The 57,671-nt window shown below is 74.5% G+C and carries 46 protein-coding genes and 2 pseudogenes (1 of these 48 running past the window's edge); 26 read left to right on the top strand and 22 right to left on the bottom strand.

Features of this window, described 5'->3' with window-relative positions:
• A protein-coding gene (locus tag ACFWA9_RS04220) for a MupA/Atu3671 family FMN-dependent luciferase-like monooxygenase (RefSeq protein WP_380382920.1) crosses the window boundary here: on the top strand, positions 1 to 12,680 show its 3' portion. 169 nt of this gene lie to the left of the window's left edge; only the last 12,680 of its 12,849 coding nucleotides appear in the window; its start codon lies beyond the left edge, outside the window; it ends in the stop codon at positions 12,678 to 12,680.
• 5 nt (positions 12,681 to 12,685) lie between these two features.
• Positions 12,686 to 14,167 (top strand): condensation domain-containing protein, encoded by a 1,482-nt coding sequence (locus tag ACFWA9_RS04215; RefSeq protein WP_380382918.1) that lies wholly within the window; start codon positions 12,686 to 12,688, stop codon positions 14,165 to 14,167.
• Between the two features lie 71 nt (positions 14,168 to 14,238).
• On the opposite strand, the gene ACFWA9_RS04210 is transcribed toward ACFWA9_RS04215, so the two are convergent.
• Together ACFWA9_RS04210 and ACFWA9_RS04205 are read right to left on the bottom strand one after the other, a co-directional pair.
• Complete coding sequence (locus ACFWA9_RS04210) at positions 14,239 to 14,994, bottom strand: alpha/beta fold hydrolase (protein WP_380382916.1); 756 nt, start codon at positions 14,992 to 14,994, stop codon at positions 14,239 to 14,241.
• A gap of 125 nt (positions 14,995 to 15,119) precedes the next feature.
• On the bottom strand, positions 15,120 to 15,419 hold the full coding sequence (locus ACFWA9_RS04205; protein ID WP_380382914.1) for a YciI family protein: 300 nt from the start codon (positions 15,417 to 15,419) through the stop codon (positions 15,120 to 15,122).
• 155 nt (positions 15,420 to 15,574) lie between these two features.
• Between ACFWA9_RS04205 and ACFWA9_RS04200 the strand changes: the two genes are divergently transcribed.
• From ACFWA9_RS04200 to ACFWA9_RS04190, 3 genes are all read left to right on the top strand, one after another.
• Entirely contained in the window at positions 15,575 to 15,895 is a 321-nt protein-coding gene (locus ACFWA9_RS04200) for a cupin domain-containing protein (RefSeq protein WP_380382912.1), read from the top strand.
• A 119-nt stretch (positions 15,896 to 16,014) separates the two neighbouring features.
• Entirely contained in the window at positions 16,015 to 17,526 is a 1,512-nt protein-coding gene (locus ACFWA9_RS04195; protein ID WP_380382910.1) for an FAD-binding protein, read from the top strand.
• Between the two features lie 247 nt (positions 17,527 to 17,773).
• A complete protein-coding gene (locus ACFWA9_RS04190; RefSeq protein WP_380382908.1) occupies positions 17,774 to 18,274 on the top strand; it encodes a DUF1772 domain-containing protein in 501 nt (166 codons plus the stop codon).
• A gap of 24 nt (positions 18,275 to 18,298) precedes the next feature.
• On the opposite strand, the gene ACFWA9_RS04185 is transcribed toward ACFWA9_RS04190, so the two are convergent.
• From ACFWA9_RS04185 to ACFWA9_RS04170, 4 genes are all read right to left on the bottom strand, one after another.
• On the bottom strand, positions 18,299 to 18,655 hold the full coding sequence (locus tag ACFWA9_RS04185; RefSeq protein ID WP_329485788.1) for a hypothetical protein: 357 nt from the start codon (positions 18,653 to 18,655) through the stop codon (positions 18,299 to 18,301).
• Positions 18,656 to 18,836: 181 nt separating this feature from the next.
• A complete protein-coding gene (locus ACFWA9_RS04180; protein WP_380382906.1) occupies positions 18,837 to 20,417 on the bottom strand; it encodes an MFS transporter in 1,581 nt (526 codons plus the stop codon).
• Positions 20,418 to 20,552: 135 nt separating this feature from the next.
• Entirely contained in the window at positions 20,553 to 21,368 is an 816-nt protein-coding gene (locus ACFWA9_RS04175; RefSeq protein ID WP_380382904.1) for a GNAT family N-acetyltransferase, read from the bottom strand.
• A gap of 123 nt (positions 21,369 to 21,491) precedes the next feature.
• On the bottom strand, positions 21,492 to 22,247 hold the full coding sequence (locus ACFWA9_RS04170; protein WP_380382902.1) for a putative protein N(5)-glutamine methyltransferase: 756 nt from the start codon (positions 22,245 to 22,247) through the stop codon (positions 21,492 to 21,494).
• Between the two features lie 341 nt (positions 22,248 to 22,588).
• Here ACFWA9_RS04170 and ACFWA9_RS04165 point away from each other — a divergent pair, with 341 nt between their 5' ends.
• Positions 22,589 to 22,813, top strand: a complete 225-nt coding sequence (locus ACFWA9_RS04165) for a hypothetical protein (RefSeq protein WP_380382900.1) — start codon at positions 22,589 to 22,591, stop codon at positions 22,811 to 22,813.
• A 7-nt stretch (positions 22,814 to 22,820) separates the two neighbouring features.
• Here the strand turns inward: ACFWA9_RS04165 and ACFWA9_RS04160 are convergent.
• A pseudogene (locus ACFWA9_RS04160) lies at positions 22,821 to 23,618 on the bottom strand (helix-hairpin-helix domain-containing protein); the annotation flags it as partial.
• Positions 23,619 to 23,647: 29 nt separating this feature from the next.
• Between ACFWA9_RS04160 and ACFWA9_RS04155 the strand changes: the two are divergent.
• Together ACFWA9_RS04155 and ACFWA9_RS04150 are read left to right on the top strand one after the other, a co-directional pair.
• Positions 23,648 to 23,842: pseudogene (locus ACFWA9_RS04155) on the top strand (hypothetical protein); the annotation flags it as partial.
• Between the two features lie 414 nt (positions 23,843 to 24,256).
• Positions 24,257 to 25,075 (top strand): hypothetical protein, encoded by an 819-nt coding sequence (locus ACFWA9_RS04150; protein ID WP_380382899.1) that lies wholly within the window; start codon positions 24,257 to 24,259, stop codon positions 25,073 to 25,075.
• Between the two features lie 545 nt (positions 25,076 to 25,620).
• On the opposite strand, the gene ACFWA9_RS04145 is transcribed toward ACFWA9_RS04150, so the two are convergent.
• The 3 genes from ACFWA9_RS04145 to ACFWA9_RS04135 form a co-directional block, all read right to left on the bottom strand.
• Entirely contained in the window at positions 25,621 to 26,259 is a 639-nt protein-coding gene (locus ACFWA9_RS04145; RefSeq protein WP_380382897.1) for a ScbR family autoregulator-binding transcription factor, read from the bottom strand.
• Positions 26,260 to 26,723: 464 nt separating this feature from the next.
• On the bottom strand, positions 26,724 to 27,359 hold the full coding sequence (locus ACFWA9_RS04140) for a ScbR family autoregulator-binding transcription factor (protein ID WP_380382895.1): 636 nt from the start codon (positions 27,357 to 27,359) through the stop codon (positions 26,724 to 26,726).
• Positions 27,360 to 27,576: 217 nt separating this feature from the next.
• Positions 27,577 to 29,091, bottom strand: coding sequence for a tetratricopeptide repeat protein (locus ACFWA9_RS04135; protein WP_380382893.1), 1,515 nt, complete (start codon positions 29,089 to 29,091; stop codon positions 27,577 to 27,579).
• A 510-nt stretch (positions 29,092 to 29,601) separates the two neighbouring features.
• On the opposite strand from ACFWA9_RS04135, the gene ACFWA9_RS04130 reads away from it, so the two are divergent.
• The 3 genes from ACFWA9_RS04130 (at position 29,602) to ACFWA9_RS04120 (ending at position 31,243) form a co-directional block, all read left to right on the top strand.
• Entirely contained in the window at positions 29,602 to 30,159 is a 558-nt protein-coding gene (locus ACFWA9_RS04130; protein WP_352287701.1) for a YceI family protein, read from the top strand.
• Between the two features lie 164 nt (positions 30,160 to 30,323).
• Positions 30,324 to 30,722 (top strand): ArsR/SmtB family transcription factor, encoded by a 399-nt coding sequence (locus tag ACFWA9_RS04125; RefSeq protein WP_380382891.1) that lies wholly within the window; start codon positions 30,324 to 30,326, stop codon positions 30,720 to 30,722.
• A complete protein-coding gene (locus ACFWA9_RS04120) occupies positions 30,719 to 31,243 on the top strand; it encodes an SRPBCC family protein (RefSeq protein ID WP_380382889.1) in 525 nt (174 codons plus the stop codon). Before ACFWA9_RS04125 ends, ACFWA9_RS04120 begins: the two co-directional genes overlap by 4 nt.
• Positions 31,244 to 31,275: 32 nt before the next feature.
• Here the strand turns inward: ACFWA9_RS04120 and ACFWA9_RS04115 are convergent, their stop codons facing one another.
• On the bottom strand, positions 31,276 to 31,680 hold the full coding sequence (locus ACFWA9_RS04115) for a RidA family protein (protein WP_359809103.1): 405 nt from the start codon (positions 31,678 to 31,680) through the stop codon (positions 31,276 to 31,278).
• A gap of 195 nt (positions 31,681 to 31,875) precedes the next feature.
• Here ACFWA9_RS04115 and ACFWA9_RS04110 point away from each other — a divergent pair, with 195 nt between their 5' ends.
• Together ACFWA9_RS04110 and ACFWA9_RS04105 are read left to right on the top strand one after the other, a co-directional pair.
• Positions 31,876 to 32,475 carry a C40 family peptidase gene (locus ACFWA9_RS04110; protein WP_380382887.1) on the top strand — a complete coding sequence of 200 codons (600 nt, stop codon included), beginning with the start codon at positions 31,876 to 31,878 and terminating at the stop codon, positions 32,473 to 32,475.
• Positions 32,408 to 32,689 (top strand): VOC family protein, encoded by a 282-nt coding sequence (locus ACFWA9_RS04105; protein ID WP_380382885.1) that lies wholly within the window; start codon positions 32,408 to 32,410, stop codon positions 32,687 to 32,689. The genes ACFWA9_RS04110 and ACFWA9_RS04105 overlap by 68 nt, the downstream gene beginning before the upstream one ends.
• Positions 32,690 to 32,710: 21 nt before the next feature.
• On the opposite strand, the gene thrS is transcribed toward ACFWA9_RS04105, so the two are convergent.
• The 5 genes from thrS to ACFWA9_RS04080 form a co-directional block, all read right to left on the bottom strand.
• Positions 32,711 to 33,997, bottom strand: coding sequence for a threonine--tRNA ligase (gene thrS / locus ACFWA9_RS04100; protein WP_380382930.1), 1,287 nt, complete (start codon positions 33,995 to 33,997; stop codon positions 32,711 to 32,713).
• 224 nt (positions 33,998 to 34,221) lie between these two features.
• Entirely contained in the window at positions 34,222 to 34,944 is a 723-nt protein-coding gene (locus tag ACFWA9_RS04095) for a leucine-rich repeat domain-containing protein (RefSeq protein WP_380382883.1), read from the bottom strand.
• 46 nt (positions 34,945 to 34,990) lie between these two features.
• On the bottom strand, positions 34,991 to 35,827 hold the full coding sequence (locus ACFWA9_RS04090; RefSeq protein WP_380382881.1) for a PhzF family phenazine biosynthesis protein: 837 nt from the start codon (positions 35,825 to 35,827) through the stop codon (positions 34,991 to 34,993).
• A 137-nt stretch (positions 35,828 to 35,964) separates the two neighbouring features.
• Positions 35,965 to 37,371 carry a dihydrolipoyl dehydrogenase gene (gene lpdA / locus ACFWA9_RS04085; protein WP_352296740.1) on the bottom strand — a complete coding sequence of 469 codons (1,407 nt, stop codon included), beginning with the start codon at positions 37,369 to 37,371 and terminating at the stop codon, positions 35,965 to 35,967.
• A 196-nt stretch (positions 37,372 to 37,567) separates the two neighbouring features.
• The gene (locus ACFWA9_RS04080; RefSeq protein ID WP_380382928.1) at positions 37,568 to 39,073 is read right to left on the bottom strand and encodes a M28 family metallopeptidase; all 1,506 of its coding nucleotides are present in this window, start codon (positions 39,071 to 39,073) and stop codon (positions 37,568 to 37,570) included.
• A 228-nt stretch (positions 39,074 to 39,301) separates the two neighbouring features.
• Between ACFWA9_RS04080 and ACFWA9_RS04075 the strand changes: the two genes are divergently transcribed.
• The 3 genes from ACFWA9_RS04075 to ACFWA9_RS04065 all read left to right on the top strand — a co-directional run bounded on the left by ACFWA9_RS04075 (position 39,302) and on the right by ACFWA9_RS04065 (position 41,646).
• Complete coding sequence (locus ACFWA9_RS04075; RefSeq protein ID WP_352296742.1) at positions 39,302 to 39,478, top strand: antitoxin; 177 nt, start codon at positions 39,302 to 39,304, stop codon at positions 39,476 to 39,478.
• 334 nt (positions 39,479 to 39,812) lie between these two features.
• On the top strand, positions 39,813 to 40,298 hold the full coding sequence (locus ACFWA9_RS04070; RefSeq protein WP_352296745.1) for a TrkA C-terminal domain-containing protein: 486 nt from the start codon (positions 39,813 to 39,815) through the stop codon (positions 40,296 to 40,298).
• Positions 40,299 to 40,302: 4 nt separating this feature from the next.
• Positions 40,303 to 41,646, top strand: coding sequence for a cation:proton antiporter (locus ACFWA9_RS04065; protein ID WP_380382879.1), 1,344 nt, complete (start codon positions 40,303 to 40,305; stop codon positions 41,644 to 41,646).
• Positions 41,647 to 41,665: 19 nt separating this feature from the next.
• Here ACFWA9_RS04065 and ACFWA9_RS04060 read toward each other — a convergent pair whose 3' ends face one another.
• Positions 41,666 to 41,845 (bottom strand): hypothetical protein, encoded by a 180-nt coding sequence (locus ACFWA9_RS04060; RefSeq protein ID WP_380382878.1) that lies wholly within the window; start codon positions 41,843 to 41,845, stop codon positions 41,666 to 41,668.
• 73 nt (positions 41,846 to 41,918) lie between these two features.
• Between ACFWA9_RS04060 and ACFWA9_RS04055 the strand changes: the two genes are divergently transcribed.
• On the top strand, positions 41,919 to 42,503 hold the full coding sequence (locus ACFWA9_RS04055; RefSeq protein ID WP_380382876.1) for a TetR/AcrR family transcriptional regulator: 585 nt from the start codon (positions 41,919 to 41,921) through the stop codon (positions 42,501 to 42,503).
• Complete coding sequence (locus tag ACFWA9_RS04050) at positions 42,500 to 43,894, top strand: MFS transporter (RefSeq protein ID WP_380382874.1); 1,395 nt, start codon at positions 42,500 to 42,502, stop codon at positions 43,892 to 43,894. Before ACFWA9_RS04055 ends, ACFWA9_RS04050 begins: the two co-directional genes overlap by 4 nt.
• Before the next feature lie 64 nt (positions 43,895 to 43,958).
• On the opposite strand, the gene ACFWA9_RS04045 is transcribed toward ACFWA9_RS04050, so the two are convergent.
• Both ACFWA9_RS04045 and ACFWA9_RS04040 read right to left on the bottom strand, forming a co-directional pair.
• Entirely contained in the window at positions 43,959 to 44,255 is a 297-nt protein-coding gene (locus ACFWA9_RS04045; RefSeq protein WP_380382872.1) for a hypothetical protein, read from the bottom strand.
• Between the two features lie 89 nt (positions 44,256 to 44,344).
• A complete protein-coding gene (locus ACFWA9_RS04040) occupies positions 44,345 to 45,685 on the bottom strand; it encodes an MATE family efflux transporter (protein WP_380382870.1) in 1,341 nt (446 codons plus the stop codon).
• Between the two features lie 165 nt (positions 45,686 to 45,850).
• On the opposite strand from ACFWA9_RS04040, the gene ACFWA9_RS04035 reads away from it, so the two are divergent.
• From ACFWA9_RS04035 to fabV, 8 genes are all read left to right on the top strand, one after another.
• Positions 45,851 to 46,390 carry a PadR family transcriptional regulator gene (locus tag ACFWA9_RS04035; protein WP_380382868.1) on the top strand — a complete coding sequence of 180 codons (540 nt, stop codon included), beginning with the start codon at positions 45,851 to 45,853 and terminating at the stop codon, positions 46,388 to 46,390.
• A 191-nt stretch (positions 46,391 to 46,581) separates the two neighbouring features.
• A complete protein-coding gene (locus ACFWA9_RS04030) occupies positions 46,582 to 47,487 on the top strand; it encodes a class I SAM-dependent methyltransferase (protein WP_352296764.1) in 906 nt (301 codons plus the stop codon).
• 167 nt (positions 47,488 to 47,654) lie between these two features.
• Positions 47,655 to 48,278 (top strand): hypothetical protein, encoded by a 624-nt coding sequence (locus ACFWA9_RS04025; RefSeq protein ID WP_380382866.1) that lies wholly within the window; start codon positions 47,655 to 47,657, stop codon positions 48,276 to 48,278.
• Between the two features lie 143 nt (positions 48,279 to 48,421).
• Positions 48,422 to 49,336: an acyltransferase domain-containing protein gene (locus ACFWA9_RS04020; protein WP_380382864.1), complete on the top strand. Its 915-nt coding sequence runs from the start codon at positions 48,422 to 48,424 to the stop codon at positions 49,334 to 49,336.
• A 350-nt stretch (positions 49,337 to 49,686) separates the two neighbouring features.
• Entirely contained in the window at positions 49,687 to 50,571 is an 885-nt protein-coding gene (locus ACFWA9_RS04015; protein ID WP_329485822.1) for an isocitrate lyase/PEP mutase family protein, read from the top strand.
• 287 nt (positions 50,572 to 50,858) lie between these two features.
• Positions 50,859 to 51,050, top strand: a complete 192-nt coding sequence (locus ACFWA9_RS04010) for a hypothetical protein (protein ID WP_329485823.1) — start codon at positions 50,859 to 50,861, stop codon at positions 51,048 to 51,050.
• A gap of 209 nt (positions 51,051 to 51,259) precedes the next feature.
• The gene (locus ACFWA9_RS04005; RefSeq protein ID WP_380382926.1) at positions 51,260 to 52,324 is read left to right on the top strand and encodes a bile acid:sodium symporter family protein; all 1,065 of its coding nucleotides are present in this window, start codon (positions 51,260 to 51,262) and stop codon (positions 52,322 to 52,324) included.
• Positions 52,325 to 52,592: 268 nt separating this feature from the next.
• Positions 52,593 to 53,807 (top strand): enoyl-[acyl-carrier-protein] reductase FabV, encoded by a 1,215-nt coding sequence (gene fabV / locus ACFWA9_RS04000; RefSeq protein ID WP_380382862.1) that lies wholly within the window; start codon positions 52,593 to 52,595, stop codon positions 53,805 to 53,807.
• A 599-nt stretch (positions 53,808 to 54,406) separates the two neighbouring features.
• On the opposite strand, the gene ACFWA9_RS03995 is transcribed toward fabV, so the two are convergent.
• The 3 genes from ACFWA9_RS03995 to ACFWA9_RS03985 all read right to left on the bottom strand — a co-directional run.
• A complete protein-coding gene (locus tag ACFWA9_RS03995; RefSeq protein ID WP_380382860.1) occupies positions 54,407 to 55,255 on the bottom strand; it encodes a hypothetical protein in 849 nt (282 codons plus the stop codon).
• On the bottom strand, positions 55,252 to 57,114 hold the full coding sequence (locus tag ACFWA9_RS03990) for a GMC family oxidoreductase (protein WP_380382858.1): 1,863 nt from the start codon (positions 57,112 to 57,114) through the stop codon (positions 55,252 to 55,254). Before ACFWA9_RS03990 ends, ACFWA9_RS03995 begins: the two co-directional genes overlap by 4 nt.
• The coding region (locus ACFWA9_RS03985) for a hypothetical protein (RefSeq protein WP_380382857.1) at positions 57,111 to 57,671 on the bottom strand (561 nt) is incomplete at its 5' end. The genes ACFWA9_RS03990 and ACFWA9_RS03985, both read right to left, overlap by 4 nt.

Raw genomic sequence — 57,671 nt, 5'->3', positions numbered from 1 at the left:
CCGCCGCGGGCCTCGGCCCGGGCGACCGCGCGATCCTCCAAGTCCCCGACCTGGAGCACTACTTCCCCGCGCTCTGGGCCTGCCTGCTGGGCGGCGTCCTGCCCGTCACGGTGGCCCGCCCGCCGGGCTACGACCGGCCGGGCCCCGTCCTGGAGAAGCTGGTCAACGCCTGGGAGACGCTGGAGCACCCGCCGGTGCTGGCCGCCGGTGAGGCCGTCGCCGGGCTCGCGGGCATCGGCCGGCTCGACCCGCGGGCCGCCGGTCTGCGGGTGATCCCGGTCGACCGCTCCGCCGCGCAGCCGCCCGCCGCGCCGCACGGCGCCGGCGGCGACGTCGCGATCCTCCAGCTGTCCTCCGGCTCCACCGGGCGCTCCAAGGCGATCCGGATCAGCCACCGCGGCATCCTGGAGTACGTGGCGGGCGCCTGCGAGCAGGGCTTCGCGCCCGGCGACCCGACCGTCAACTGGCTGCCGCTCGACCATGTCGCGGGCCTGCTGATGTTCCACCTGCGGGACGTCGTGGCGGCCTGCGACCAGACCCACATCCCCACCGAACTCGTCCTCGCCGACCCGCTGTTGTGGCTGGACACGCTGGAGCGCCGGCGCGCCGCGCACTCCTGGTCACCGAACTTCGGCTACCGCCTGGTCGCCGAGGCGCTGCGGGCCGCCCCCGAGCGGCGCTGGGACCTCTCGGCCGTCAAGTCCCTGATCAACGCGGGCGAGCAGTGCACCGAGGGCGTCGCCGAGGAGTTCCTGGCCCGGCTGGCCCCCTCCGGGCTGCGGCCCGAGCACCTGCTGCTCGCCTGGGGCATGGCCGAGACCTGCACCGTCATCACCTACAAGCGCTACGGCGAACCCGGCGCCGTCCAGGTCCTGGCCACCGACTCGCTGACCGGAGCGCTGCGGCCGCTGCCGGAGGGCTCGGACGAGGCGGCCACCCGTTTCCTCTCGATGGGCCGCCCGGCCGCCGGCGCGCGGCTGCGGGTCGCCGACGACCGGGGCGCCGTCCTGCCCGAGCTGCGGATCGGACGGCTCCAGGTCTCCTCCGGCCGGGTCACTCCCGGCTACCTGAACAACCCGCGGGCGGACCGCGAATCCGCCACCGCCGACGGCTGGTTCGACACCGGGGACCTCGCCTACCTGCGCGACGGGGAGGTGATCCTCACCGGTCGGCGCAAGGAGATCATCATCATCAACGGCGTCCACCACTTCTGCCACGACCTGGAGGACGTGGTGTCCGCCGTCGACGGGGTGCTCTCCGGTCACGTCGCCGCGTGCGGGGTGCCCGACGAGCGCAGCGGCAGCGAGCAGTTGGCGGTCTTCTTCGTGGCCGCCCCGGAGGCGGGCGAGCCGCACCGGACGGCGGGCGCCGTACGGGCCGCGCTGGCCGAGCGGTTCGGGCTGTCGGCCGCGCTGGTGCTCCCCGTCCCGGCCGCCGACTTCCCCCGCACCACCAGCGGCAAGATCCAGCGCACCGCGATCCGCGCCCGGCTGCTGGACGGCGGCCTGGACGCGCTGATCACCCGCCTCGACCTCGCCGAGGGCAACGCCCGCACCGTGCCGGACGTCGTCCGCCGTGCGGCCTGGGAGCCCCGGCCCGCGCCGGACGCCGCGCCGGTGCCGCCGCCGGGGACCGTCCTGCTGCTCGGGCCGGTCGGACCGGGCACCCTGTCGGACGCACTCGCCGCCGTACTGCCGGACACCGTCCAGGCGTCCCAGGCCGAGTCCTTCGCCCGGCTGGGCGACGGCTACGCGCTCGACCAGCGGCGGGCCGGGAGCTGGCCGCGACTGCTGGACGAGCTGGAGGCGGCCGGCCGGCGCCCGCACCGGGTGCTGCACCTGTGGGCGCAGGTTGCCGAGCCGGACGAGGTGCTGTGCGGCGAGGCCCTGCTCGGACTGACCCGGGCGCTGGCCCACCGGTACGGCGGCGGTCCGGACGGGGTCGAACTCGTCACTGTCAGCGCCGGGTTGCACGCGCTCGCGGACGGCGAGCTGCCACGGCCGGTCGCCGCGCCGACCGCGGCCCTGACCGCCGGGGCCCGGGCCGAGCGGTTGCTCGCCGGGGCCCGCCACCTCGACCTGCCCGCCGACGCCCCGGCGGACCCGCGGGCCGTGCTGGCCTTCCTCGCCGACCCGCGGCGCGAGCCCGAGGCCGCCTGGCGCGACGGGCGCCCCTACGTGCCCCGGCTCGGCCAGCTCGCCCCGCTCACCGCGCCGGAGGCCGCCGCCGCACCGGCCTGCACGCTGCTCTCCCCCGGGGCCCGCTGGCTGGTGACCGGCGGGCTGGGCGGCCTCGCCGGGGAACTGCTCCCGGAGCTGCTCCGCCGGTACGGCCCGCACCTGCTGCTGGTCGGGCGCACCGACCCGGCCGCGGGCGGTCCGGCGGCGGCCGCGCGCCGCGCCGCGCTGGAGCGCCTGGAGCGGGCCGGCGGCCGGGTCGAGTACCGGACGGCCGACGTGACGGACCGCCGGGCCCTGGCGGCGGCCGTCGCCGAGGCCGAACAGGCTTGGGGCGCGCCGCTGGAGGGTGTCCTGCACCTCGCCGGCGAGTACCGGATCGGCCTGCTGGAGGAGCTCGGACCCGAGCGGTGGCAGGAGGCCGTCCGGGCCAAGACCGCGGGCACCGACGCGCTGGCCGAGCTGGTGGCGGCCCGCCCCGGTGCCCAGTTCGTCGGCTACTCCTCGATGATCGGGTTCCAGGAGGCGGTCGGCTCGGCGGGGTACGCGGCGGCCAACCGCTCCCTGGAGGCGGCGGTCGAGCGGCTGCGCCGGGAGCACCGGGTCGCGGCCTGGACGGTCTCCTGGGGCCTGTGGCGGGGTGTCGGGATGAACCGGGAGGCCTCCCACGACGCGGCCGCCGCCGAGCGCGGGATCGCCGTGCTCGACGCCGCCGAGGGCCGGCGGCTGGCCACCGCGCTGCTCGCGGCCCCGCCCGGTCACTACTACGCCGGTCCCGACAGCACCCGCCCCGCCGCCCGGCGCCGGCTGCTGGCGGGCGAGCCGCGGCTGGTCGCCGACGCCCCGCAGCCGCCCGCAGCCGGACCGGCGCGCCCGGTCGTGGCCGCGCCCGCCCCGGCCGAGCTGCGCCGCGCCGTGCTGGACACCTTCGAGGCCGTCCTCGGCGAACCGGTCGACCCCGGCCGGCCCTTCCACGAACTCGGCCTCGGGTCAGTGCAGTTGATGCGGGTCCAGGCCGCGCTGGCGGCGGGCCCGGCGCCCGGGCTGGAGCCGACCGCGCTGTTCCGGCACCCCACCGTGGACGCGCTGGCGGCCCGGCTGGCCGGCGGTGCGCCGGAGCCGGCACCGACCTCCACCGCGCCCGCGCCGGAGGTGCCCGCCGACCGGCGGGTGGCGGTGATCGGCCTGGCACTGCGGCTGCCCGGCGCGGACACCCCCGAGGAGTACTGGCGCAACATCGTCGACGGCGTGGTCAGCACCACCCGGTACACCCCCGAGCAGCTCGCCGCCGCCGGCATCCGGGCCGAGGAGTACAGCCACCCCGACTTCGTCCCGGTCACCGCGCCGATCGCCGACATCGGCCACTTCGACGCCGAGGCCTTCGGCATCAGCGCCGCCGAGGCCGCCCTGATGGACCCCCAGCAGCGGCTGCTGCTGGAGACCTGTGCCCGGGCCCTGGACGACGGCGGCTACGGCGACACCGCGCCGGACACCCGGGTCGGGGTCTTCGCCGGCACCGGCATGACGCTGTACTCACTGCGCGGCTACCTCCAGCACGCCATCGGCACGGCCGCCGACCCGGCCCGACCGGTCGAGGCGCTGCAGGTCGCGATCGGCAACCAGGCCGACTTCGCCGCCACCCGGGTCGCCTACCGGCTCGGCCTCACGGGGCCCGCCGTCGGCGTGCAGACCGCCTGCTCCACCTCGCTGGTCGCCGTCCACCTGGCCGTCCAGTCGCTGCTGACCGGTGACAGCGACCTCGCCCTCGCGGGCGCCGCCGCCCTGCACGTCCCGCAGGCCGCCGGCTACCGCTACCAGGAGGGCTCGATCCTGGCGCCCGACGGCGTCTGCCGGGCCTTCGACGAGCGGGCCGCCGGAACGGTGGGCGGCAACGGCGTCGCCGCCGTCCTGCTCAAGCGCCTCGACCGGGCGCTGGCCGACGGCGACACCGTGCACGCGGTGATCCTCGGCTCCGCCGTCAACAACGACGGTGCGGGCAAGGTCGGTTACACCGCGCCCGGCCTGGACGGCCAGGCCGCCGTGGTCGGCCGGGCACTGGACGTGGCGGGCGTCCCGGCCGACAGCATCGGCTACGTCGAGGCGCACGGCACCGGCACGCCGCTCGGCGACCCGATCGAGGTCCAGGCGCTCACCCGTGCCTACCGGGCCCGTACCGGGGCGGTCGGCTTCTGCGCCCTCGGCTCGGTCAAGCCGAACATCGGCCACCTGGACACCTGCGCCGGGATGGCGGGTCTGATCAAGGCCGTCCTCGCGCTGCGCCACCGGGAGATCCCGCCGGTGACCCACCTGACCAGGCCCCATCCGGCCCTCGGCCTGGCCGGCAGCCCCTTCACGCTCCCGACCGAGGCATCGCACTGGCCCACCGGGGATGCCCCGCGCCGGGCCGGGGTCAGCGCGCTGGGCGTCGGCGGCACCAACGCCCACCTGATCCTGGAGGAGGCGCCGGCCGGCGCCCCCGCGGACGCCCCCGCCGCCCCCGACGGCGAACCGCCGGTCGCCCTGCTGCCGCTGTCGGCCCGCAGCCCGCAGGCACTCACCGACCTCGCGGCCACCGTGCTCGACCGGCTGCGCGGCGAACACCCGCCCCGCCCGGCCGACCTGCTGCTCACCCTCGGCGCGGGCCGCCGCCCGCTGCGCCACCGGCTCGCCGTCACCGGCACCGGGCCCGCCGAACTCGCCGACGCGCTCGCCGGGTTCGTCGCCGGGCGGACCTCCGGCCCGGCGCACTCGGCGCGGGACGCCGGGCGCGGCACACCGGCCCCCGTCCTGCTCTACACCGGACAGGGCGCGCAGTACCGGGGCATGGCCGCCGGGCTGTACCGGGCGTACCCGGTGTTCCGGGAGGTGCTGGACACCTGTGACCGGCTGCACCGCGAGACCTGGGGGGAGTCCCTGCTACCCCCGCTCCTGGAGCCCGGCCCCGACGGCGGGGAGCAGCCGTGGACCACGGAGGCCGCGCAGCCCGCGCTGTTCGCGGTGCAGGCCGCGTACACCGCGCTCTGGGAGGAGTTCGGGCTGCGGCCGGCGGCGGTGGCGGGGCACAGCGCGGGCGAGTACGCGGCGGCCTACGCGGCCGGGGCCTTCTCGCTGGCCGACGGCCTCTTCCTGGCCGGGGTCCGCGGGCGGCTGATGCACCGTTCGACGGAGCCGGGGGCGATGACGGTGGCCACCGCGTCCGCCGAACGGCTCGGCGCGCTCGCCGAGTGGCTGCCCGGGGTGGACCTGGCCGTGGTGAACGGCGCCGGGCAGTGCGTCCTGGCCGGGCGGCCCGGGGACATCGCGGGAGCGGAGGCGGTGCTCGCCCTGGAGGGTGTCGGGACGGAACGGCTCGCCGCCGACCGGGCGTTCCACTCCCGGCTGATGGAGCCGATGCTGGAGGCGTTCCGGCGCCGGCTGGAGCAGATCACCCTCCGGCCGCTGCGGGTCCCGCTGGTGAGCAATCTGGACGGCGTGCCGCTGGCACCGGGCACGGTGCCCGGCCCCGACCACTTCGTCCGCCAGACCCGGGAGACCGCGCGCTTCGACCGGGTGCTCGCGACGCTCGACGGGCTCGGCCACGGGCTCTTCCTGGAGGTCGGTCCGCACCACACCCTGAGCGGGCTGGGCCGGCGCGAACTCGCGGGGGCGGTGTTCGTGCCGAGCGGACGCCGCGGTCGCCGCCCGGAGCGCCAACTGCTCGCCGCACTGGGCACGCTGTGGACCCACGGGGTGCCGGTGGACTGGGCGGCGGCCGCCGCCGCCCGGCGGTGGCCGGACGGGCCCGCCCGGCGCGTCCCGCTGCCGGGCCGGCCGTTCCACCGTACCTACCACTGGTTCACCGCGCCCGGCGCCGAAGACACGGCCGACGCCTCGACCGCATCGCCGCCCGCGACCGCGACCGCGCCCGCGACCCGGCCCGTACCGCCGCCGGGGCCCGCACCGCTGTCGGGTTCCGTACCGCTGTCGGGTTCCGTACCGCTGACCGTGGCCGGGGCCCGTCCCGGGCCGGCGGCCCCGCCCGTAGCCGAACGCACCGTCCTGGAGGAGCCCGTCATGACCGACACCCCCGCGCCGGACCCGCTGGAGCAGGCGGCCGCCCTGGTCCTGGGCCGGGTCGTCGCGCAGACCGCGCGTCAGCTCGGCGTGGCGGAGGAGGCGGTGGGCGCCGAGGACCCCTTCTTCGACCTCGGGGCCGACTCGCTGTCGATGATCAACATGATCCGGGACCTGGAGCGCGCCTTCGGGGTGCGGGTCCCGATGCGCGAGCTGTTCGAGGACGCGGACACCCCGGCGCGGCTGGCCGGGCTGATCGCCGGGCGGATGAGCGCCGAGGCGCTGGCCGGCCTGGTGCCCGCGCCGACGGCGGCTCCGGAAGCGGTGCCCGCGCCGGTACGGGAGCCCCTGGCGGTGGCACCGGCCGCGCCCGCGCCGACGCCCGGACAGCCGGCGCCCACCCCGGCCCCCCTCGCTGCGGCTCCCGTCGCTGCGGCTCCCGTCACCCCGCTGGCGGCCGCCGCTCCCGACGGGGCCGGCGCGGTGATCGAACGCCAGCTCGCCCTGATGGGCCAGTTCTCCCAGCTGATGGCCGACCAGCTCGCCCTGCTCGCCGGCACCCCCGCCACCCCCGCCACGCCCGCCACGCCGACCGCGCCCGCTTTGGCCACCGCCGCAGCCGCCGCCGACACGGTCGCACCGGAACTCCCCGCCACACCGGCCCAGCCGGCCACCCAATCGCAAGCACAGGTGCACGGCCCGCGCGTCACGGTCGCCCGGGACTCCGGGATGGCCGGCGGCGGCCTGACCGGCGAACAGCGCCGCCACCTCGACGGGTTGGTCGAACGCTTCACCGCCCGTACCGCCGCCTCCAAGGCGCTCACCCAGCGCCACCGGCGGGTGCTCGCGGACAGCCGGGCCGTGGTCGGCTTCCGTTCGGCCACCAAGGAGATGCTCTACCCGCTCGCCGCCCGCCGGGCGCAGGGCTCCCGGCTGGAGGACGTCGACGGCAACTCCTACGTCGACATCACGATGGGTTTCGGCGTGCTGCTCTTCGGCCACGAGCCCGCCTTCGTCCAGGAGGCCGTCCGCGAGCACCTGGCCGGCGGTCTGCGGCTGGGTCCCCGCGGCGCGGAGACCGGCGAGGCCGCCGAACTGCTCGCGGAGCTGACCGGCACCGAGCGGGTCGCGTTCGCCAACTCCGGCACGGAGGCCAACGCGGGGGCGATCCGGCTGGCCCGGGCGTACACCGGGCGGGACACCATCGTGATGTTCGAGGGCTCGTACCACGGGCACTTCGACCACACGCTGGGCCGCCCGGTGGGCCACGGGGCCGAGCGCGAGACGGTCCCGGTGTCGATCGGCATCCCCGGCAGCGCGGTCGCCGACCTGGTCGTGCTGCCGTACGGGGAGCCGGAGAGCCTGCGGGCCATCGACGAGCTGGGCGACCGGATCGCCGCCGTGCTCGTCGAACCGGTGCAGAGCCGCCACCCCTCCCGCCAGCCCGCCGAGTTCGTCCGGGGGCTGCGCGAACTGACCGCCCGCCGCGGCATCGTGCTGATCTTCGACGAGATGCTCACCGGCTTCCGGCCGCACCTGCGCGGCGCCCGCGGGTTCTGGGGCGTGGAACCCGACCTCTCGACGTACGGCAAGGTCCTCGGCGGCGGCTTCCCGATCGGTGCCATCGCCGGGCGGGCGGCCGTGATGGACGGCATCGACGGCGGCTTCTGGCAGTACGGGGACGCCAGTCACCCGCCGAACGACACCACCTTCTTCGGCGGCACCTACATCCAGCACCCGCTGTCGATGGCCGCCTGCCGTGCCGTGCTGCGGCACTTCAAGGAGCAGGGGCCGGGCCTTCAGGAGCGGCTGAACGCCCGGACCGGGGAGCTGGCAACCACCCTCAACGGCTTCTTCGAGGAGGAGGAGTTCCCGCTCCGGCTGGCGCACTTCGGCTCGCTCTTCCGCTTCGAGCCGCGTGCCGACATGGAGCTGCTCTTCCACCACCTGCTGGTGAAGGGGGTCTACGTCTGGGAGTGGCGCAACTTCTTCCTCTCCACCGCGCACTCCGACGGCGACGTGGAGTTCGTGGCCGACGCCGTCCGCTCCTCCCTGCGGGACATGCGGCGCGGCGGCTTCTTCCCCTCGACGCGCGGGGTGGCCGTGCCGTCCGTACCCGCCCCGCGCCTCGAACTGCCCGCGCCCGCGCCCGTCCCCGCGCCAGCCCCCACCCCCGCGCCAGCCCCCGCGCCGGCCGGTGACCCGGACCGCGAGGTCGACTTCAGCCTCTCCTTCTTCGGCGACTACCCGCTCGACACCCGGCCCGAGGACCGCTACCGGATCGTCCTGGAGAGCGCCCGGTTCGCCGACCGCAACGGCTTCCACGCCGTCTGGCTGCCCGAGCGGCACTTCCACTCCTTCGGCGGCATCTTCCCCAACCCCTCGGTGCTGGCCGCCGCGCTGGCCCGGGAGACCGAGCGCGTCCGGCTGAACGCGGGCTGCGCCGTGCTGCCGCTGCACCACCCGGTCCGGGTCGCCGAGGAGTGGTCGGTGGTCGACAACCTGTCCGGCGGGCGGGTCGGCCTGGGCTGCGCCAGCGGCTGGCACCCCAACGACTTCCTGTTCTTCCCCGCCCGCTACGGCACCCACAAGGAGCTGATGCACCGGCAGGTCGACACCATCCGGGCGCTGTGGCGCGGCGAGCCCTACCGGGGCCGCAACGGCAACGGCGAGGAGATCGAGGTGCACCTGCACCCGCGCCCGCTCCAGGAGCTGCCGCCGATGTACACGGCGATCGTCGGCAACCCGGACAGCTTCCGCGAGGCCGCCCGCCACGACCTCGGCGTGATCACCAACCTGATGACCCAGAGCGTCGAGGAGCTGGCCGCCAACGTCGCCCTCTACCGGCGCACCCGGGCCGAGCACGGCCTGGACCCCGAGGCCGGGCGCGTGGTGGTGCTGGTGCACAGCTACCTCGGCGCCGACCTCGCCACCGCCCGCGAGCAGGCCTACCGCCCGTTCTGCGGCTACCTGCGCTCCTCGCTCTCGCTCTTCGGGCAGGTCGCCAACAGCCTCGGCCTCACCCTGGACTACGAGAACACCCCGGAGGAGGACCTGGAGTTCGTCCTGGAGCGCGCCTACGAGCGGTACTGCGCCTCGCGCGCGCTGATCGGCACCCCGGAGAGCGTGCGGACCGTCCTGGACTCGCTGCGCGCCGCCGGCGCCGACGAGATCGCCGCCTTCGTCGACTTCGGCCTCTCGCCCGAGCTGGTCGCCGCCGGCCTGCCGTACCTGGACGAGCTGCGCCGCACCGCCCAGCGGCCCCGCGAACGGCGCGCGCCGCTGTCGTACGCCCAGCAGCGGATGTGGTTCCTGCACCGGATGCTGCCCGACAGCTCCCGGTACAACGAGGTCAAGGCCATCGCCTTGAGCGGGCCGCTCGACCACCGCGCGCTGGCCGGCGCCCTGCACGCCCTGGCCGAACGGCACCCGGCACTGCGCACCGTCTTCCGCGAGCAGGACGGCGAGCCGTACCAGGTGGTGCTGCCCGCCACGGGTGCGCCGCTCCCGGTCGAGGACGCCCCGCCGGGGCGGGACCGGGAGGAGGCCGTCCGCGCGCTGGTCGCCGAGGAGGGCGCCCACCGCTTCGACCTGGCCACCCGCCCGCTGCTGCGCACCCGGCTACTGCGGCTGGCCGAGGAGCGCCATGTGCTCGTCCTCGCCATGCACCACATCGTCATCGACACCCTCTCCGCCGTGGTGATCACCCGCGAGCTGGGCGAGCTCTACCGGGCCGCGCGGTCGGGCCGCCGCCCCGAACTGCCGCACCTGCCCACCGACTACGCCGCGTTCGCGGCCCGGGAGCGGGCCCTGGTGGCCGAGGGCGCGCACGCCGCGAGCCTGGCGCACTGGCGCGAGGTCCTCGGCGGCGAGCTGCCGGTGCTGGCGCTGCCCACCGACCGGCCGCGCCCGGCCCTGCCGGACGGCCGGGGCCGCGCCTTCGTCCGCCTGCTCGACGGCGAACTCTCCGCCCGGGTAAGGGAGCTGGCCCGTTCCCGGCGCTCCACCCTGTTCATGGTGCTGCTCACCGCGTTCGCCGGCGTGCTGCACCGCTTCAGCGGCCAGGACGAGCTCGTGCTCGGCACCCCCGTCGCCAACCGCGAGGAGGGCACCGAGGACCTGGTCGGCTTCTTCGTCAACACGCTCGCCCTGCGCCTCGACCTGTCCGGGGAGCCCGACTTCGAACGGCTGCTCGCCCGGGTGCGGACCACCGCGCTGGACGCCTACGAGCACCAGCGGCTCCCGTTCGAAGTCCTGGTGCAGGAGCTGAACCCGGCCCGCGACACCAGCCGCAACCCGCTCTTCCAGGTGATGGTGGAGTTCGAGAACCACGCGCTGTTCGAGCTCGACCTGCCCGGCATCGAGGCTCGGCCGCTGGACGACGTCGTCGACAAGTCCGGCTTCGACCTCACCCTGTTCCTCACCAACCTGCCGGAGGGCATCCGCTGCCACGTCGAGTACGCCACCGCGCTCTTCGACCGGGAGAGCGTCGAGCGCCTGCTGACCGCCTTCGAGCAGCTGCTGGCCGCCGCCGTCGCCGACCCCGCCCGCCCGGTGGCCGAGCTGCTGCCCGGCGGCCGCGAGGTGGCCACCCCGGCCCTGCCCGGCACCCCGTCGCTGCGCGAACGGCTGGCCCGCACGGCGGCCGCGCACGCCGACCGCACCGCCGTCCTCACCCCGGACGGCGCCCCGGTCACCTACCGCGAGATCACCGATCGGGCCGAGCGGCTGGCGGCGCTGCTGGCCGCCGCCGGGGTCACCGCCGGCACCCCCGTCGCCACCCTGCTGCCACGCTCCGCCGACCAGGTCGCCGCGCTGCTCGCGGTCGTCCGCCTGGGCGCCGTCCACGTACCGGTCGACCCGGTGCACGGCGCCGAGCGCTGCCGGCTGATCGCCGCCGACAGCGGCGCGCCCGTGCTGCTCACCCGCACCGGCACCGACCGGCTCGGCATCGCCCTGCCCGCCGTCCTGGCCGACGACGAGAGCGCGGTGCCGCCGGCACCCGCCGCCGTCGACCCCGATCCCGAGTCACCCGCCTACTGCCTCTACACCTCCGGCACCACCGGCCGGCCCAAGGGCGTCGTGATGCCCTACCGCGGCCTGCGGTCCCTGGTCGACTGGAACACCGACCAGCACGGCCCGCTGCGCACCCTGCAGTACGCCTCCTGCGGGTTCGACGTCTGCGTCCAGGAGACCCTCACCGCCCTCGCCGGCGGCGGCACCCTCGTCCTCGTCGACGAGGCGACCCGCTACGACGCCCGGGCGCTGGCCGACCACCTCCGGCGCACCCGCACCGAACGCATCCACCTCCCGCACACCACCCTGACCGGCCTGCTCGGCGCCCTGGCCGAGGCCCCGGTGCCCGACCTGCGCGAAATCGTCTCCGGCGGCGAGCAGTTGCTGCTCACCCCGGCGCTGCGCGCCTTCCTGCGGGAGAACCCGCGGTGCCGGCTGTTCAACCACTACGGGCCGACCGAGACCCATGCGATGACCAGCGTCGAACTCTCCGCCGACGGCCCCGACCACGCCCCGGTCGGCCGCCCCGTCCCCGGCAGCCGCGTCCAGCTGCTCGACCCGCACGGCCGGCCGGTGCCGGAGGGCGCGGTCGGCGAGATCCACGTGCTCGGCGACCAGGTCGGCCTCGGCTACCTGAACCGCCCCGAGGAGACCGCCGCCGCCTTCGTCCGCACCCCGCAGGGCCTGCGCTACCGCACCGGCGACCTGGGCCGGCTGCGGCCCGACGGCACGCTGGAGCTCCTCGGCCGGATCGACGAGCAGGTGAAGATCCGCGGCTACCGGATCGAACCAGGGGAGGTGGAGAACGTGCTGCGCGCCGTCCCCGGGGTGCGGCAGGCCGCCGTCGCCGCGCACCACGGCCCGCAGGGCACCGCGCTCGCCGCGTACGTCGTGCTCGCCCCCGACGCCCCCGGCGCCGCCGAAGCCCCCGAAGACCCCGAAGCCCCCGAAGCCCCCGAGGCTCCGGCCGCTCTGCCAGCTCCGGCAGCTCCGGCAGCTCCCGACGCGGCCGCCGCCCTCGCCCGGGTGCGCGACGAGCTCGCCGACCGGCTGCCCGAGCACATGGTGCCCCGGCTCTGGGCGCGCGTCACCCACGTGCCGCTGACCCGCAACGGCAAGCTGGACCGCGCCGCACTGCCCCCGGCCGTGCCGATCGGTGCCGACGCGGACACCGCCCCCGCCACCGAGCTGGAGCAGCGCCTCCAACAGCTCTGGGCGAAGGAGCTGGACGTCCCCGCCCCGGGCGTGGAGACCTCGTTCTTCGATCTGGGCGGGCACTCGCTGGCCGCCACCCGGCTGCTCAACCTGGTCCGCGAGGAGACCGGCCTGGAGATCGGCATCCTCGACTTCTTCCGCCGCCCCACCATCCGCGGCATGGCCGACCGCGCCCGCGCCGCCGCACCGGCCGAGACCTTCGAGCGAGGGACGCTGTGACCGCCGTGCCCACCGGACCGACCGCGCCCGCCGTGCCCGCGCCGACCGAGGACTGGCAGCGGCTCGTCCGGCTGTTGGACGAGCGGGAGGTCGTCCTCTCCACCGAGGGGGGCCGGCTCGACTACCTCGCCCCGCCCGGAGCGATGGACGCCCCGCTCGTCGCCCTCGTGAAGGCCGAACGGCCCCGGCTGCTCGCCACCCTGACCGGCGGCGGCGCCGCCGAGGCCGCCGCACCGGCCGGCATCGCCCAGGCCCGGATGCACCGCAGCCACAGCCGGGTGGCCGACCCGAGCCTGTGGAACATCACCCAGCGGATCACCCTGCGCGGGCCGCTCGACCCCGCCCGCCTGCAACGGGCCCTGACCGCGCTGACCGCCCGCCACCGCAGCGTGCGCACCCGGTACGCGCCCTCCGACCTCGGGCTGCTCCAGCAGGTCCTGCCCGCGCCCGACCGCCTGCCGCTGCCGGTCGCCGCGGTGGGCGGCGGCGCGGAGGCGGTGGCCGCCGCCACCCGCGAGGAGGCCGCCACCCCGTTCGACCTCGCCGCCCCGCCCCTGCTCCGGGCCCGGTTGCTCCGACTGGGCCCCGAGCACCACGTCCTGCTGCTGACGATCCATCACATCGTGCTGGACGGCTGGTCCCTGGCCACCCTGCTGGCCGATCTCGGCACGCTGTACGGGGACCACCGGGCCGACCTGCCCGAGCCGGGATCGATGATCGGACACGCCTGCTGGGAACGGACGGTGGTGACCCGGGAGGCGGTGCGCCGGGCCACCGCCCGGTACGCCGAGCGGCTGGCCGGACTGCCGCTCACGGTGCCGCTGCCCACCGACCGGCCCCGGCCCGAACGGCGCTCCGGGCACGGCGGCGTGCTGCCCTTCACGCTCACCCCCGAGCTCACCGCGGCGCTGAACCGGTGCGCGGCCCGCCGCTCCACCACCCCGGCGGCCGTGGTGCTGGCCGCCCTGGGCGATCTGCTGGGCGAACTCACCGGCGCCGACGAGACCTTGGTGATGCTCTCGACCGCCAACCGGCGGCGCCGCGAGCACGAGCGGCTGGTCGGGCTGCTCACCACCAACCTGCCGGTCCGGCTGCCGAGCCGCGCGCCGGGCGGGTTCGCCGGGCTGGTCGACCGGGCCGGCGAGGCCCTGGCCACCACGCTCGACCAGGCGGACGTCCCGTTCGGCCTGGTCACGGAGGAGCTGCGGGCGCGCGGGCTGGCGCTCCCGCCGTCCTTCCCCCAGGTACTGCTGGCCGTGCAGACCACCCCGGCGCCGGTCCTGGAGCTGACCGGCCTGGACGTCGTGGTCGAGGACGTCCCGGGCAGCGGCGCCCGCTCGGACCTGCTGCTGATGCTCACCCCCGAGGGGAGCGGCCTGGCGGGCCTGGCCGAGTACGACGCCGACCTCTTCGACGAGGCCACCGTCCGGGGCTGGCTGGACCGGCTGGTGCGGCGGCTGGCCGAGCAGGTGCCGCCGCTGGCGTGACCTTCCCCCCGGGTCGGGCCCCCGGGGCCCGGTGCCTTGGGCGTGACCCCGGAGCCGACCCCCAGCGCCCGTCAGGCGCGCAGGAAGGCCTCCAGGGCGGTCGCCAGCGCCACCGGCACCTCGTGCATCGGGTAGTGCCCGGAGTTGGCCAGGACCTCCAGGTCCGCGTTCGGGTAGTGCGCCAGCCAGGTGCCGCGCATCAACTCCGCGGACAGCGCGAGGTCGTGCTCACCGACGAAGACCTTGACCGGCAGGGTGCTGCCGGCGATCCGCGCCGCGAAGTCCTGGGTGGTCCAGTCGTCGAGGTAGCCGGCGACGGCCTCCGGGCTGGAGCCGGCCACCGAGCGGGCCGTCATCGCGTCCAGCCAGCGGCCGCAGGCGCGGTGCCCGGTCACCAGGTCCAGGATGGCCCGCCGGTTGGCGGGCTGCCGCGGGGCCTGGTGGAACAGGTCGTACGCGTCACCCTCCAGCGGATAGGCGCTCGCGGGCACCGGGGCCAGCCCCACCAGCTTGCGCACCCGGTCCGGCGCCTCGGCCAGGACGCGCTGCGCCGCCTTGCCGCCCATCGAGTGCCCGACCACGGAGAAGGTGTCCCAGCCCAGCTGGTCGGTCAGGGCCAGCGCGTCCGAGGCGATCTCCGCCAGGGTGAACTCGCCCTCCACGTCGCGCCGTTCGCCGTAGCCCCGGTAGTCGAGGAAGGCGTAGCCGAAGGCATCCGGGTCCAGGTGGTCGAGGAACGCGCCCCAACCCGCGCTGGTGCCGAACCAGTCGTGCAGGACGAGCACCTTGTGCTCGCCGGTACCGATGGTGCGGTGACTGATCGTCATGGCGGCGCTCCCGTTCGCGATGGTCTGCCGCTCTCCTCCCCCGGCCCGCCGGTCACCAACCCCACCGGCCACCGACGCCACGGCGCCCGCCGCGGGAGCCGGGGCCGCCCGGCCCCCGCGGGTCCTCAGGCGGGCAGCTGCTGGCGGTAGGCGTCCAGTGCGGGCGCGGTGGTGGTGGCGAGGAACTCCGTGACGGTGTACTCCGCCAGACCGGCCAGGCTGAACGGGTCGGTCCGGACGATGTCCTCGACGACCGCCCGGTCCGGGGCCACGGCGATGATCACGCCGCCGTCGCGGGGCTCCTTGCGGCCCGAGGCGAGGAAGGTCCCGGCCTCGTAGTGCTCCTTCAGCCACTCCACGTGCCGCGGGAGCACGGCGTCGATACGGTCCAGGGGCGCGGTGTAGGTCAACTCCAGAACGAACATGCGTCCAGGCTAGACCTCCCTCCCGACGGGGTGTCAGCGGGGCGGCGGTCCGGAGATTTTGCCGAACGGTCGACCAACGCGCCCCGCGTCCCGGATAGCGTGCGGGCATCCCCGTGATCACGGGCGCGGCCGGACCGCGCCGGAAGAGGTGTGCCATGAACCGGATCGACGTCCCCGCGACCGCCGCCGCACTGCCCGGGGCCTGGCGCTCGCGCGTCCTCGGCCGGATCGGCACGGCCGCCGTCAAGGTGCTGCGGATGGACGAGCTGCCGCTGGCCGAGGAGCGGCACCCGCACGCCGAGGCGCTGCTCGTCCTGGACGGCCGGCTGGACCTGCTGGTCGCCGGCACGGCCGTCCCGCTCGGCCCCGGAGAGCTGTACGTGGTGGCGGCCGGCGTCCCGCACGCGGTGGCCCCGGGCAGCCGGGGCACGCTGGTGATCGTCGAGGTGGACGAGGACGGCGCCGGACCGACCTGAGCCCGCCGTCCGGACGGCCCGCGCCCCGTTCACGCCGTCAACGGCGCAGGGGACTGCCCGGAGACGGGCCGACTGCGGTACAACTGCGCTGATATGACGATTGATCGGAGATATCTGCCATGAGCAAGTCAGCTCTGCCCCGCCGCGGTCTGCTCGTCGGCGCGGCGGCCACGGTCATCGGCTGGAACACCGCCGGCCGCAGCTGGGCCGTCGCCGCCGGCCAGGGCGCCCCCACCGACGGCCCGGCCACGGCGGACGCGGTGGCCGCACTGCCCCGGCTGGACGGCAGCCTGGTCACCGACCCCGCCACGCTCACCCGGTTCACCGGTGACTTCGGGCACCTGGTGACCGCCGCGCCCCGGGCTGTACTTCGGCCGGGCTCGGTGCGCGACATCACCGAGGTCGTCGGCTTCGCCCACCGCCACCGGATCCCGGTCGCCATGAACGGCCAGAGCGGCGGCGGCGACCCCGCGGAGCTGGAGTCGCACTCCAGCTACGGCCAGGCGACCGCACCCGGCGGCATCGCCGTCGACGCGCGGGGCCTGGACCGGATCCTCTCCCTCACCCCCGGCCGGGCCGTGGTGGAGGCCGGCGTCACCTGGGCGCAGCTCACCGACGCCGCCCTCGCCCAGGGCTGGATGCCGCCCTGCCTGACGGACTACCTGCACCTCTCCGTCGGCGGCACGCTCAGCGTGGGCGGGATCGGCTCCGCCGTGCAACGCCACGGCCTACAGGTGGACACCGTCGAGTCGGTCGACGTGGTCACCGGTACCGGCCGGCTGCTGACCGCCTCCGCCACCACCAACCGTCAGCTGTTCGAGGCCGTCCTGGCCGGCGGCGGACAGGCCGGGATCATCGTCCGCGCCACGCTGCGGCTCGTCCCGGCCCGCCGGCGCGCCCTGGTGTTCAGCCTGTTCTACGACGACCTCGCCGCCTACCTCGGCGACCAGGAGCGGCTGATGGCCGAGCGCCGCTTCGACCTCCAGGCGGGTGAGGCGGTGCTCGACGCCGCGGCCGGCACCTGGCGGTACAAGATCGAGACGGTCGCCCACTACGACGGCGCCACGCCACCGGACCGGGACGCCCTGCTGCGCGGGCTGCGCTGCCTCCCGGGCGAGACCACCGTCGTCGACCAGAGCGCCCGCGACTACGCCTTCCGGGTCGACGGCTTCGCCGGCTACCTCAAGGCCGCCGGCCTCTGGACCCAGCCCAAGGCCTGGCTCAGCGTCTTCCTGCCCGCCTCCACCGCGGCCGCCTTCGTCCGCGAGGCCACCGCGTCGCTCACCCCCGCGGACCTCGGCGCCGGGCTCCTCCTGCTCTACCCCTACCGCACCGCCGCCCTGACCCGCCCGATGGCCGTGATGCCGGACGCACCGGTCGGCTGGCACTTCGACCTGCTCTCCTTCCCCGCCCCCGGCGCCGACACCGCCGCCATGCTCCGCCGCAACCGTCGCCTCTACGACCGGGCCGTCGCCCTGGGCGGCAAGCGCTACCTGATCGGCGCCGTCCCCGGCATGACGCCGACGGACTGGCGCCGTCACTACGGCTCCCGCTGGGCGGCCGCCGTCGCGGCGAAGCGCCGCTACGACCCGGCCGGCATCCTCACCCCCGGTCAGGGCATCCACACCTGATCCGCCGCAGGCCCGCCCCGCCCCCGCGGCGGGCGGGGCGGCCCTGCGGGGAGGCACGGTGAAAATCGGTTCGGATCGGCGTGCGCCCGTGAGAGTGTCGACGGGGAAGGAGTGCGAGCGCGTGGACGCGGCCTGACGGCGCGTCACCCGAGCGAGTCGTGAGCGGACGGAGCGCCGCGGCCGGCCCGGGCCGACAGCCGGTCGGCCGAGGCGGCGACACCGGCGGACGGAACGAGGGACGAACCCGATGGAAGCTGCACGCGTGATCGCCCTCGTGGCCGCGACGATCACCACCGGACTGAGCGCGGGGCTGTTCTACGCCTACGCCTGCTCGGTGATGCCGGGGCTGCGCACGACGGAGGACCGTACGTTCATCGACGTGATGCAGCGCATCAACGTGGCCATCCTCAACGGCTGGTTCCTGGTCGGGTTCGTCGGTGCGCTGGTCTGCACGGCGGTGGCGGTGGCACTGCACCTGCCGTCGGACGGTCACGACGTCCTGCCGGCCGCCGTCGCGGCCCTGGTCTGCTACACGGCGGCGCTCGCGGTGACCCGTAAGATCAACGTCCCGCTGAACGACGCGCTGGCCGCCGCCGGGGAGCCCGGGCGGATCCTGGAGCCCGCCGCGGTGCGCGAGCGGTTCGAGGCGCGCTGGGTGCACTGGAACATCGCCCGGGCGCTGCTCTGCACGGCGGCCCTCGGATGCCTCTGCTGGGCGCTGGTGCTGCACGGCAACGCGAGCGGCTGAGCCCCGCCCGGCGCCGGGCGGGGCTCAGCGCGCGGCCGGCGGCCTCGGCGGGTTGTTGCGCAGCGGAGCGATCTCGCGGTCCAGCGTGGCGACATCCATCGCTATCCGCCGGGCGATGTCGCGCGGACCCGCCTCGGCCGGCAGCCGCCGGCTCCAGGAGCGGGCCCGGGCCGGGCCGTCGTGCGCCATGTGGAAGTTCAGCCGCAGCCCGCCGCCCAGATCGACCAGGCTGATCAGGAAGTGGATGTCGGACAGGTCGATGGTGACGTCGTTGCCGATGCAGGAACAGCCGACCAGATCGCCGATCTCCTCCTCCGCGAGGTACTTGGCGAGCTGGACGGCCTTCCCCTCGACACGGAACGGTCGCAGTACGGGATCCACGCTGGCTGTCGCCTCTTCCCCGGTGTTCGCTGGACTCCTGCCGTTGCCGACATGATTCTAGAACCGTCCTTGGAGTCCAAGTCACCTGCATCACAACGGACTTGGCCAGACAGCACGAGGGGGCGCAGGGGCGCACCACGGCCGAGGGGCGGCGAGCCGCCTGCGCGGTGCGGTCCGCCGGCTACCGCGTCTCGTGCTCCTTCCGCGCCGTCGCGGGCTCCCGGCGTCCCGCCCGCTGCCGCCACAGCAGCGGCAGGGCCGGCGCCGCCACCACCGCGAGCAGGCCGGCCAGGCCGATCGCGCGGCCGGCGCCGATCGCCTGGACGTCGCGGAAGGCCGCGGTGATGGCGTCCGCCGTGGCCTGGTCGACCGAGGAGAGGATCTGGTCGGCGAGCTTGGAGTCCGTGACCGCGTTCCCCAGTTGCTGGGCGTCGTCCTCCGAGAGCCCGGCCGCCCGCGCCCGGCTGATCGCCTGGTCGGTCTCCACCGCCTGCTGGACCGCGACCGTCACGGCCACCCCGAAGGCGCCGCCCAGCATGCTGGTGACCTTGAACATCCCGGAGGCCGTCCCGGCCAGCTCCTCCGGCGGCCCGGCGACCGCGGTGTCGGACAGCGGGACGGACATCAGGCCGAGACCGGCGCCGAGCACCAGCAGCCCGGTGGCCAGGACGGCGTAGTGGTAGGTGTCGCCGATCACGGCGGTCACCAGGGTGCCGATGCCCAGCAGGAACAGGCCGACGACCACCGGGAGCCGTGCCCCCCGCCGGGCCGCCACCCGGCCGCCGAACGGGTTGAACAGCAGGATGGTCACGGTGGACGGCAGCAACAGCAGCCCGGCCGCGACCGGACCGTAGCCGCGGACCTCCTGGAGGTAGAGCGTGAGCAGGAAGCTCACCCCGGCGAAGACGATGTTCATCACGGAGTTCGCCGCGAGCGCCCCGTCGAACGGCCGGGAGGCGAACAGCCGCAGGTCGAGCAGCGGATCCCGGACCCGCCGCTCCACCAGCACGAACAGCGCCGCGAGCAGTACCGACGCGACCAGCAGAGCGATGATCACCGGGTCGGTGAAGCCGTCCTCCTGACCGGCCGTGCACCCGTAGAGCAGGCAGAACGCGGCCGCGGCGCTGATCACCAGGCCGGTGAAGTCGATGTGCCGGGTGGCGTTCGGGTCGGTGGACTCCACGGCCGACCGGCGCACCAGCCACCAGGCGATCACCGCCAGCGGGGCGTTGATCCAGAAGGTCGACCGCCAGCCGGCCAGGCCGGTCAGCACGCCGCCGACGGCCGGCCCGGCGGCCTGGCCGACCCAGGCCACCGCCATCCAGGCCCCGAACGCCCGGGGCTGCTCGCTCACCGGGAACATCGGCGGGATCAGCGCCAGCGTCGCGGGCAGGATCAGCGCGGCGCCGAAGCCCATCGCGGCCCGCCCGGCGATCATCCCGGTCACCCCCGGCGTGAACGCCGTCAGCAAGGAGATCACGCCCAGCAGCACCAGGCCGATCTCCAGCATGCGCTTGCGCCCGAACACGTCGCCCAGCTTCCCGGCCGCGAGCACCAGCGCACCGGTGGAGAGGCTGAAGGCGTTGTTGGCCCACTGCAGGGCGGGCAGCGAGACCGACAGTTCGTCCGAGATCGTCGGCACGGCGACCCCGAAGTCGGCGAACGACAGCCAGACCATGCCGGCCGCGACGCACATCCCGGTCATCGCGGTCCACCGCTGCGGGGAGTACCCGCCGTCCGGCTCCCCGGACGTTCCGGCCATGGGTCCGCTCCCTCCTGCGCCCGGCCCCGTGCCGAACGGACCTGCCCACTATCCGGGCCCGCCCGGCACCGGGCCGGTGGCACACGCCGCGCGTCCCCTGAACGGCCCCGTCACCGTGGCCCGGCCCCGAGGCGGTCAGCCCCGGGCCCGGTGCTCGTACTGGTAGGGCGTCATGGTGGTCAGGACGGCGAAGCCGAGCCGCTCCAGGATCGGGCGGCTCTGGTCGGAGGCGTCGACCCGCAGATACTCGTAGCCGAGACCGGCGGCGATCCGGGCCCGGTGCGCCACCAGCGCGCGGTAGACGCCGCGGCCGCGCCAGGCCGCCAGCGTCCCGCCGCCCCAGAGCCCCGCGAAGCCCGTTCCGGGGTACAGCTCCATCCGGGACGCGCACACCGGAACCTCCCGGCCCTCGTGGTGGGCGATCGCGAGGTGCACCTTCAAGGTGTCCGGGCTCTCGGTGAGCTGGGCCAGGATGCGGCGGCCGAGCCGGGTGCCGTCGGTGCCGAAGGCCTCCTCGTGGACGGCGACCACCTGGGCCACGCCCGCCTCGTCGGTGACCTCGCGCAGCTCGATGCCGGCCGGCTCCGCCGTGTCCGCCATCCGGCGGGTGAGGTCGCCGAGCTCGGCGACCATCAGGGTCTCCGGCTCCTCCGGGGTGAAGCCGGCGGCGGTGAGGCGCTCGCCGAGGTCGGCCGGGCGGTCGTGGCCGTACACGGTCCACTCGAAGTCCTGGCCGAGACCGGCGTAGTGGCGGACCTGCTCGGCGATCACGGCGTCGGCGCCGGTGGGGTCGAGGTCGGACCAGACGATGCCGTTCCAGACGCTCTCGGGACCGCTCTGGCGCACGATCCCCGGGGACTGCTCGATGCGCGCGGCCGGGGTCTCGCGCGAGATGCCTCGGCGCATCCGGGAGTCGACGAGGGCCAGCAAGGTGTCGTGATCGGTAGTCATCCGGGCACTCCATCATCCCGGTGAGCTGCGGGGCAATCGGAATTCCGGTGGGTGGCCGGTGGCCGGTGGACGGTGGACGGCCGGGGTCAGCCCTCCTCGCCCCGGCCGCCCGGCCGCCCTCGGTCAGCGCCGGGCCGCGGTCACCACGGTCGCGTCGCGGTCCTCGCACGAGGCGACCGCCCCTTCCAGCCCGGCCGCGCCGACCACGGCGAGGGCCGCGGGCACCTGGCGCTCACTGGTCTCGAAGAACAGCGCCCCGCCCGGGGCCAGCCAGTGCGGCGCCTCCCCCACCACCCGGCGCAGCACGTCCAGCCCGTCCGCGCCGCCGTCCAGGGCCGGGCGCGCCTCGTGCACCCGGGCCTCGGCGGGGAGCAGCGCGATGTCGGCGGTCGGTACGTAGGGCACGTTCGCCAGCAACACGTCCACCCGGCCGCGTAGTTCGGCGGGCAGCGGATCGAACAGGTCGCCCTCGAACACCCGGCCGCCGGCGCCCGCCAGGTTGCGGCGGGCGCACCGGACGGCGGCCGCGTCGACGTCCGCCGCGTACACCTGGACCGGGTGGGCGGCCGCCGCCGCGAGGGCGGCGGCCAGCGCGCCGCTCCCGCAGCAGAGGTCCACCACCAGGGCGTGCGCGGGCGTCAGCCCGAGCGCCGTCTCGACCAGGAACTCGCTGCGGCGCCGGGGCACGAAGACGCCCGCGTCGACGGAGATCCGCAGACCCCCGAACTCCGCCCAGCCGACCACGTGCTCCAGCGGGCGGCCCTGGGCGCGGGAGCGGACCATCGCCGCGAGTTCGGCGGGAGTGGCGGCGGCGTCGAGCAGGATGCGCGCCTCGTCCTCGGCGAAGACACAGCCGGCCGCCCGGAGGCGGGAGGTCACCGAGGAACGCAACAGTGCGGAAGAGAAGACAGACAACAGAAGAACCCCATCAAAGACACAGGCGAAAGATCAATCCGCCAGGACTCCCCGAGAGGGACCGCCGCCGAACCGGCAGAGCGCCACTATGCGCTCGGTGCCACGTCTTCACAGCTGTTCCCGGGGAGCACCCGCTCCGTCGTACCGGTAATGGGTCTCACCTCCCGAGGTCGTGGTTCTGTTCGGCGCCGCCACCCTACCGCACGCTCCGCACCCGGAAGGCATCGTGGCGAGGGGCCCTCACCCGGTGGCATCCAGGTCCGACGCGGTCCTCCGCCGCACCCGACAGGCCGCCGTTCGACGCCGTGCTGTGCGACATCGACGGCGTGCTCCGCTTCTTCGACCAGCACGAGGTGACCCGCCTCGAACACGCCGCCGGGCTGGGGATGACGGGGCTGCTCCACCGCGAGCCCGAGGACCTGCGCCGGGCGCTCGCCCGGCTGTTCGACGGCCCGCGCGCCCCCTGGCCGGTAGACCGTCGGCCGGGCCTCGGGCCTCGGGCCTCGGGCCTCGGGCGTCCGGCGGGGTGACCGGGCCTCAGGCGAGGTGGTCGGCGACCAGGGTGGCGAACTCCTCCGGGGTGAGGATCCGGATGCCGAGCACCTCCGCCTTGGCCCGCTTGGAACCGGCCTTCTCCCCCGCGACCAGCAGGGTGGTCCGCTTGGAGACGGACGAGGAGGCCTTGCCGCCGGCCCGCTCGATCAGCTCGTTGACCGCGTTGCGCGAGAGCTCGGCCAGCGGACCGGTCATGGCTCCGGTGACGACGACGCTCTCACCGGTCAGCGGGCCGGCCACCGCACCACCGGCCACCGCACCGGCCGCCGCCTCCCCCTCCGCGCCGTCGGCGGACGCGACGGGCGCGGTCGGGGTGGTGACGGCGGTACCCACCCCCAGGGCGGCCAGCCGGTCCAACAGCGGCGCCACCCCGGCGAGTTCGGTGACGATGACGGCGGCCTTCTCGGCGCCGATGCCGTCCACCCCGGCCAGCGCCTCGGCGTCGGCGGCGCGGATCGCCGCCATACTGCCGAAGTGTGCGGCGATCCGGCGCGACATCGTCCGGCCCGTGCCGCGGATCCCGAGCGCGCAGAACACCCGGTTGAGCGGCTGGGTACGGGCGGTCTCGATGGCGGCGAGCAGGTTGTCGGCGCTGGTGTCGCCCATCCGCTCCAGGGTGAGCAGTTGCTCCTTGGTGAGCGTGAAGAGGTCGGCGAGGTCGGCGACCAGCCCCGCCTCGACGAGCTGGACGGCGCGGGTGCCGCCGAGGCCCTCCACGTCGAGCTGGTCCCGCCCGGCGGCGTAGATGATCGAGGCGACGGCCTGGCAGGCCCGCCGCTGGACCTGTCAGGTCCCCTGCCCGGCGTTCGATCGAGCAGGACGAGAACCTGGTGGCCGCCCCAGCCTGCTACAAGGCCGGCGAACGATCACGGCTCATCTACCGGCCCTGCCCGGACGCACGGCCCGACGGGCGCAAGAGCTTCTCCTGGAAGGACTACCGCGACCTGATCCAGACCGCACACCAGCAAATCGGCGGTCCGATCGCGCTGGTCTGGGACGACCTGAAGAGAAGGCCTCAGAAAGGTTGCAGCGCTGCATCGTGCACGGTTCCCACGGCGCTAGGGTCGAGCAGCACCAGTCCGATCGCATAGCTGTGCGAGCCGATCAGTCCAGGTGTAGCTTGGAATTAACCACACACGGCAGACGTGCTTCCTTTTGCGCGACGACAGTGGATTGATCCAGGCATCAACTGCCGGACGTGATCCAGCGCCCGCGATCGACGAATTGAAGATACTTCTAGCGAGGGTGCAGCAACGCGACGCTGGCGCCACTCCAAGCAGGGGGCTGGAATGAGAATTGCCGAATTCGGCGGAGGCGTTCGAGACTCTGCGAGCAACAGGATCTGGCTCCGTTCGGGCTGCGGCACTGACCAAATCGCATGTTGATACGTTAGCGATTATCTGGAAAGGGGAGTCATCATGAGTTGGCAGGGTTGGAATAAAATGCCGACAGGGACCACGCAAAGTGCACTCGCCGCCAGCGGAAGTGTGCACGTTTTCGGACGGGGGAATGATGATGTGATCTACCACAGTGGCCTCTCCTCGGGCGAATTCCCCGCCACCTGGTCCGCATGGAAGGCGCTGGGCGGACTGGTTGCAGTCGCGGGACAAGGGCCGGCCACGACCGTCCAGGCTGGCAGCGTCTACGCCTTCGCATTGAACGGGCAAGGCCGCATCTTCTACACCCGCTGGAACGGAGCCGGGGCGGACGGCTGGCACGAGATTCCAGGGGGCTTGGTGACACCCAGCCCGCCGGCCGTGGCTCCTGGGGTGATAGTCGCGCGCCAGGTGGACGGCACCCTGCGCTTCAATACATTCGATGGCGCGGGCCCGACGCTAACCTTTGGAAGTTGGCGCGGTACGGACGGAACCAAAACGCTATCCGCGCCCGCCATCACCGCTTTCGGCGCCGGATACTTCCTGTTCCTGCGTGGCGAGAACAACGGGATCTACTACCGGAGCCTCGGCGCCGACCGAGCGTCCTGGGGCGCATGGCAAAGCGTCCCAGGGGGTGGCCTGACATACGACGCGCCAGCTGTGGCCGAGTCGCTGCTTGTAGTACGAGGAACCGACAATGGACTGCACTGGAACACTTTCGATGGCGGTCTGAGCTGGACAGGATGGCAGCGGGCTGGAGGGCTGACGTATTCTGCTCCAGCCCTCACCCACTCCGGTTCGTTCTTCACACTTGTGGCGCGAGGGACGGACGACGGCATCCACTACAACTTCTTTGACTGACGGCGAGAGCCATCAGCCAGACCCGCCGACCGCCAGCTATCAATCAGCGGCTGCCCCCGGACGGGACACCGCACGCGACAGCAGAGCGGTCTGCCCACGGGGAGTACGGGTTCACGCTATCGCTGACGCCGCGCCCTACGGTAGCGCGTTCCATACGCATCAGACTGAGGTCGACGCCTAATTCGAAAGCGTAGAGCAACGAATTCACGCTCTCAACACCGAGAACTGCGTTCTGCTTCACCACTACGCCGTAGTGCTTAGGACGAAGTGTCACCCGGATTACCAAGTGCAGTACTACGCGATCGGCCACCACGTCTGGGCGAGGGAAAACGAGGCACTCCTGCCGGCGGGAGAGGCCATGGTGGCTGCGTCCTTCATACCGCCATCATGGCTCCCGGCACTGACATTCGACCGCAGGGCCGTTCGACCGCAGGGCGCGGGTTTCTCCGGACGGCCGGGGCGGGCGGGCCGCCCCACCGGCCCACGGACCCTCGGCCGGTCCGCCCCGGCGACCGGGGCCGGGACTGCGTCCGCCGCGACCGGGGTCAGCCGGCCGGCGGCGCCGCGGTCCGGTAGGAGTCGACCGCCTCCGGGAGGACGAGGCAGGGCAGCAGCCAGTCCCAGAACGCCTGCAGCCGGCCGGCCAGCTCCTCCCGGCCGCGCGCCGCGCCGCCCAGCACCTCCAGTCCGCACGCGGCGGCCACCAGCAGGGACTCCGGACCGACCCCGCCCGCGCGTTCGCGCAGCTCACCCGCCCGGCGCGCGCCCGCCAGCAGCTCCCGGACGGCGCCCGCCCAGACGCCCTGGAAGCCGCGGACCCCGGCGACCGGTCCGTCCTCGCCCTGCCAGGCCCCGTCCTCGCGGCCCAGCCGGAACGCCGCCCGGACCACCGGATCCGACTCCAGCGAGGCCACCAGCCAGTAGCCCGCGTCGATCAGAGCCTGGACGGACGTGGATTCCGTCCGCAGCGCGCAGCAGGCCTCCCGCAGCGCCCGCTCGGCGTGCTCCACCACGGCCCGCGCCAGCTCCTCCTTCGAGCTGAAGTGGAAGTAGAGCGCGCCCTTCGTCACCCCCGCCGCCGAGGCGATGTCCGCGAGCGTCGCGCCCGCGTAGCCGGACCGGTCGAACAGCTCCGCTCCCGCCGCGACCAGACGCCCGCGCGTCCGCTCCGATCTCTCCTGCACCAACCGGCCCTCCATTCCGCCCGCCCGCACCACGCCGGGACCGACCCGGCGACCGCCGCCGTCCGTCACCCGTTCCGCGGGAGCCGGCCAGGTCCGCGCCGGACCGTCGTCGCGCCGCCGGTGGGACGTCCCCGCCCCACCGCGACACCCCGGCCGACCGCCACCGGTCGCCCGAACTCCCGCGCGTCGACGATGCCGTGACTGATGGTCACCGGGTAACCCCTCCGGTGATCTGCCGACGCATCCTTGGCACATTGGTTTGCCCGGGCGCCCGGGCGGCCGACCGACCGGAGGGTGGGCACGGCCGTGGCGGCCCCGCGTCCGGCCCCGGCGCCGGACCGGCGCCGGACCGGCGTCGACCCCGCATCGGACCGCAAGAAACGGGACGAGCGGTTTGTGAGCCGCCAAACCGGACGCGCTGTACGGTTCGGCGTGACACGGACAGGGCTCCGGCGGACGGGTTTTCAGCAGGCCGCGGCCGCGCGGGCGGCGGCGACCTCGGCGACCACCCTGGCGCCCCGGTCGGCATCCATCTCCAGGGAGGCCAGCACCCCGGGCACGGCCACGCTCGGCAGCAGGTGCTGGAAGAGGCCCGCGACGCGTCGCTCCAGGTCCGCGCGGCCGGCGAGCTTCTGCGACTGGACCTGCACACCCGCCCAGGCCGCCGTCACCAGCCAGGCGGTGTCGGCCGGCACCACGTGCGGGAGCAGTTCGCCGCGCTCGCCCGCCGCCGTCAGCAGCGCCTCGAACCGGGAGATCCACCCGGGGACGGCGCCCCCGCCCAGGTCCCCGAGGCCGTCCTGGCCCAGCGACAGCCGAGCGCCCGCGCTCAGCACCGTGTCACGCGGCAGCAGATGGGCCACCACCATGCCGGTGTCGACGAACTCCTGCAGTCTGCAAGCGCGTTCGGGCACGGAGTCGTGGGCGAACTGCTCCTCCACCACCCCCTGGGCGAGGTCCCGCTTGGAGGCGAAGTGGAAGTAGACCGCTCCCCGGGTGACGCCGGCGCGAGCCACCACCTCACCGATCGTCGCCGCCTCGTACCCGCACTCGTCGAAGACCGATGCCGCCGCCTCCAGAATCAGCCGGCGCGTCCGCACCGCCCGCTCCTGCCGCACCACACGACCACCCCGCCCACCGCACCGATCGAACAAAACCAGACAGCCCGTATCTTAACCGGCAGGCATTCCCGTACCGAACCTGCGGTTTTCTCCGGTCCGGCAGTCACTTCGAAGATCAGAAAACCGACCGCGCGGTATATCGGGAGGTCGGCGGCGCGCTCCCGGCCCGCCGAGAGGCGTCGGGATCCCGCCGGAGTTACGGGAACGGCGTGGCGGGAGCCGCGTTCAGGGCGTCGTCGATCCGCTTCCAGAAGGCCCGGAAGTCCGCGGAAGCCGCCCGGTCGGCGGCGTACTGGGCGGAGTGCGCCTTCAGCACCTCCAGGTACTCCGGGGTGAGGATGACCGAGAACTCCCATCGGTCGGGCCCGCTGTAGGCCGGGACGGCACGGTTGCGCGCCTGGGCCAGTTCGTCCGAGATCATCCGGAGGTCGAGCAGGTACTCGGCGAGGCGGTCCCCCTCGGGCGGGGCCGCCCGCAGCCGCTCGGCGAGCCCGTCGAGCAGCGCCTTCATCCGGTCGTAGTCGTGGTAGTCCAGCTCGACGAGGTAGGTGAACTCCCTTGTCTCCACCCGGTTCTCACGCACCTTCCGACACCAGACCGGGGCCAGCTCCCGGGCGGACGGGGCCGAGCGCGGATTCCTGCGCAGGCGGGTGGCCAGTGCCCGCAGGTTCCCGTCCCCGATGTTCCCCTGGTACTCACGGGCGACGGCCGGGAGGGTCACCCGGGTGGGCTGCAGGGTACTGAAGTGCGCCAGCACGACGCCGTGTTCCTGCTCGTCCAGCGTTCCCCACTCACCGTGCGGACCGCCGCACGCGTCCGCGAGCGCGGACAGGCAGGCCGCGACGGCCATCGCCTCGCTGCCCCGCCACTCCCGCTCCAGCCACTGCTCGAAAGCCGACCCGTTGTTCACCGGCTGCCCTCCCTCTCGGTCCTGTGGATCGGTGCTCCGCGGTTCCCCGTCGTCGAAACGCCTGCGGCCGGCCAGCGCGCCGAGCCCGAGCGTGAGTCGCTTCTGCAGGCCGTCGTACCGGGACCGGGCGATCTGGTGACCGGCGTCGGCCGCCTTCTCGTACCAGCGCAGCGCTTCGCTCGGGTTGCCGAGCCGCTCCTCGTAGAGGGTCCCCAGGAAGAGCGCGCCGAACGCGCTGCCGAGCTGCGCGGACCTCCGGTACCAGTGCATGGCCAGCTCGGCGTCGGCGGCCGACGGCTCCTCCGGCAGCTCCCCGCGCAGCCTGGCCCGCATCCGGCCCTCGACGATCAGCCCCAACCGGGCCATCGCGTCGGCGTTCCCGGCCCCGGCGGCCAGCCGGTGGAGCTGCTCGATCCTCGGCAGGTTCTGCGTCCCGTCCCCGCCGCTCCACTCCAACTCCAGGAGGCAGGCGGCCTCGTAGGCCTCCCGGGCCTGCTCCTCGGTAAGCAGCCCTTCCGGCAGGGCGAACGGGTCGGGCGGCGGCGGCAGTCGCGGCGCGGTGGAGGGGCCGCCCGGGAACGTGACGTGGTAGTGGACCCCGCCCGTGAGGAGGCCGGCCTGGACCACCGACATCGACACCGCCGTCCCGACGGAGAGTTCGTTGCGGACCACGCCCGGCATGTCCGGCGTGGCAGCGTCCGCCACGTCCGGCGCATCGGGCCCGTCCGACGCACCCGCCCCGGCGGCGCGCGGCGCGGACGGCGCGGCGCGGTCCGCGCGGTGCTCCGCGGCCTCGTCCAAGAGGTCACCCCACTCGCTGCGCGTCCGGACGGCGTCGCCGGTGCCACCGGCCGGCGACGGGGCCGGACGGACCGGTCGACAGCGCCGGTGCAGGGATGCTACCCGCGTCAACCACGGTGCGGGACACGCGTTCTGGCCAATCTGACGGCGCACGGCAGGGCACCGCACGCTGCTCCCCCGCGCGACCTCCGGGAGCCGCCGGACCGATTCGGAGTGAGCCGCCGGACCCACCCGTAGGGAGCCGCCGCACCGGCCCGGAGTTCGGCGTCGGGCACCGCCGGACCCACCCGTAGGGAGCCGCCGCACCGGCCCGGAGTTCGGCATCGGGCGCCGCCGGGCCCTCCGGGCCGGTCCGCCCGTCCGGGTGAACAGCGCATGCGGCACCGGGGCGGAACGCCTAGCGTGGCCCGGGGCACCCCGCCCGGCCCGCCGCCCTCCCCGGACGGGCGCGACCGGCGCCGCGGGGCTCCCACCCTCCGGCTCCGCCCCCGTTCCCCTCAGGAGATCCCCGTGACCACGACGACCCCGCTGGCCGATCTCACCGGCGACTACGTCCTGGACCCGGCGCACACCCGGATCGGCTTCGTGGCACGCCACGCCATGGTGACGAAGGTGCGCGGCGCGTTCCAGACCTTCGAAGGCAGCGCCCACCTCGACGGCACCGACCCGAGTCGCTCCACCGCCCGGGTGTCGATCAGCGCCGAGAGCATCGACACCGGCAACGAGCAGCGCGACGGGCACCTGCGCACCAACGACTTCCTCGACGCCCCGAACCACCCGAGGATCACCTTCACCTCGACGGGCGTCGAGCAGCTGAACAGCGCCGAGTACCGGGTCAGCGGTGATCTGACCATCAAGGAGACCACCCGCCCGATCACCATCGACTTCGAGTACACCGGCAACGCCCGGGACCCGTACGGCAACCTCCGGGTCGGCCTGGAGGGATCGGTCGCCATCAGCCGCAAGGACTACGGCATCACCTGGAACGCCGCCCTCGAAGGCGGCGGCGTCCTGGTCGGCGACAAGGTGGTGCTGGAGTTCGACATCTCGGCGATCAAGCAGGAGTGACCCGGCCCGGTGTACCCGAGGGCCTGTGGCGGAGACCGCCACAGGCCCTCGGCGCGTTCCGGGGCGAGCCGCGCGGTTACTCAACCCATTGGTTGAACACGCGCACGGCGAGGAGTAGCCTCGTACTCAACCAAACGGTTGCAAGGAGAAGCAGAGGTGCGCTGATGGCCACCGATCCGCTGTCCAGGGCGTTCGTCGCCCTGGCCGACCCGACCCGGCGCGACATCGTCGCCCGGCTCTCCGTCCGCGACGCCGGGGTCGGCGAACTCGCGGAGTCCTACGCCATGTCGATGCAGGCCGTCTCCAAGCACCTCAAGGTGCTGGAGGAGGCGGGGCTGGTGAGCCGCAGTCGCGACGCCCAGCGCCGGCCGTGCCACCTGGAGCCCCAGGTGCTCGATCTGATGACGGTCTGGATCGAGCGGTACCGCCGGCAGGCCGAGGAGCGGTTCGGTCGGCTGGACGCCGTCCTCGCCGCCATGGAGGACGGCGACGAGGCCGGAGCGGCCGTCCCGGCCCCGGAATCCCCCGAAGAGCACGAAGAGCACGAAGGAGCAGCGTCATGACCTCCAGCGACCACCGCCGGACCACGATCGAGGCGGACCCGGCACTCCCCGTCATCCGCATCGTCCGCGAGTTCGACGCCCCACCGGCCCGGGTGTTCCGCGCCTGGACCGAGCCCGAGCTGGTAGCGCGGTGGCTCGGCCCCAGGGACCGGGTCATGAAGATCGACACCTGGGATGCCCGCACCGGCGGCAGCTACCGCTACTCCGCACTGGCCGGGGACGGGGCCGGGGACGGGGCCGGGGACGGGCCGGCGAGTGAGGTGATCGCCTCCTTCTACGGGTCGTTCCACGAAGTCCGCCGGGACAGCCGGCTCGTCCAGACCTTCACCTTCGAGGGCGTACCGGACGGCGTCTCGCTGGAGACCGTGCTCTTCGAGCCGGTCGGCGAAGGCCGCACCCGGGTCAGCTCGCTCTCCCTCGTCGACAGCCTGGCCACCCGCGACGCGATCATGGCGAGCGGGATGGACCGCGGCGTGATCGAGGGGTACGAGCAGCTCGACGAGCTCCTCGCCGCCGGCTGACCCCGGCGCGCCGCCGCCACGGGGGCGGTCGCTCAGGACAGCACGGCGACGGCCTCGACCTCGACGAGCTGGTCGGTGTAGCCCAGGACGGTGACGCCGAGCAGGGTGCTGGGCACGTCGTGGCTCCCCAGGTAGGAGCGGTAGACCTCCCACGCCGTCACCAGGTCCTCCTGCCGGGAGGAGGCCACGTACACGGTGGTCCGGACGAGGTCGGTCAGGGCGGCGCCCTCGTCCTCCAGCACGGTGATCAGGTTGCGCATGACCTGGTGGGCCTGGGCCCCGAAGTCGCCCACCGCGACCGTCCGCCCCTCCGCGTCGAGCGGGCAGGCGCCCGCCAGCCAGAGCGAGCGCACCGGCGCGTCCACGGAGGCGGCGTAGGCGTAGTCCACCGCCTGGGTGAGCCGGTGGTTGCGGATCAGCCGGACCGTACCGCTCATGGGGGCTCCGAAGGTCGAACGGATGTCTGCCCCCATCCTCGGCAGCCTCCTGATCGCCGGTCAAACCATTAACCGCCGCCCGCTCCTCCCGCCGCGCCCCCGCGCCCCCGCACTCCCGGTTCACCGGTGCGGGTGATGGCGGGTCGCCCCGCCGGACGGCGATCCTGGTGCCCCACCGAACGAAGGGGTTCCGCGATGGTGCTTCGACTGCCCGGCCGCGGTGTCGGCCGCCGCCGGATCCTGGGGCTGGCCCTGGGCGCGAGCGCCGTACCCGTCCTCGCGACCGTCGCGGCCCGGGCGGCACCGGCCGCGGCGCCGCTGCCACCGGCCGCCCTGGGCCGCCGGGTCGCCGAGGTGGCGGCCGCGCAGATCGGCGTGCCGTACGCCTGGGGCGGCGGCGACCGGCTGGGCGCGGGCATCGGGTTCTGCGACGAGGAGAACGGCTACCTCGACGGCCAGTGCCTCGGCGAGCACACCGTCGGCTTCGACTGCAGCGGGCTGTCCCTCTACAGCTGGTACCGGGCCAGCGGGGGCGCCGTCGACCTCGCGCACTACACCGTCGCGCAGTACCACCGCTCCGAGCCGGTCGCCCGGGCCGACCTGCTCCCCGGCGACCTGCTGTTCTTCTCGCGCGCGGACGCGCCGCTGCACCACGTCGGCGTCCACGCGGGCGACGGCGCGATGATCCACGCCGAACGCACCGGCACCCTGGTCACCCGTCTGCCCGGTGTCTTCGAAGACCCGCGCTGGGCGGCCGAGTTCGCCGGCGCCCGGCGCCCGCTGCCGCTCGGCTGAGCGAGCGGTAGCGACCGGAAGCCCGCCGGCCGCCCAGGACTCCGCCATGCTGGCCGTCCGCGTCACCGACGTGGACGAGGCGCTCGCCCTCTGCCTCCGCCACGGCGCCCGCGTGGCGGCCGAAGCCACCGACCGCCCCGCGTGGGGCCCGACCCTGCGCACCGCCCATCTCCGCGACCCGGACGGCCACCTGATCGAGCTGCAGTCCTCCTGACCGCCGCCCCCGGCGGGCCGGCTACTCCCCGGCCGGGGCGGCCTCCCACAGGTCGGGGCTGCCCGCCCCGACCAGGGACCGGATCCGGGCCAGGGCCTCGTCGGCCGGGATCGGGGCGAGCCGGCGGCCGTCGCGCAGGCGCAGGGCCACCTGGCCGTCGGCCGCCTCCCTCGGCCCGATCACCGCCTGGTACGGCACCAGCCGGGCCTCCCGGATCCGGGCGCCCAGGGTCCCGTGCTCGGGCCCGGCGACCTCGGCCCGCAGCCCCTGGTCGAGGCAGCGCTGCCGCAGTCGCCCGGCCTGGTCGGCCTCCCCCTCGGAGACCGGCAGCAGGACCAGCTGGGTGGGCGCCAGCCAGGCCGGGAACGCGCCGCCGTACAGCTCGATCAGATGGGCGACGACCCGCTCGACGCTGCCGATGACACTGCGGTGCACCATCACCGGGCGGTGCCTGGCCCCGTCGGCGCCGATGTAGTGCAGGCCGAACCGCTCCGGCTGGTGGAAGTCGATCTGCACGGTGGAGAGGGTGGATTCGCGACCGGCGCCGTCGGCGATCTGGACGTCGACCTTCGGTCCGTAGAACGCCGCCTCCCCCTCGGCCGCCTCGAAGGGCACGCCGGACCGCTCCAGCACCTCGGTCAGCAGCGCGGTGGCCCGCTCCCAGAGCGCCGGGTCGGCCACGTACTTCCCGCCCTCACCGGGCAGCGAGAGCCGGTAGCGGACGGGGCGGATCCCGAGCGCGCGGTGCGCCTCGCGGATCAGCTCCAGCGCGGCCACCGCCTCGTCGGCCGCCTGCTCGGGGGTGCAGAAGATGTGGGCGTCGTTCAGCTGGATCGCCCGGACCCGGGTGAGGCCGCCCAGCACGCCGGACGGTTCGGACCGGTACATCCCGCCCAGTTCGGCCATCCGCAGCGGGAGCTCGCGGTAACTGCGTGCCCGGGAGCGGTAGATGAGGGCGTGGTGCGGGCAGAGGCTGGGGCGCAGCACGACCTGTTCGGCGCCCAGGTCCATCGGCGGGAACATGTCGTCGCGGTAGTGCGACCAGTGGCCGGAGATCTCGTACAGCTCGCGTTTGCCGAGCACCGGCGAGTACACGTGGCGGTAACCGGCCCGCTGTTCGCACCCCCGGACGAACTCCTCCAGGGTGTGCCGGACGGCGGCGCCGTCGGGCAGCCAGTACGGCAGGCCGGCGCCCATCAGCGGGTCGGTGTCGAAGAGGTCGAGTTCACGGCCGAGGCGGCGGTGGTCGTGCATGGTGGCGGTCTCCACTCGGGTCTGCGGGGTGGCACCTGCGGGGGCTCTCCGCAGGCGGCGCTCCTGGGCCGAGTGGGCGGGAACGACGAAGCCCCGGGGCACTCGGCCCCGGGGCTTCGGACTAGGTCAGCAGTCAGCGCACCGGGACTCTCTCCGGCGTCGTCGTCAGGACGGCTGCAGCGCGCTTCATGCCTCCCACGGTAACAGGGCGGCGGCGCTCCCGGCGATCCGTTTCCGGTGCTCGCCCGCGCCCCGGAGCCGATCGGGAGCGGGCGTCCTCAGTACAGCACCGCGCAGCCCCGCTCGCCGAGGGCGGCGAGCAGGCGGGGCGGCGGTGTGACGTCGTTCCACCGCAGGTCGAGCTTCTCCAGGGCCGGCAACCCGGCCAGCCAGTCCGGCAGTTCGGTGATGCGGTTGCTCCGCAGGTCCACCCGGCGCAGCAGCGGGAGCCCGGCGAGCACCGGAGGGATCTCAGTGAGGGCGTTGTCCCGCAGGTCGAGCTCGCGCAGCGCGGCGAGTCCGGCGGCGGACGGCGGCAGAGCGGTCAACGCGTTGCCGCGCAGCCACAGTTCGCGCAGGGCGCCGAGCCGGCCGAGGGTGTCCGGCAGCCGGGTGAGCCGGTTGTGCTGGGCCCGCAGCTCCACGAGGGCGGTCATCCCACCGAGGGCGTCCGGCAGTTCGCCGATCCGGTTCTCGCCGACGTTGAGGTAGCGCAGGGCGCCGAGCCGGCCGAGGGCGTCCGGCAGCCGGGTGAGCGCGTTGTCATGCAGGTAGAGGAAGTCGCGCAGTGCGGTGAGTTCACCGAGCTCCGCCGGCACGGCGGTAAGCGCGTTGTGCCCGAGGTCGAGGGTCCGGAGTCGGCGCAACCGTCCGATGGCGGGCGGCAGTTCGGTCAGGCCGGTCTCGGCCAGGATGAGGACGGTCAGGTCGGTGCGGTCCCAGACGGATTCCGGCACCGCACCGAGCGGCTGCCGCCAGAGGTTGAGGGTCAGGTCTGTCACCCGGGCATTCTCCGCCGGTGCGACGCCCCGGCGAAGCCCGGGGCCGCTACGCGCCCGGGAGGTGGAGGGTCCCGTCGAGGACGGTGACGGCGGTGCCGGAGAGGTGGACGCGGTCGCCGTGGAGGGCCGTCCGGACCAGGCCGGTGCGGGCGGAGACCTGGAGGCCGGCGAGCTGGTCACGGCCCAGCCGGGCCGTCCAGTACGGGGCGAGCGCGGTGTGGGCGCTGCCGGTGACCGGGTCCTCCGGGATCCCTCGGGCCGGGGCGAAGAAGCGGGAGACGAAGTCGTACCCGGCGTCGCCGCGGGCCGCGGGCGCGGTGACGATGACGCCGCGCAGGTCGTCGCGGAGCGTCAGGGCGGCCAGCGCGTCGAGCCGGGGCGTCAGGTCGCGCACGGCGGCCTCGTCCGGCAGGACGGCCAGCAGGTCGCCGAGCCTGCCGGTGTGCCGGGCCGACTCGGGCTCGACGGTCAGCGCCTCGGCCAGCCCCTCGGGGACGGGGACCTCGGTGCCGGGCGCGGCCGGGAAGTCCAGGGTGACGCCGCCGGCCTCGTCGGTGCGGGTGACGAGGACCCCGTGGTACCGGCTGCGGAACCGCACCGTGCCGAGGATCCCCCGCTCGGTGCGGAGCGTGTGCGCCGTGGCCAGGGTGGCGTGCCCGCACAGGGTGGCCTCGACGGTGGGGGTGAACCACCGGATCGCCCAGTCGGCTTCGGCGCCGCCGGGCAGCGGCAGGGCGAACGCCGTCTCGGAGTGGTTCAGCTCGGCGGCCACCTGCCGCATCCAGGTGTCGTCCGGCCACTCCCCGGCGGGCAGCAGGCACACGCCGGCCGGGTTGCCGGCGAACGGACGGTCGGTGAAGGCGTCGACCACGTGAATGCGCATGGCGGGGACGATAGCGGTGGCCCCGGCGGGTCGCCATGGCCAATCGGAGGTGATTGGCCTGGTGCCGGGCGGGCGGTCGCGCCGCCCGCCCGGCACCCCTGACCGCGGTCCTGACCGTGGCCCCGGGCGGGCCCGTGTCACATGTTGATCATGTGCCCGGCCAGACCGTGGACGGCCTCCTTGACCGCCTCGCCGAGCGTCGGGTGCGCGTGCACGTTGCGGGCCACCTCGTGCACGGTGAGGTCCCACTGCTGGGCCAGCGTCAGCTCCGGCAGCAGCTCGGTGACCTCGGGGCCGATCAGGTGGGCGCCCAGCAGCTCGCCGTGCTTGCCGTCGCTGATCACCTTGACGAAGCCGATCGGGTGGCCGAGCCCGTGCGCCTTGCCGTTGGCGGTGAACGGGAACTTGGCGACCTTGACGTCGTACCCCTGCTCGCGGGCCTGCGCCTCGGTGTACCCGAAGCTGGCGATCTGCGGCTGGCAGTAGGTGGCGCGCGGGATCATCACGAAGTCGAGCTCCATGGTCTCGGCCCCGCCGATGGTCTCGGCGGCGATCACGCCCATCGACTCGGCCGCGTGGGCCAGCATCAGCTTGGCCGTCACGTCACCGATCGCGAAGATGTGGTCGACGCTGGTGCGGCCCCGGCCGTCGACGTCGATCGCGCCGCGGTCGGTGAGCTTCACCCCGGTGTTCTCCAGGCCGTAGCCGTTCACCCGGGGCGCGAAGCCGATCGCCTGGAGCACCTTGTCGGCCTCCAGCACCTGCTGCTGACCGTCGCGGGTGACGGTGACCCTGACCTTGGCGGCCGGGTCGCTGTCGTCGATCGACTCCACCCGGGTCGAGGTGAGCACCTCGATGCCGAGCTTGCGGTACTGCTTGCCGAGCTCGGCGGAGACCTCGGCGTCCTCCAGCGGCACCATCCGGTCGAGGAACTCGACGATGGTGACCTTCACACCGTAGTTGTGCAGCACGTACGCGAACTCGACGCCGATCGCGCCGGCGCCCGCGATGATGATGCTGCCCGGCAGCTCCTCGGTGAGGATCTGCTCCTCGTAGGTGACCACGCGCTCGCTGAGGCTGGTGCCGGGGAGCAGCCGGGTGGTGGCGCCGGCCGCGATGATGCAGTGGTCGAAGGTGACGACCTCGAAGCCGCCGCCGCTCAGCGCGACCTGGAGGGTCCGGTCGTCGACGAAGGTGCCCCGGCCGTCGTACTCGGTGATGCCGTTCTTCTTCATCAGGTAGTGGACGCCCTTGACCCGGCCGTCGGCGACGGTCCGGCTGCGGCGGAACGCCTCGCCGAAGTCGAAGCTCACCGTGCCCTCGACCTTGATGCCGAAGGTCTTGGCCTCCTTGGTGAAGATGTGCGCCAGCTCGGCGTTGCGCAGCAGGGCCTTGGAGGGGATGCAGCCGACGTTGAGACAGACCCCGCCCCAGTACTTGGCCTCGATGACGGCGGTCCGCAGGCCCAGCTGGGCGGCCCGGACGGCGGCGGTGTAGCCGCCGGGACCCGCGCCGAGGACGACGACGTCGTAGTGCGTGCTCATGATGCTGACTCCTCCGAGGGTGTCACGGTGACGTGATCTCGGTGCCATGGTGTCAGGAGCCCGGGCGGCGCACTCATCGGCCCCGGCCGATCGGCCGCCGTCCGGGTGCGGCCCGGGAGCGCGACGGGGAAAGGGCGCGGCGCGGCGGGGAACGGAGCGGCGCCGGGGCCCCGCCCGGTGGCGGGGCCCCGGGCGGTCAGGCCGAGACCTCGTGGGTGTGGCCCTCGTGGAGACCGCCACCGCTGCCGGCCTGGCCCTCGGTGTGCTGCGGCGCCACCGGCGCGTGCAGCGAGGAGAGGTCCCAGGCGTAGGTGCCGACGGCGTCGGCGATCACGTCGATGTTGACGTCGAAGGCCTTCAGGTCGAGGTTGCCCAGGTTGTCGCAGGCCTTGTGGTAGCACGGGTCGAACGCCACCCCGGCCGTGCCGCCGTAACGCGCCGCCTGCGCCGCGGACTTGATCACCTCGGCGCCGGTGTCGGTGCCGCCCGCCGGGATCCCCGCGTCGATGAACGGGCCGTAGTCGGAGCGGCCGGTGAAGTCGGTGCCCTCGTGCGGCAGGCCCCGGCGGTCCAGGTAGTCGGTGATGCGCCGCTCCAGTTGCGCCGAGCCGTCCGGGCCGGGGCCGGAGCCGACGTGATCGGAGTCGTCGCCGTCGTAGACGAACTGGGCGGAGTTGGGCGAGGCGATCATGTCGAAGTTCAGATAGAGCTTGATCTTCTTCTGCTCGGCCTCGGAGAGTGACGCCACGTAGGCCTCGGAGCCCTTGAGGCCGAACTCCTCGGCCGACCACCAGGCGAACCTGACCTTGTTCCTGACCGGCCGGTCGCCGAGGTTCTTCGCCACCTCCAGGACGCCCGCCGAGCCGGAGCCGTTGTCGTTGATGCCCGGGCCCGCCACCACGGAGTCCAGGTGGGAGCCGATGACGACGGTGTTCGCCGGATCGCCGCCGCGGGTCTCGGCGATGACGTTCCAGGTCTTGCGCTTCTCCATGAGGGTACGGATGTCCAGGCCCACGGTGACCGGCCCGGCGGCGGCCCTGGCGACCAGCGCCTCGCCCGCCGCCCTGCTGATCCCGCCGGTCGGGACGCGGCCGGCGGTCGGCTCCCCGAGGGTGCCGTTGAGGTCGCCGTCGGTGTTGTTGTAGACGAGGACGCCGGTCGCGCCGGCGTCCGCCGCCGCGGCCGCCTTGACGGCGAAGCTGCAGCCGCCGCGCTTGATCAGCGCGATCCGGCCGGTGAACGCGCCGGCCGCGTAGTCCCCCGCCTCGCAGCCGGTGGTGTCGTCCGCCGGGACGACCGCGAGCGGGGCGGTCAGCCCGGCCGCCGGGCCGCCGACGGAGTACGTCATGGCGATCACCGGTACGTCCTCGGCCTGGGGGGACACCACCGTCAGTTTCTGCGCGAGGGCCTGGAAGAAGGTGTACTCGAATTCCTGCTTCGACACCTTCAGACCGGCCTGGCGGGCCTGCTCGTAGACGTAGCGCGCCGACTCGTCGTGGCCGCGGGAGCCCGCCACCCGGTTGCCGCCGTTGCGGTCCGCGATCCGCTGCAGCGCGGCCAGCGTCCGGCGGGCACTGCCGGCACTGCTCTCCTCGACGAGCCGGGCGGCCAGCTTGGCTCCCTTGCGGCCCGGGTCCGGTGCGGCCGCGGCGCTCCCGGCGCCGACCAGCAGCAGCGGGGTCACCAGGGCCGCGACCGCCAGCGCGGAGCTCGCGACCCGGGTGGTGCGGGCAGCGCCCGGGCGGAGTGAGACGGTCGGGCGGCGGGTCCGAGCATTCACGGCAGGTCCTTCCGAGAGTCCATGGAGATCCCGATTTGACATGCCCCGGGCCACCTTGCCAACCCTGCCGCGAAAGCTGACCGGATGCGGACATCCGGCGGCGCGGCGATCCTGGAGGGAAGGGGCCGTCTCATCCAGGAGGGTGACCGAATGTCCATGATCGACAAGATCAAGCAGATGCTGAAGGGCCACGAGGACCAGGCGGACAAGGCCGTCGACAAGGCCGGTGACACCGTCGACCAACGGACCCAGGGCAAGTACAGCGGCCACGTCGACACGGCCCAGGACAAGGTCAAGGACCAGTTCCGCGACCAGCCTCCCCAGTAGCCCGCCGACGCAGTCCGGACACACGGGTCCGGTACCCCGGCCGGGTGAGCGCCACCACGCGCGCACCCGGCCGGGGTACCGCGTGTCCACGGCCGGACGAGCGCTCCCGTCGGACCGTACGGACCCTCGCGGGGACCCTCCCACCAGGAGGGCTTTACACAGTCATTACCATTGGCACGGTAGCGCTTCCGCGTGTCGCACGCGGCGCGGCGCCGTTCACCCGTCCGGGTGAGCGGCCGCCCCGCCGGGCCGGCCCAGTTCCGGCGGACGGCCGGCCCTGTTCCGGCGGACGTCGCGCACGCCAGCGGGAAGCCCTGACGAGAGGACAGCCGCCGTGTCGATCCCCCGTGTCCGGACCACTCCCCTGCCCGGCGTCGGCGTCCAGTACGACCTCACCACCCGAGAACAACGGCACCTGTCCGTCATCGCCCACCGGGACGGCTCACGCAGCCTCAACGTCTACCGCTCGGACGACCCCGACGCCTGCGCCCAGGCGTTCCGGCTGACGGCCGAGGAGTCCACCGCCCTGGTCGACGCCCTGACGCCCGCTCACCACAACCCGGGCCTGCTGCACACCACCGACCTGGGCCTGGTCGCCGAACGCCTCCCCGTCGAGGGCGCCTCGCACTGGAACGGCCGGCTGCTCGGCGAGACCCGGATGCGCACCGAGACCGGCGCCTCGATCGTCGCCGTGCTGCGCCGCACCGGCGCCGTGCCCTCCCCGACCCCCGACTTCCGGCTGGCCGGCGGGGACATCCTGATCGTGATCGGCACCCGCGAGGGCGTGGACGCCGCCGCCGCGATCCTGGGCAGGGAGTGATCGGATGCACACCGCAAGCGTCTTCATCGAACTCGGCTCGGTCATCCTGGTCCTCGGCCTGCTCGGCCGAATAGCCGGCCGGTACGGGTTCTCGCCCATCCCGCTCTACCTGCTCGGCGGACTGGCCTTCGGCAAGGGCGGCCTGCTGCCGCTCAGCGCCAGTGAGGAGTTCGTGGCCACCGGCGCCGAGATCGGCGTCGTCCTGCTGCTGCTGATGCTGGGTCTGGAGTACACCGCCGCCGACCTGGTGACCAACCTCAAGGCCCAGTACCCGGCCGGCGCCGTCGACTTCGTGCTCAACGCACTGCCCGGCGCGGCCGCCGCCCTGCTGCTCGGCTGGGGCCCGGTCGCCGCCGTGGTACTGGCCGGCGTCACCTGGATCTCCTCCTCCGGGGTGATCGCCAAGGTGCTCGGCGACCTCGGCCGGCTCGGCAACCGGGAGACCCCGGTGATCCTCAGCATCCTGGTGCTGGAGGACCTCGCGATGGCCGTCTACCTGCCGATCCTGACCGCGCTGCTGGCCGGCGCCGGCCTGCTCGCCGGCTCGCTCACCCTCGCCATCGCGCTCGCCACCGCGGGCGCCGTGCTCTTCGTCGCGCTCCGCTACGGCCGGGTGATCTCGAAGTTCGTCTCGCACGACGATCCGGAGAAGCTGCTGCTGGTCGTCCTCGGACTGACCCTGCTGGTGGCCGGCCTCGCGCAGCAGCTCCAGGTGTCCGCCGCGGTCGGGGCGTTCCTGGTCGGCATCGCCCTCTCCGGCGAGGCCGCCGAGGGCGCGCACACCCTGCTCAGCCCGTTGCGGGACCTCTTCGCGGCGGTCTTCTTCGTCTTCTTCGGCCTCAGCACGGATCCGACGAGCATCCCGCCCGTCCTGCTGCCCGCGCTGCTGCTGGCCGTGGTCACCGCGCTCACCAAGGTGGCGACGGGGTACTGGGCCGCCCGCCGGGCCGGGATCGGCGAACGCGGCCGCTGGCGGGCCGGCGGCGCGCTGGTCTCGCGCGGGGAGTTCTCCATCGTCATCGCCGGTCTGGCCGTCACCGCGGGGATCGAGCCCGAACTCGGGCCGTTCGCCACCGCGTACGTGCTGATCCTGGTGGTCACCGGCCCGCTCGCGGCCCGGTACACCCAGCCCGCGGTGGAGCGCCTCGGGGCGCTGCGCGGGCGCTGGACTCCGGCGGCCCGGGTCACGCCGGGCGCCGAACGGCTGCCCGGCGCCGGGGCGAGCGACGCCGCCGCCGTGCCGGAGGCGATCACACGGGAGCGGCCGGAACCGGCGGAGCTCGTTCAGGACGGGTTCGCGCAGGACGGGCTCGCGCAGGAGCAGCCGGCCAACGGGCTGCCGCGCTGAGGCCGGGCCCCGGGGCGGATCAGTCGGACCGGTCCGCCCCGGGGCCGGGCTCCCGGGCCGACCCGGACCGGCGGCCGGGCTCGGGGTCCGGCACCGCACCGCAGTTCTCGCAGGGCTGCCGCCCGGCCCGCTCGCGCAGCCGGCCGCACTCCGGGCAGACCCGGTCCAGCCAGCACGCCGATTCGCCGCCTTCGTCCATACCGCCGATTCTGCCCGTCCACTCCCGCGACGGCGAGTAGACACTGTCTACTCGATCCTGGTAGACAGTGTCTATGAACGATCAGGACTCGGGCCTGCGCGCCCGGCTCGTGGCGGCCGGCGTGGAACTGGTGACGTCCCAGGGCGTCCACGCGCTCTCGCTGCGCGAGATCGCCCGCCAGGCCGGCGTCTCGCACGGCGCGCCGCGCCGCTACTTCGCCACCCACGTCGAGCTGCTGTCCGCCATCGCCCGGCACGGCTTCGACGAGCTGGCCGCCGACCTCACCCGGGCGACGGCCGGCGCGGGCCCGGGCCCGCGCGAACGGCTCGCCGCACTCGCCCGCGGCTACCTCGGCTTCGCCGCCGCCCAGCCCGGCATGTTCGAGCTGATGTTCCGCCACGACCTGCTGGAGGGCAGCGGCATCGGCCTGCGGCAGACCAGCCTCCCGCTCTTCCGGACCTTCACCACCCTGGTCGCCGAGATGCGGCCACCGAGCGGCGCGGAGCCCGCGGCGGCGGCAGCCGCACTCTGGGCCAACCTGCACGGGCTCGCCCAGCTCCGCGCCTGGGGCAGCCTCCGACTCGCCACCGGCAGCGACGACATCGAGCCGCTGCTGCACGCCGCCCTGGCCGCCCACCTGGGCCCGGAGGCACCGTGAAGACGCCCGCCCGCCGACGCCTCACCCTCGCCGGGAGCATCACCGGCGCCTCGATCGTGGCCCTGGACGGCACCGTCCTCACCGTCGCCCGGCCCGCCATGCAGCACGACCTGAACGCCTCCTTCACCGCCGTCCAGTGGACCAGCACCGCCTACCTGATCGCGGTGGCGAGTCTGCTGGTCTTCGCCGGCCGGCTGGGTGACCGCTACGGCCACCAACGCGTCTTCGCCGTGGGCGTGCTGGGCTTCGCCGCCGCCTCGGCCGGGATCGGCCTGGCGCCCGGCATCGGTGGGGTGATCGGCCTGCGCGTCGCCCAGGGCGTGGCGGGCGCGCTGCTGCAGCCCGCCACCCTGGGCATGCTGCGCGCGGCCTACCCGGCCGACCGGCTCGCGATGCCGATCGCCCTGCGCACCAGCGCGATCGGCCTGGCGGCCGCCGCCGGACCGGTCGTCGGCGGGGCGCTGACCGCCCAACTGGGCTGGCGGGCGGTCTTCTTCCTCACCGTCCTCCCCGCCGTCGCGGCCGGGCTCGCCGCGCTGGCCGTGCGGATTCCGCAGCCACCCGCCGACCGGTCCACCGGCGCCCTGCGCGCGCTCGACCTGCCGGGCGCCGCCCTGCTCGCGGCGGCGCTGGTCTGCCTGGTGCACACGCTCGTCGGGGTGCCCGAGCACGGCCGGCCGGCCGCCACGGCGTTCGGCCTGCTCGCCGCAGCCCTGCTCGGCACCGCCTTCGTCCACCAACAGCGGCGCGCCGCACACCCGTTGCTGCCGCCGCGGGTGTTCGCCTCGCCCACCGTCGCGTCCTCGCTCGGGGTACTGCTGACCGCGTCCGCGGCGCTCTTCGGGACGCTGTTCCTGGCCACCTACTTCCTCCAGGACGTGCTCGGGCTGGACCCGTTCCAGTCCGGCGTCCGGGCGCTGCCGCTGGCCGTCACGATGGTCGCCGCCGCCCCGGCAGCCGCGGTGCTGATGCGCCGCCACGGGGCCCGGGCCACCGCCGGGGCCGGGATGCTGCTGCTCACGCTCGGCACCCTGCTCGCGGCCCGGTTCGACGAGTCCACCGGGGCCGTCGCGATCGGCGGCAGCTTCCTCCTGCTGGGCAGCGGGTTCGGGGCGGTGATGGTCACCGCGACGGCCGCCCTCGTCCGCGACGCCTCGGTGGCGGACGCGGGCGTCGCCGGAGGGCTCCAGCAGACCGTGATGAACGTCGGCCCGGCCCTGGGGACCGCCGCCGCGACCACCCTCACCGCCGGCCGTCCGCTCGTGACCGCCATGGGCCCGGCCCTGCTGGTCCTCGCGGCCACGGCGGCGGTCGGCGTCCTGCTCGCCACCCGCCTCCCGACCCGGGCCCGGGCGGCGGGGGTGGTGGAGGCGACGCGGCCGGGGCACTGAACCGGTCACTCCCCCGCAAGGGCGTACGTCCTCCCGGTCGGTGCCCTCGGGCCCGTCGATCGCTTCACGCCGTCGAGTTGTCGACGATTTCGGCGATCTCCACGTACTCGATGGACGGCGCTGCGCCGTAGAGACCGGTCACGCGCTCGCGCAGCTCGGCGGAGAAGAACTTCTCCGCCTGCTCCTTGGACTCCCAGACGTAGAAATTGACCGCCTGCTGCCGCTCCTCACTGAAGGTGAAGAACTTGAACCGCACGCCCGGCATGCCTTCGAACATTGGGCGTGCGGTCGCGGCGACGTCGACGATCCGTGACCGGTCGAAGTCGCCGGGGTAGGAGAAGGTAACGGTGACGCCGATCATGGCTACTCCCCTGTCGGCAGGGTGAGATCACCTTCGAATTCTACTCGGAAGCCGCACTTCGTGGCTTCGGGATCGCATCGGGGTGGGCGTCACTCCGGCGTGGCCCGAAGCGGGGTCTGCCCGGCGGGTTCGGCCGCGCCGACCGGCTCGGCGGGCTCGCCCACCGGCCCGGGGGTTCGGCGGCGGTTCGGGGCCGGCAGGCGCATCAGGATCAGCTGGGTCAGCGCGCCCACCGCCATGCCGGTCCAGAGGCCGTTCACCCCGAGCGGCACCGACAGGGCCACACCGGCGGCGAGTTGGACGCCGAGTCCGAGCAGGCTGGCCGTCACCAGGCGGCGGCCCGCGCCGGTGGCCTGGAGCACGCCGCCGAGGGTCACCACCAGGGCGTAGGGCAGTACGTAGAGCCCGGCCATCCGCAGGTAGCCGACGGCCTGGGCGGCGACCGCGTCGTCCCGGGTGAAGAGCGCGGTCACCGGCACCGCGAGCGCCGCGCAGAGGACGGCGGCGCCCGCGCCGAGGGTGCCGGCCAGCCGGGCGGTGTCACGGCCCAGGGTGCGCAGCCCCGCCGTGTCGCCCGCGCCGGTCAGCCGGGCCGCCTCGATGGCGGCGGCCTGCCGTACGGCGTAGAAGGCCATGGTCACGACCAGCATCACGCGGTAGCCCACGCCGTAGCCGGCGACCGCCGGTACGCCGAAGGACGCGACCAGGGCGAGCTGCACCGTGCCGACGCCCATCCGGGCGGTGAAGTCGAGGCCGAACGAGGCTCCGGCGGAGACGATCCGGCGGGCCTCCGGCAGGAGCCCGCCCGCCGGGGGCGCCCCCCGGCGGCGCCGGCGCCGGAGCAGCAGCGTGACGGCGAAGGTGAGGGCGCGCGCGGTGGTCAGGGCGAGCGCCGCGCCCGTCACGCCGAGCGCCGGGAACGGTCCGGGTCCGAGGATCAGCAGCGGGTCGAGGAGGAGCAGCAGGGCGTTGGTCAGCAGGGCGAGCCGCATCGGCGTCCGGGTGTCGCCGGTGCCCTTGAAGAGCTCGTCGGCCACCCGTTGACCGAAGAAGAGTCCGACGGCGGGGAAGGCGATCGCGAAGTAGTCCGCGGCGAGTCCGGCGGCGGGGCCGTCCAGGAAGGCGTCCGCGATCGGGTGGCGCAGCAGGAAGCCGGGGACGGCGAGCAGCAGGCTGCCGAGGGCGCAGAGCCGCCAGGCCGCCCGCGCGGTCCGGCCGGCCGCCGCGCGGTCCCCGGCGCCGACGGCGTGCGAGATCCGGACGGTGGTGCCGGAGGCGACCACCAGGACCAGGCCCAGCAGCAGGTTCTCGACGGTGCCCGCGAGGGTGACGGCGGCGACGGCGGGCGCGCCGAGCCCGCCGACCCAGTACGTGCTGATGACCGAGGCGATCACCCCGGACAGGAGTCCGGCGTAGACCGGCCCTGCCAATCCGATCAGCCTCGGCAGATGTCCTCGCACGTCGCCCCCCGGTTCCGTCGGCAGCGCTCGGCCGCCCTCTTGGTGTCTCGAACAGAGATACATCGTTTAGAGGCACATCGGCAAGAGGTACCATGACGCCCGAACCGCGCGTGCGACGACGGAAGGGCTTCACCGGTGCTCACCCTCGCGATCCTCGGCTTCCTGTACGACGAGCCGCTGCACGGCTACGAGTTGAAGTCACGGATCACCGGCCTGACCGGCCACGCCCGGCCGGTCAGCGACGGCGCGCTCTACCCCGCCATCGCCCGTCTGGAGAAGGCCGGACTGCTGGAGCGCCGCAGTGAGCCCGGCAGCGGTGCCGCGCCGCGGCAGGTCCTGGAGCTCACCGCGGCGGGCCGGGCCGAACTGGAGCGCCGATTGGCCGACCCGGCCGAGGCCGAGATCTCCGACCAGATCCGCTTCTTCACCGTGGCCGCCTTCCTCGACCGCCTCACCGACCCGGTCGCGCAGGCCGCGGTCCTGCGGCGCCGGCTGGCGTTCCTGGAGGCGCCGAGCAGCTTCTTCTACGACGCGCAGGGCCGGCCGGTCGCGGCCGAGCAGGAGTCCAGCCCGTTCCGGCGCGGCATGCTGCTGGTCGCCCGCGCGTCCGGCGCCGCCGAGCGGGCCTGGCTGGCCGGGACGATCGCCGACCTGGAGGGCGGCCGGGCGTCCTGAGGCGGGCTGCGGGAGGGGCACGGAAGGGCCGCCGCCCGCGGTCGCCCGGGGCGTGCTCGGGTGCCCGGACAAGGGTGCGAAACGGTCCGCCGATTCCTGTTCCGGGCCTGGCGCAACTGGGGCGTGTCGTCGCTATGATGATCCGCCTCACACCATGGCGCCGCCGCGGGGTGAACCGTACGCGCCGGGCCATGCCCGCACCCCTGGAGGCCGCCGTGCCCACTGCCGACACCGGAACCGCCCGCCCGCAGCAGCTGACGCGCGACGGCATCCCCGGCTGGTTCTTCAAGGTCGACCAGGAGGCCTTCGCCCACTTCCTCACCGAACAGAGCGCGGCCGGGCACACCGGCGACATCCTCGAACTGGGCACCTACCTCGGCCGGAGCGCCGTCCTGCTCGGGGACCACCTCCGGCCCGGCGAGCAGCTGACCGTCTGCGACCTGTTCGACTCCGAGGCGGGCGACGCCGACAACGCCGCCGAGATGACGATGTCCTACCGCAAGACCCTGACCAGGAGCGCCTTCGAGGCCAATTACCTCACGTTCCACCCGCGGTTGCCGGTCATCGTGCAGGCCCCCACCTCGGTACTGGCCGACCGCCGGATCCCGGACGGCAGTTGCCGCTTCGTCCACATCGACGCCTCGCACCTCTACGAGCACGTGGCCGGGGACATCGAGGTCGCCCGGGCGGCACTGGGCGAGAACGGGCTGGTCGCGCTCGACGACTACCGCTCGGAGCACACCCCGGGCGTCTCGGCGGCCGTCTGGCAGGCGGTGTTCACCGGCGGACTGCGGCCCGTGCTGCTCACCCCCATGAAGTTCTACGGGACTTGGGGGGACGCCGAGGAACTCCAGCGGGTGCTGCTCGGCCGGGACTGGCGGGCCGGCGGCTACACGGTGGACGAGGACGCCATCGCCGGTGCGCGGGTGGTGCGGCTGAAGTACGCGGTCAAGCCGGGCGCGGCCCAGGCGCACCGCTCGGCCCCGCGGCGCCTGGCGCTGGACCTGCTGCCGCCGGTCGCCACCCGCGCGACCAGGCGGCTGCTCCAGGCGCTGCGCGACCGCCGCGCGGGCCGGCCGGTGGTCCGTACCGGCTGATCCCGCGCCGGCTGGTCCCTCGCCGGCGTTCGCGGGGAGGGCCGGGCGGCCCCCGGCAGGGCCGGCCGCCCCTCCCGCCGGGGCCGGGCGGATGGCGTCGATCCCGCTCGGTAGGCTGTCGCGATGCACCGGACCACCACCGCGCCGACCCCCTCCGAGCTGCCCGGATGAGCGTCTTCCTGCCTCCCGAGCCGCCGGCCTTCGCCACCTCCTCACCACGCGAACGGGTCGCGCGGGTCCTCACCGAATCGCTGGCGCCCGCCCATCTGGTCATCGCCCTGCTGCTGCTCGTCGGCGCGCACAGCACCGAGGGCTGGTCCGGGGCCGGCTGGGGCCTGCTGGCCGCGCTGTTCTGCGGCGTGGTGCCGCTCGGCGTCATCGCCCTCGGGGTGCGGCGCGGCGCGCTGACCGACAAGCACATCCGGGTCCGCCGCCAGCGCGTCGTCCCGATGGCCGCCAGCCTGCTGTCGGTGGTGGCGGGCGTGGCCCTGCTGTACGCGCTGGACGCCCCGGCGGAGGTCGCCGCCCTGGTCGTGGCGATGCTGGCCGGACTGGTGTCGGCGCTCGCCGTCACGGTCTGGTGGCAGATATCCCTGCACAACGCCGTGGCCGGGGGCACCGCGATGATCCTGGTGCTGGCGTTCGGCCCGGCGGCGCTGCCGGTCGCGGCGGCCGCGCCGGTGGCGGTGGGCTGGTCGCGGCTGGTGCTGAAGGCCCACACGGCCGCGCAGGTGCTCGCCGGGACGGCGCTCGGCGGTGTCTGCGCCGTGGTGTTCGCGCTGCTGCGCTGAGCCCCGGCCCTCCCTCGGCCCTCCCTCGGCCCGCCCCCGGCCCGCGCTTGGGCCCCCCGGACTCGGCGGCCGCACCGCACCGCGCTGCACCGCACCGCACCGATAGGGTCGGCGGGTCGCCGCCGGGCCCTGAGGAGGTCGCGTTGGAGCCGGTCACGCTGCCGGACGCGGAGCAGCTGCCCGAGGCGCTGCTCGAACTCGCCGTCCCGTTCGAGGAGGTGAACGCCGTGCTGGCCGCGCGCACCCGGCTGGCCCGGGACGGCGGGCTGCGGGCCGCGTTCGACGAGGCCCTGCGCGAGCAGGTGGCGGCGGTCGGGACGCTCGGCCGGCCGTCCGGTCTCCACGGCAGCCGGCCGGCGGGGTTCGAGGCCGACGGCCACCTCCTGACCCTGCTCTTCGTCGCCCTCGCCCCGCACGCCCGGGCGTACCACCGCGCCCTCGGGATCGGCCCGGCGGTGACCAGGAGCACCCTGGCCGACCTCGGCCGGCAGCTGGTGGTGAGCCGTTGGCGGGGCCACCCCGGCGGGCTGGGCAACCCCTCCTGGCTGACCCTGCACTTCCGGGGCGAGCTGTACCAGCTCGGCCGGCTCCAGTTCCAGCCCAAGCGGCTCACCGGGGCGGACGCCGAATCGGCGGCCGCGGCCGGGTTCGGCCCGTGGAGCCTGCAGTTGCACATCCCCGACCACAGCGGCCCGCTCTCCGCCGAGGCCTGCGACCGTGCGCTGGCCCGGGCCCGCGACTTCTTCGCCCGGCACTTCCCCACCGAGCCGTACGCGACGGCGTTCATCTCCTCCTGGCTGCTGGACCCTCAGCTCCGCCGCCACCTGCCGGAGGACTCCAACATCGTCCGGTTCCAGAAACGGTTCACCCCGCTGCGCCCGCCGGGCGAGCCGGCGGACGACAACCCGCTCCGCTACGTCTTCGGCGACAGCGGCCGGCCGCTGGAGTCGCTGCCCCGGGACACCCCGCTCCAGCGGGCCCTGGTGGACCACCTGCGCGCGGGCGGCCACTGGTACGTCGTCGGCGGGTGGCTGAGGCTCAGCGAGGCCGACGCCTGACCGGCGAGGCCGACGCCTGACCGGCGGTCAGGACCGACACGGCCCCAGGGGGCGCGGAGCGGCCGGCCGGGATCCGGAGGCCGGGACCCGGGGTGCCCTGCGCGCCCACGGCGGATTCTCCTACGCCATTCCGAATTGATATGACTGCGCATCACTCACACGGGGGAACTTCCTTTAAAGATTTGCCCACGGAACATTAAAGGTCGCATAGTGAGAGTGCCTCATTTGGCCCTAGTGATGGCCAAGTTCAGGCAAAGTCCGGTGCGCGTCGCGCCCGGGCGGTAGCCGGCTGTCAGCCGGTCCCGCCGCCCGCCGCGCCGCGCCCCACCTCGGCAGGTGAGGAGAAGGCAATGCTTCACGAAGACACGGCGCCGGGCTACGGGCAGCGCCTCCGCGAGGACGTCGCGGCCCAGGGGACGACCCCGCTCATCGGCGTCTACGACATGTACTCGGCCTCGATCGCGGCCGAGCACTACAACGGCATGTTCGTCTCGGGCTTCGGCTTCGCGGCGTCCTACTACGGCCTGCCGGACATCGGGTTCATCGCCTGGCCCGACATGGTGGCCTTCGTCGAGCGGCTGCGCGGCGCGTTCCCGCAGCACCACCTCCTGGTCGACATCGACGACGGCTACGTCGATCCGGAGGTGGCCTGCCACGTGGTGCGCAGGCTGGAGCGGATCGGCGCCTCCGGCGTCATCCTGGAGGACCAGAAGCGCCCCCGCCGCTGCGGTCACGCCGACGGCAAGCAGGTCCTGCCGCTGGAGGAGTACCTGGAGAAGCTCGACCAGGTCCTCGCCGCCCGCACCGACCTCGTGGTGGTGGCCCGGACGGATGCCACCGAGGAGAGTGACATCCTGCTGCGGGCCGAGGCGCTCGCGGCCACCGACGCCGACATCGTCCTGGTGGACGGAGTGCGCAGCGAGGAGTGGATCCGCCGGATCCGGCAGGTCGTGGGGGACAAGCCGCTGCTGTTCAACCAGATCGCCGGTGGCAAGTCCCCCCGGCTCTCGCTCTCCGAGCTGGGCGAGCTCGGCGTCGACGTCGCCATCTACAGCACCCCCTGCCTGTTCGCGGCGCACCGCGCGATGGACGAGGCGCTGGCCGGGCTGAAGGTGGCCGACGGCCGACTCCCGGCCCCCGCCGAGGACAGCCCCCAGATCGGGGTCCGGGAGTCCACCGAGCTGCTGGAGCGGAACATCGCCCGCCCGCGCCGGCGCGAGGCGGTAGGAGCGTGACGTCCGCATCGCGCGGCGGGGCGCGGCCGGGCCCGGCGGGGGGCGGCCCGGTGTCGGGGGGCTCGGCGTCGGGCGGCTCGGCGTCGGGCGGCTCGCGGCGGGGCCGTGCGGTCCCGCGCGGGCCGGCACCGAATCGCGCACCGGTGTCGGCCGGGGAGGTACCTCCGAGGCGTCGGGCCCTGTGGCCTCCGGCCCTGTGGCGCCCGGCCGCCGCCGCTCTGTTCGGCGCCTGCGTTCTGCTCGGTGGGGCCGGCTCGCCCGCGGTGGCGGGCGGCGGCCTGATCACCGTGATCGACAACTCCCACTCGGACTCGCTGGTGAGCACCGACTCGCTCCTGGAGATCGACAAGTCGGGCAACCTCCAGTCCGGACAGGGCACGGCGGGCAGTGACCAGGGGCCGGCCAATGCCCTGGTGGGCACGGTGCTGGGGATCGCGCCGGTCACCGCGGTCGACTCGTCGGCAGGGAGCGACGAATGAGCGGCGGGCTCCGGCACCAGGCTCATGGGCCCGGTGCCGGCCCGCCGGGTACGCCGGGTCAGCAAGGTTCGCCGGGCCCGCCCGGTCCGCCGGATCGGGCTGCTGCGGGGCCGGAGGGCCCGGAGGCCGTGGCAGCGGGCCCGAGTACGGGGCCGGCCGCCGCGGCGGCCGCGCCGCCCGGGCCCGGTCCGGCTCGACGCGGGCTCCGGCTGCGCGGGCTCGACCCGTACGTGGCGGCGCTGGCGGGTACCGTCCTGCTCGCCACCTTGCTGCCCGCCACCGGTCGGGCGGCCCGGGGGGCCGAGCTGGCCTGCGACCTCGCGGTCGGGTTGCTCTTCTTCCTGTACGGGGCCCGGCTCTCCGCCCGCGAGACGCTGGCCGGGCTGCGCCACCTCCGGCTGCACGGCCTGGTCCTGGCCTGCACCTTCGTCCTCTTCCCCCTGCTCGGGCTCGCCACCGCCGCCCTGACACCCCGTCCGCTCACCGAGCAGTTGCAGACCGGCGTGCTGTTCCTCTGCCTCGTCCCGTCGACGGTGCAGTCCTCGGTGGCGCTCACCGGCGCCGCTCGCGGCAACGTCCCGGCTGCCATCTGCGCGGGCACCTACTCCAGCCTCGCCGGCCTGCTCCTCACGCCGCTGCTGGCCGCCTGGTTGCTGGGCGCCCACACCACCCTGTCCGCCGACGGCCTGCTGCGGATCGGTGCGCAACTGCTCGCGCCGTTCCTCCTCGGGCAGGCGCTGCGCCCGAGGATCGGCGGGTTCCTCACCAGGTACAAACGCCTCCTCACCCCGGTGGACCGGGGCTCGATCCTGCTCGTCGTCTACACCGCCTTCAGCGCGGCGGTGGCCCAGGGCATCTGGAGCATGACCACCCCCACCGCCCTGCTCGGCCTGCTGGCGGTGCTGCTCGCCCTGCTCGCCACCACCGTCGCCCTCACCGGGCTCGGCGCCCGCCTGTTGGGGCTCGACCGGGCGTCCGGCATCGCGGCCCTCCTCTGCGGCTCACAGAAGAGCCTGGCGAACGGCCTGCCGATGGCGACCGTCCTGTTCGGACCGCAGGCCGGGCTGCTGGTGATGCCGTTGATGGTGTACCACCAGCTCCAGCTGATCGCCGGCACGCTCCTCGCCGGCCGCTGGTCACGGGCGCCGAACCCTTCCGAGGAGGAGGAGCCGGCCGCCGCCGGCGGGGAGAGCGGCGTCCACGCCGAGTACGAGTCGGAGGCCGCGTTGTCCGGTGGCGGGGAGCCGCTCCCGGTCGGCCGGTCGCAGGACTGACCGGTCCACCGAGCGCTGCCCGAGAACGTCCACCCGGTCCCGCCGGGGCCACCGAGCGCGAGCGCGGAACTCCCCCCGAGCGGCCCTGGCCGGCAGGTCGGGGCCGCTCCTCGCCCGGCCGTACATGGTGGAAACACTCCAAGATCGTCTCGCGATCATTGTTCCTGGCAGGGCCCACGGCCCGCATGCGACCTGGAACAGACTGGCAGGGCGCGGTGGCCCGGTCGGCCGCCGCGCTCCTGTCACGGCCGACCCAAGGACTGCCATCGTGAACGAGCGTGTTCTCACTCCCCGCAACCGGGGTTTCCTCTTTCTCGACTCCCACCCGGCCGGGTGCGGGCAGTTGGTGGCCGACATGTGGCAGGCCTGCCCCGCCCCGGCCGCTCCGCCGGAGGGCGACGGGCCGGTGGCGCTGGTCATCGGTTCCTCCGCCGGGTACGGTCTGGCGGCCACGCTCGCCGGTCTCAAGCGGGCGGGTATCCGCGGTATCGGCGTGTCCTTCGAGAAGGCCCCCACCGCACGCCGCACCGCGACGGCCGGCTGGTACCGCACCGCCGCCACCGCCGACCTGGCCCGCGCCGCCGGGCGGGACATGGTCTTCCTCAACGGTGACGCGTTCTCCGACGCGATGAAGGAGCAGGTCGCCGATCTCGTCGAGCAGCGGTTCGGCGGCCGACTGGACCACCTGATCTACTCGGTGGCCGCGCCCCGGCGTACCGACCCGGAGACGGGAGCCACCTACGCCTCGGTCCTCAAGCCGATCGGCGGGGTGAACCGCACCAAGACCCTGGTCTTCGACGAGGACGGCGTGCCCGAGGTCCGCGAGGTCGAGACCGGGCCGGCCGAGGGCGACGACGTGGCACAGACCGTGGCCGTGATGGGCGGCGGCGACTGGGAACGCTGGATCGACCACCTCGCCGGGCGGGGCCTGCTCGCCGAGGGGTTCAGCACCGCCGCGCTCTCCTACATCGGCTCGTCGCTGACGGCGGCGATCTACCGGCAGGGCACCATCGGCGCGGCCAAGGCCCACCTGGAGGCCACCGCCCGCACCCTCGACGCGCGGCTCGGCAGGACGGTGGGCGGGCGGGCCGTGACCTCCGTCAACGGCGCCGCCGTCACCCAGTCCTCCACCGCGATCCCCGGCATCGCCCTCTACACCGGCCTGCTGCGCGGCGTCCTCGGGGGCGGCCTCGTCCCGCCGATCCACCAACTCGCCGCCCTGTGGGACCAGCTCACCGGCACCGCCCCGCTCGCCCTGGACGACGAGGGCCGGGTCCGCCTGGACACCTTCGAACTGACCGACGACGTCCAGGCCGCCGTCGCGGCCCGCTGGGAGAGCGCCACCACGGCGACCATCGCCGACCTGGCCGACCTCGACTGGTTCCGCGCCGAGGTCCGCCGCCTCTACGGCTTCTCGGTGCCCGGCATCGACTACACCGCCCCGGTCGCCACCGACATCCCCTGGCCCGACCACACCTCCTGAGGAACGCCCCCGGCCGGGCCGGGCCGGTTGGCTCAGGGGCCCGCCGGGGTGGTGCGCGCGGTCGGGGGGCAGTGCGAGCCGGCGTCGCCGACGACGTGCCGCGGCATCGCCGTCCACACCTTCCGCCCAGGAGGTCGCGCCGGACGGATCAGCGCCCCGCTGCTCGTCGTGCCCACTCGATCCGGACGAGGGAGCCGATCCCGACAACGATGAGAGCAACGACCCCGAGCTTCTTGACCGTGTCTTCCCAGAGCAGGTGGATCATCCATTGGGCTATGCCATGCGTTTCATTCACAGGGGTGATCGTAGGCAGAGCCTGAGGGCGTTCTTGCTGGTGAGAGCCGGATCGCGGCAACGATCCGGTGTCAGTTCAACGCGGTACCCGTGCCGCCGTCCCCAGTACACCGGACGAATGATCACCGGGCCCGCCCGTTCGAGCCGGACGTTCAAGAACAAGCTGAGCGGCTGCTGTTCCGAGATGACCGTCGTCCGGGGGTCTGGCAGCGGCTCCGGTGGCGGGCGGGGTGGCCGGGCGGGGAGTCGGGCGGTCAGGTGCGCGCGCCCGGCCTCCGGGGCGAGGTGCGGGCCGTGGGCGCGGCTCAGCGGACGTAGTAGGGCCGGTTGTGGGCGGCGACCGGCGGGGACTGGTAGGTCCAGACGCCGGCGGCGGGCGCCGTCCCGATCAGGCGGTCGAGGTCGGCGACCGCGTCGTCGGCCGAGGGGCGCTCGCCGAGGGTGAGGCGGACCCGATCCGCGGTGCGGTCGTCCAGCGCGTAGAACCGGTAGGTGTCATGGACGTCGAGCGGCCCGGCCAGCAGCCGGCCCTCCTCGTCGGTGCCGTAGCCGGTGATCGGCGTGTTGTTGACCGCCTCGGGCGTGAGGCCCACCAGGTCGGCCTCGACGGCGAACAGTTCGCCGTCCTCGCGGCTCAGCCCGTCCGGACCGAGCGCGGCGCGGCGGCAGGAGACCGACCAGCGCTCTCGCACGGACGCGGCGTTGAGCGAGGGCAGCTCCGCCTCGAACCAGCCGGGCCGCTTCGGCTCGGCGTAGAGCCTGCGGCCCGCGTCGATGGCGAGCGGGTTGTCGCAGAGGACGTGCATCCGGGCGATCCCGAGCAGCTTGGTCTGGTCGTAACCGCGGGCGTACTGGCCGTAGTTCAGCTCGGGGAGGCGGTCCTCGGCGAACGCGGGGTGGGCGATGACGTTGATCTCCACCTCCTGGGTGATCCCGCCGCCGCCCGGGTACTGCGCGAAGTAGAGCTGGTAGTTCAGCGAGACGCAGGCCATGCCGTCGAAGAGGGCGACGGCCAGGCCGGGGTGGCGCTTGGCGAGCAGGTCGCGGCAGGGGCCCGGGGCGACCAGGTAGTCCACCCCGATGTTGTGCAGCGCGCCGTAGTGGAACGGCAGGTGGTAGGGCTCGGGGACGGGCGGGAGCGGGAGTGCGGTCATCGGGACTCCGTCGGTCGTCGGGCGGGCACGGGCAGGTCGACCGGCGCGGTGCCTGCGGCAGGCGCCGCAGGCACCGCAGGCACCGCAGGCGCAGCTGGTTCGGCGATCGTCACCGGTCCGTGCAGCGCCAGCAGGTCGCGGTGGATCCGGTCGGCGCTGCGCAGCGCGAGCGCGGCCATGGTGAGCGAGGGGTTGGAGGTGCCGAGCGACGGCATCGATCCGCAGCCGACGGCGTAGAGGTTGGGGTGGTCCCAGCAGCGCTGCCACTGGTCGACGACGGAGTCGGTCGGCGAGTCGCCCATGAGGTGCGTGCCGCCGGCGTGGCCCGCCCCCCGGTAGGCGTACGGGCGGCCCTCGTGTTCGAGCCGGCCGGGCCAGCGCGGCCCGGCCTCGTAACGGGTGTGGTCCTCGGCGCCGAGCAGCGCGAACAGCTGGTCGGAGACGGCGCGAGCCGAGGCCATGCCGCGCCGCACGTACGGCGAGAGGTCGTAGTGCAGGGCGGGGCGCGGCAGCCCCAGCCGGTCCCGGCGGTCCGGGTCGAGGGTGACGCGGTTGGCCGGGTCGGCGGGCTGCTCCAGCTCGAACTGGAGGGCGAACTGCCGGCCGAGCCGGTCTCCCAGCCGCTCCCTCAGCTCCTTCCCGCGCGCTCCGGCGGCCAGCAGTTCGGCCACCTCGACCTGCGGCGGGCCGGCGGCCCAGGACCAGCCCCAGTTGCCGATCTCGACCCGGAACGGCGCGCGGCGGGTGCGGCCGCCCCCGAAGCGGAACGCCTCCAGCCCGCTGGTCGACCCCGGGCCGCGGTAGGGGCCGACGGGGTCCGGCATGAGCCCCCAGGTGAGCAGGGCCGGGTGGTCCATCAGGTTCCGGCCGACCTGGTCGCTGCGGTTCGCCAGGCCGGAGAGGAGCAGCAGCCGGGCGTTCTCGATCGCGTGGGCGGCGAGGACGACCAGGTCGGCCTCGACCCGGTGGGTGGCTCCCCCGGAGAGGTAGTCGACGCCGGTGATCCGGCCGGTGCCGTCGGCGAGGACGCGGGCGGCCACGGCGTCGGTCCGCAGTTCGACGGTCGGTGCCCAGCGGGCCTGGGTGCGCAGCGGCGTGTACTTGGCGCCGCTCGGGCAGATCGGGACGCAGCTGGCGCTGCCCGCGCAGGGCGTGCCCGGTTCGTGCGGCGCGTCCCCGGCACGACGGTTCGGCAGGCCGTGGCGGGCGTGCGGGGTGGGGACGACGGCGAGGCTCGCCGCCTCGGGGGCGGCGGGGTCGCGGACGGTGCGGCCGTCCAGCGCGCGGGCCAGCCGCCGGTCGAGGTAGCTGGCGGGGATGGCGCGGGTCGGGAAGGCGTAGCCGTCCGGGATGGGCAGGCCGACGGCCTCGCGCTGCTGGTCGGCGTCGGCGGCCACGCCCAGCTCCCGCTCGGCCAGGCGGTAGTACGGTTCGAGGTCGTGGTAGCCGATCGGCCAGTTGCGGCCGTGCCCGAGGTCGCCGGTGCGGAAGTCCTCGGGGTGCATGCGCGGGGCGAGTCCGGTCCAGAGCAGCCCGGTGCCGCCGTTGACCCGCAGGTAGCCGCTGGCGTACGGCAGGGGTCCGTGCTGGACCAGGTAGCCGGTCGCGTCGAAGCCGCCGTCCGGCCGCCCGGCGAGGTCGCCCACGTCGGGGGACGGCGCGTCCTCGCTGAGCGGGTACGGGGAGGTGGGCGTCCCGCCGCCGGCCGCGCGGTAGGCCGTCGCGGTGGCGGCGGCGGGACGCGCGGGGTGCCCGGCCTCCAGGACGAGGACGCGCCAGCCCTGCGCTCCGAGCCGCTCGGCGACCAGCGAGCCGGCGAAGCCCGCGCCGACCACGACGGCGTCCCAGCGCGCGCTCATCGGCCGCCGCCGTACTGCGGCGCCTCGGCCCAGCTGCCGTGTCCGGGCGCGGCGGTGCCGGGGGCGGCGCCCTGGAAGGTGCGCCACATCAGGCCCCGGTCGTAGGCGCGGGGCGAGGAGGGCAGTTCCCCGGGCCAGGCGCCGACGTACCAGAGGTGGACGAGGGCGTGTTCGTCGCGGACCCGGCGGGCCAGCAGGGTGCGGTGGTGCTCGTGGGCCATGCCGGTGGCGCGCAGTTCCCCCTCGTCGAAGCCGGTGAGGCCGGCGGAGATCCGGAGGAACTCGTCGAAGTCCGCGAGGGCGTCGTGCTCGGCACCGTCGTCGTCCTCACGGTCCTCGCGGTCGCGGCCCGCGTGCACACGGTCCGCATGGCGACGGTCCGCGTGGCCGTCGAAGTCGAAGCGGCCGGCACGTCGGTGACGGCCGTCCTGCCCGTCAAGGCCGTAGAAGCGGTCGTCGTGGTCGTCGTGGTCGTCGTGGTCGTCGTGGTCGTCGTGGTCGTCGTGGTCGTCGTGGTCGTCGTGGTCGTCGTGGTCGTCGTGGTCGTCGTGGTCGTA

The sequence above is a fragment of the Kitasatospora sp. NPDC059973 genome (genome assembly GCF_042737525.1).
GTDB lineage: Bacteria > Actinomycetota > Actinomycetes > Streptomycetales > Streptomycetaceae > Kitasatospora.
This window is presented reverse-complemented; position numbering and strand designations above follow the sequence as displayed.

Bases quoted from the DNA above. Each gene is read 5' to 3' on its own strand.
- ACFWA9_RS04205 (WP_380382914.1), bottom strand. From the start codon at position 15,419: ATGTTCGTTCTGGAGTTGACCTACACCGCGCCCCTGGACCGTATCGAC.
- lpdA (WP_352296740.1), bottom strand. From the start codon at position 37,371: ATGAGCACGCACTACGACGTCGTCGTCCTCGGCGCGGGTCCCGGCGGC.
- ACFWA9_RS04015 (WP_329485822.1), top strand. From the start codon at position 49,687: ATGCTTCACGAAGACACGGCGCCGGGCTACGGGCAGCGCCTCCGCGAG.
- ACFWA9_RS04060 (WP_380382878.1), bottom strand. From the start codon at position 41,845: ATGGACGAAGGCGGCGAATCGGCGTGCTGGCTGGACCGGGTCTGCCCG.
- ACFWA9_RS04210 (WP_380382916.1), bottom strand. From the start codon at position 14,994: ATGACGATCAGTCACCGCACCATCGGTACCGGCGAGCACAAGGTGCTC.
- ACFWA9_RS04065 (WP_380382879.1), top strand. From the start codon at position 40,303: ATGCACACCGCAAGCGTCTTCATCGAACTCGGCTCGGTCATCCTGGTC.
- ACFWA9_RS04125 (WP_380382891.1), top strand. From the start codon at position 30,324: ATGGCCACCGATCCGCTGTCCAGGGCGTTCGTCGCCCTGGCCGACCCG.
- ACFWA9_RS04115 (WP_359809103.1), bottom strand. From the start codon at position 31,680: ATGAGCGGTACGGTCCGGCTGATCCGCAACCACCGGCTCACCCAGGCG.
- ACFWA9_RS04150 (WP_380382899.1), top strand. From the start codon at position 24,257: ATGAGTTGGCAGGGTTGGAATAAAATGCCGACAGGGACCACGCAAAGT.
- ACFWA9_RS04025 (WP_380382866.1), top strand. From the start codon at position 47,655: ATGAGCGTCTTCCTGCCTCCCGAGCCGCCGGCCTTCGCCACCTCCTCA.
- ACFWA9_RS04195 (WP_380382910.1), top strand. From the start codon at position 16,015: ATGAGCAAGTCAGCTCTGCCCCGCCGCGGTCTGCTCGTCGGCGCGGCG.
- ACFWA9_RS04045 (WP_380382872.1), bottom strand. From the start codon at position 44,255: ATGATCGGCGTCACCGTTACCTTCTCCTACCCCGGCGACTTCGACCGG.
- ACFWA9_RS04175 (WP_380382904.1), bottom strand. From the start codon at position 21,368: ATGACTACCGATCACGACACCTTGCTGGCCCTCGTCGACTCCCGGATG.
- ACFWA9_RS04075 (WP_352296742.1), top strand. From the start codon at position 39,302: ATGTCCATGATCGACAAGATCAAGCAGATGCTGAAGGGCCACGAGGAC.
- ACFWA9_RS04190 (WP_380382908.1), top strand. From the start codon at position 17,774: ATGGAAGCTGCACGCGTGATCGCCCTCGTGGCCGCGACGATCACCACC.
- ACFWA9_RS04030 (WP_352296764.1), top strand. From the start codon at position 46,582: ATGCCCGCACCCCTGGAGGCCGCCGTGCCCACTGCCGACACCGGAACC.
- ACFWA9_RS03995 (WP_380382860.1), bottom strand. From the start codon at position 55,255: ATGACCGCACTCCCGCTCCCGCCCGTCCCCGAGCCCTACCACCTGCCG.
- ACFWA9_RS03990 (WP_380382858.1), bottom strand. From the start codon at position 57,114: ATGAGCGCGCGCTGGGACGCCGTCGTGGTCGGCGCGGGCTTCGCCGGC.
- ACFWA9_RS04120 (WP_380382889.1), top strand. From the start codon at position 30,719: ATGACCTCCAGCGACCACCGCCGGACCACGATCGAGGCGGACCCGGCA.
- ACFWA9_RS04110 (WP_380382887.1), top strand. From the start codon at position 31,876: ATGGTGCTTCGACTGCCCGGCCGCGGTGTCGGCCGCCGCCGGATCCTG.
- ACFWA9_RS04055 (WP_380382876.1), top strand. From the start codon at position 41,919: ATGAACGATCAGGACTCGGGCCTGCGCGCCCGGCTCGTGGCGGCCGGC.
- ACFWA9_RS04090 (WP_380382881.1), bottom strand. From the start codon at position 35,827: ATGCGCATTCACGTGGTCGACGCCTTCACCGACCGTCCGTTCGCCGGC.
- ACFWA9_RS04180 (WP_380382906.1), bottom strand. From the start codon at position 20,417: ATGGCCGGAACGTCCGGGGAGCCGGACGGCGGGTACTCCCCGCAGCGG.
- ACFWA9_RS04200 (WP_380382912.1), top strand. From the start codon at position 15,575: ATGAACCGGATCGACGTCCCCGCGACCGCCGCCGCACTGCCCGGGGCC.